Here is a 56,111-nt window from a genome sequence, read left to right on the forward strand (position 1 = left end):
CGGTCATCCGCTGGCCTATCTTGACAGTGCGGCCAGCGCACAACGCCCGCTGTCGGTGATCAACGCCGAAAGTCATTTCTACCAGCACGGCTACGCGGCCGTGCATCGCGGTATTCATACGCTCAGCCAGCAGGCGACCAGCGATATGGAGAACGTGCGCGACCAGGCGGCGCGTTTTCTGAATGCGGCCACGCAGGAAGAGATCGTGTTCGTCAAAGGCACCACTGAAGGCATCAATCTGGTGGCCAACAGCTGGGGCGGCGCGAATCTCCAGCCGGGCGACAACCTGATCATCACCGAGATGGAGCATCACGCTAACATCGTGCCGTGGCAGATGGTGGCGCAGCGTACCGGTGCTGAAATCCGGGTGCTGCCGCTGAACGACAATGGCGAGCTGGCGCTGGAGCAACTGGCAGGTCTGATCGACAGCCGCACCCGTTTGCTGGCGGTCACGCATGTCTCTAATGTCCTTGGCACAGTCAACCCGGTGAAGGCGATCGTCGCGCAGGCAAAAGCCGCGGGCGTCGTGACGCTGATTGATGGCGCGCAGGCGGTGATGCATGGCAAAGTCGACGTGCAGGATATCGGCTGCGACTTCTACGTTTTCTCCAGCCACAAGCTGTATGGCCCGAACGGCGTCGGTATTCTCTATGGCCGCAAAGCGCTGCTGGATGAGATGCCACCGTGGGAAGGCGGCGGATCGATGATCGACCGCGTGCTGCTGCCGACCGGGACCACCTGGAACAGTGCGCCCTGGCGTTTCGAAGCCGGGACGCCAAACACCGGCGGGATTATCGGCTTTGGTGCCGCGCTGGCCTACGTTCAGGCGCTGGGGCTGGAGACGATTCATCAACGCGAAACGGCGCTGATGAATTACGCGCTCGATAAGCTGGCCTCGGTACCGGATATTCAGATTTACGGCCCGCAGGCGCGTGCTGGGGTGATCGCCTTCAATCTGGGCAAGCATCACGCCTTTGACGTTGGCAGCTTCCTCGATCAGTACGGCATTGCGATCCGTACCGGCCACCACTGCGCAATGCCGCTGATGCACCACTACAACGTGCCAGCGATGTGTCGCGCCTCGTTCACCTTCTACAACAGTGAAGAGGAAGTGGATCGTCTGGCGGCCGGACTGACTCGTATTCATCGTCTGCTGGGCGGCTGAACAGTTTTAACGGAGTAACCGATGGCGAATTTGCCAGAAAAAGAGAAACTGGTGCGTAACTTTAATCGTTGCGCCAACTGGGAAGAGAAGTACCTCTACATCATTGAGCTGGGGTCAAAACTTCCGGAATCATCTGAAACCTTACACCAGCCGGAAAATGCCATTTCAGGCTGCCAGAGCCAGGTGTGGATCAGGATGACACCGCAGGAAGATGGCACCATCGCCTTTGAAGGTGACAGTGACGCCGCGATTGTTAAAGGTCTGATTGCTATCGTATTTAGCCTTTATCAGAATCTGCCGCCCGCTGAAATTGTCGCGCTGGATGTGCGCCACTGGTTTGGCGAACTGGCACTGATGCAGCACCTGACGCCGACCCGGTCGCAGGGGCTGGAAGCGATGATTCGGTCTATTCGCCATACCGCTCAGAACCTCAGCTAAGCTACACTCGACAGACGCCAACCGGCGTCTGTTTTTTTATCTGACGAGAAAATTGCATGAAACCTGCTTTACGTTTAGCCGGTGCACTGCTGCTGACCTGCTTTGGGCTCTCTGCACCCGCTTTTGCCACGGAATACCCGCTACCGCCGCCTGACAGTCGCCTGATTGGCGAAAACGTCCTGACTCAGGTTCCTGACGACAAACGTCCACTGGAAGAGATCGCCGCCCGCTACCAGGTTGGTCTGCTCGGCATGCTGGAGGCCAATCCCGGCACCGATCCCTGGCTGCCGAAAGCCGGCACGCAACTGACCGTACCGCTGCAGATGCTGCTGCCCGACACACCGCGTGAAGGCATTGTGGTGAATCTGGCCGAACTGCGTCTCTACTACTATCCCAAAGGCGAAGACAAGGTGATCGTCTATCCAATCGGGATTGGTCAGCTGGGCGCGGCGACGCCGGTGATGGTGACCCAAATCAGTCAGAAAATACCGAATCCCACCTGGACGCCGACTCAGAACATTCGTAAACGCTATGCCAAAGAGGGCGTGACGCTGCCTGCAGTGGTGCCTGCCGGGCCCGACAACCCGATGGGGCTGTTTGCCATGCGTCTGGCGCGCGGCAGCGGCCAGTATCTGATCCACGGCACCAATGCGAAGTTTGGTATTGGTATGCGTGTCAGCTCCGGTTGTATCCGCCTGCGTTCAGAGGATATCGAAGCGCTGTTTAATTCGGTACCGAAAGGGACGCGGGTTCAGATTATCAATCAGCCGGTGAAATATGCGGTGGAGCCTGACGGTAAACGCTACGTTGAGGTGCATCAGCCCCTGTCGCATAGCGATAAGGACGATCCGCAAACTATGCCGTTAGCGCTGACTACCGGACTGAAGAAGTTTATTAAAAGCGAAGAGAGCGATAGCGCATTGATTAAAGCGACCTTAGCGCGCCGCTCAGGGATGCCGGTACTGGTCAGCAGTGGTGAGCCGGTCCGGAGCGAGACAACGCCGCCAGCAGGGCGGGAGACGCCTTCATCAGCCTCTGCTGCGCCAGTCGATGAGGCTAAAGCCGAAACGGCCACGCCCTGAGAGGATTAACGCGGGAAACCGCGTAAATGCAAAGCAAAAAAAATGGCGCCTTAAAGGCGCCATTTTTAAACCAGAACTCTTACTTACGGTAAGAGTGAGCCTGGTTGTCCAGACGCTGGTTAGCGCGAGCTGCGTCATCTTTAGCAGCCTGAACGTCTGAACGCACTGCGTTCACGTCGTTGCTCAGCTGGTCAACTTTAGCGTTCAGAGTCTGAACGTCTGAAGACAGCTGGTCGATTTTAGCGTTGCTTGAGCAACCAGCCAGCAGAGTTGAAGCCAGAACTACCGCGCCCAGTACCAGTTTAGTACGATTCATTATTTATACCCTCTAGATTGAGTTAATCTCCATGTAGCGTTACAAGTATTACACAAAGCTTTTTAAGTTGAGAATAAATTTTTGATGAGAAGATGCTTAAATTTGATCGTTCGCTCAAAGAAGCAGCGGATCGCAGTAGATGATAAAAAAATTTAGCGAAAACAGAGAGATTTAATCGGATTAACCTTAATATAAAGTGTATTTGAATAGTTATTTTCGATTGGAATTTTCCGCTATTTGTATTAAGTACAAATAAAAAAAAGCGCCCATGAAAGGCGCCTTAAAATAAAGAGCAAAAAGTGTTTTACAGTACGTGTACTGAGGCGGTGTTGGTAGTTCCGCTTGGTACTAATGCACCAGAGACCAGCACCACCACATCACCTTTCTGACCGTAGCCGCTTTCCAGCGCCGCTTCTTTACCCAGACGATAGAAATCATCGGTAGAGGCAATCTCAGTGACCAGACGAGTCTCAATCCCTTTACTCAGGATCAGCTGACGCGCAGTGGTCGGATTGGTGGTCAGCGCCAGGATGGTGGCGTTCGGGAAGTATTTACGCACGGCCTTGGCAGATTTACCGCCTTCGGTGGCAACCACAATCAGTGGTGCTTCCAGCTTCTCAGCCGTTTCAACGGCACCGCGGCAGACCGCTTCGGTGATACGCAGCTTGCGGGTGTCGTTCTGGCTATCGATACGTGACTTCATCACGCGGTCGGTACGCTCACAGATGGTCGCCATGATGGTGACCGACTCAAGCGGGTATTTACCCTTGGCGCTTTCGCCAGAGAGCATTACCGCATCGGTGCCGTCGAGGATGGCGTTTGCCACGTCGCCCGCTTCAGCACGGGTAGGGCGTGGGTTCTTGATCATCGAGTCAAGCATCTGGGTAGCGGTAATCACCACTTTGCGCGCTTTATTACACTTCTTGATCATCATCTTCTGAGCGAAGATCACTTCTTCAACCGGGATCTCAACGCCCAGGTCGCCACGCGCTACCATGATGCCATCAGAGGCTTCGAGAATTTCGTCGAAGTTGTTCAGGCCTTCCTGGTTTTCGATTTTGGAGATGATCTGGATGTTCTCACCGCCGTGCTGCTTCAGGTGCTCGCGAATTTCCAGCACGTCTGAGCGTTTACGGATGAAAGAGGCCGCCACGAAATCAACGCCTTGCTCGCAACCGAAAATCAGGTCGCGCTTATCTTTTTCGGCCAGCGCTGGCAACTGGATTGAAACGCCAGGCAGGTTAACGCCTTTGTTTTCACCAAGATCGCCGTTGTTCAGCACTTTACACACCACGGTATTTTCAGTGACTTCGGTCACTTCCATTCCGATCAAGCCATCATCGACCAGCACGGTGTTGCCGATTTTCAGGTCAGCGGTAAAGCCAGGGTAGGTGACCGCAACGCGCTCGCTGTTACCGATCACGCTCTGGTCGGTGGTAAAGGTAAAGGTCTGACCCGCTTTCAACGGCGCATCATTTCCGCCTTCCAGTTTCATGGTGCGGATTTCAGGGCCTTTGGTATCCAGCAGGATAGCCGCCTGACGACCGGTTTTTTCCATCACGGCACGCATATTGGTGATGCGCTGACCGTGCTCGGCATAATCGCCGTGGGAGAAGTTAAGACGCATAACATTCATGCCGGCTTCCAGCAGCTGGGTCAGCATCTCTTCTGATTCGGTTTTCGGGCCGATAGTACAAACGATCTTAGTCTTTTTCATGACAGGTTATCTGTAAGTTGTGATGGATGATAAAGGGCGAAATCCGATGGCAATGCATCGAAGTGAGAATACTGTTTGAAATCGAAACGGGCTGTACAGAGTAAGAATAGGTGACGAAGGCCAGGCGTGCAGGGAAGTTGTGCGGTTACGCCGGGTAACCACCTCATTATTGTTGCGCAAATTATCTGAGTTATCGCAATAGGCACGTGATCGCTGAAACCTTTCAAGTGGACAACGCGGCACAGTATAGACGCTAAGTATGCGAAAACCAATCAAAAAGCAGAAGGGGGAAGCGATGCAGATCAATAAAAGTGGAGTTGCGCAAGCTGAAGGAATTCTGAAAGTGGTGCGCTCTAATGGACTCGAACCATCGACCCCCACCATGTCAAGGTGGTGCTCTAACCAACTGAGCTAAGAGCGCATACTGAATGCATATTGAATATTGGTGCGTCCGAGTGGACTCGAACCACCGACCCCCACCATGTCAAGGTGGTGCTCTAACCAACTGAGCTACGGACGCACTTGGTGCGCTCTAATGGACTCGAACCATCGACCCCCACCATGTCAAGGTGGTGCTCTAACCAACTGAGCTAAGAGCGCAACACGCTGTCTGGGCGACAGCGGGGACGAATATTAACGGCAGCCGGTGAGGCTGGCAAGGAGAAAAAGCGTTTTTTCACCGTGACTGAGCAGCAACTGTGCTATGCGTCGTTTTTTTAGGCGTCGCGGGCCTTTTACCGCCCGCTCAACCGGTTAGCGCGCCGCGCGCGTCAGGATCACCTCGGCAGGTGACTGCTGCAGACGCCTGATTCGCCAAAGCATCATTACCGCCGCGGATGTCAGCCCGATAATAAAGCCGCACCAGAATCCCGCTGGCCCCATGCGTGGCACCAGCCAGTCAGTGAGCGCCAGCAGATAACCGGCCGGCAGACCAAGCAGCCAGTAGGCGATAAAGGTGATAAAAAAGATCGAGCGGGTATCTTTGTAGCCACGCAGAATACCGCTGCCAATCACCTGGATCGAATCGGAGAACTGATAGATCGCTGCCAGCAGCATCAGCTGCGCCGCCAGCGTCACCACTTCCGGATTGTCGTTATAGAGCAGGGCGATCTGATGCCGGAAGGTGACGGTAAACAGCGCGGTCATCGCCGCCATGCTGATGCCGACGCCCTGCGCAGTCCAGGCGGCCACCTTCGCCTGTTCAGTCGATCCCTGACCCAGACGATAGCCGACCCGGATAGTGGTGGCGACGCCAAGCGACAGCGGCATAACAAACATCAGTGAGCTGAAGTTCAGTGCAATCTGATGTCCGGCAACGTCAACGATTCCCAGCGGAGAGACCAGCAGCGCCACCACGGCAAACAGCGTCACCTCAAAGAACAGCGCCAGCGCCACCGGCAAGCCCAGCGTCATCAGACGGGTCAGAATAGGCCGTGACGGCGCAGACCAGCGACTGACCAGATGGATATCCCGCATGGCGCCCATCCGGCGGATCCAGAAACGCATACAGATGAACATCACCCAGTAAACCGAGGCTGTTGCCACGCCGCAGCCGACACCGCCCAGCGCTGGCATACCGAAGTGACCATAGATAAAGATATAGTTAAGCGGGATATTCACCATCAGCCCGAGAAAACCCAGCACCATACCCGGTTTGGTTTTCGACAGGCCTTCGCACTGATTACGCAGCACCTGGAAGAACAGGTAGCCCGGTGCGCCAAACAGCAGCGCATGAAGGTAACCTTCTGCTTTCTGCGCCAGCAGCGGATCGATATCGTGCATCGCCCGGATTAAATAACCGGCGTTCCACAACACCACCATGATCAACAGCGAAACAAAAAATGCCAGCCAGTAGCCCTGACGAATTTGCTCGGCGATGCGTTCGCGGCGGCCAGAGCCGTTGAGTTGCGCAACCGTGGGCGTCAATGCAAGCAGAAGACCATGACCAAACAGAATGGCCGGAAGCCAGATAGAGGTGCCGACAGCAACGGCGGCCATATCCGTGGCGCTGACGGCGCCGGCCATAATGGTATCCACAAATCCCATTGCGGTTTGAGCCACCTGAGCAAGGATGACCGGGATCGCAAGGGCAAGCAATTGACGCGCTTCTGTTAAATACTTCTGCACGTTAACACCTGAATAGTTAATAAAATAATGACGGGGTCAGAAAAGCCCCAGGAATTGCGTCCGCTAGTGTAACTGTCAGGACCGGATTCGCCAATCTTTGTCACTGCATGCGATTTACTCTGCTGTCAGGCAACACCGCTGGCTGAAAGCGAACAGCGGACGTGAGCTGTGATAAACTAGCGCAAACTTCGCAGAGGCAAAGACTATGTTTACCGGTATTGTGCAGGGCACCGCAGAAATAGTGTCCATTGAAGAGAAAGAGCTGTTCCGCACCCACACCATCAGGATGCCGGCAGAATTATTGCCAGGCCTGGCACTGGGCGCCTCCGTGGCGCACAACGGCTGTTGCTTAACCGTAACGGCTATTGAGGGCGATCGGGTCAGTTTTGATTTAATTAAAGAGACCCTGCGTGTCACCAACCTCGGCGATTTACGTCAGGGCGATGTGGTCAATATCGAGCGTGCCGCAAAATTCAGCGATGAAATAGGCGGACACCTGATGTCCGGTCATATTATGACCACGGCTGAGATCTGCAAAATTATCCAGTCGGAACACAACCGCGAAGTGTGGTTTAAAATTCAGGACCCGACCCAGATGAAATATATCCTGCACAAAGGCTTTGTCGGCATCGACGGCATTAGCCTGACGGTAGGGGACGTGACCAAAACCAAATTCTGCGTCTATCTGATTCCGGAGACGCTGGAACGCACTACGTTAGGCGCCAAAACCTTTGGCGACCGGGTTAACATCGAGATTGATCCGCATACCCAGGCGATCGTCGATACCGTTGAGCGGGTGCTCGCACAACGGGATGCCGCCGGGACGGTAGCTATGCTGGCCGGAAAGCCTGCCGCGCAGGAATAAAAAAATAAGGCGCATCAGCGCCTTTTTTTCTGTTTTTAATCTTGCTCAGCCGCCGCATCAACGCGCCACGCGTAATCCGCCTTCCACACCCCGACTGAATACTACCTGCCATAACTGAATATCACGGGCGCGAAACGCACCGGCACAGGCGTTGAGATAGTAGGAGAACATGCGTTTAAAACGTTCGCCGTAGCTCTCCGCCAGTTGCGGCCAGGCCTGGATAAAGCGCTCATGCCACGCCATCAGGGTCGTGTCGTAATCGGCGCCAAAGTTATGCCAGTCTTCCAGAATAAAATGGGGCTCGCTGGCGTCAGCAATATGTCGAACGGAAGGCAGACAACCATTCGGGAAAATATATTTATCGATCCAGGGATCAACATTCATATCGGTTTTAATCGCACCGATAGTATGCAGCAGGAAAATACCGTCTGGCTTTAAATTACGATCCACGACATCGAAATAGGTGGCGTAATTTTTCGGTCCGACATGTTCAAACATGCCGACCGAGACAATACGGTCAAACTGCTCATTCAGGTCGCGATAATCCTGCAATAAAATAGTGACGTCTAAACCTTCACAACGCTGTTGTGCCAGCTTCTGCTGTTCGGCGGAAATGGTAACGCCGTGAACTTTCACGCCATAATGACGGGCGGCAAATTCGGCCAGTCCTCCCCAGCCGCAGCCAATATCCAGCAGCGACATGCCAGGCTCCAGCCCTAATTTACGGCAGATCATATCCAGCTTCGCTTCCTGCGCAGCGGCCAGCGTCGTGGCCTCTTTCCAGTAGCCGCAGGAGTACTGCATATAGGGATCAAGCATCAGAGAAAACAAATCGTTTCCTAAATCGTAATGCTCTTTACCGACAATCCAGGCGCGTTTTTTCGACTGGAGATTAGTTAAGCGCGCCGCGGCAATACGCAGCGTATCTTTAAAGTGATGAGGGAGTTGCTGATCCAGTTTATGTTTGAGTACGTGGTGGAAAAATATATCCAGCCGATCGCATTCCCACCAGCCATCCATATAACTCTCGCCCAGACCCAGCGATCCTTCCTGCAGGACACGTTTAAAGAAGTCAGGATTTTTCACCTGAATATCCCAGCTCCGTGAGCCATTAATTTCGATATCCGCTTTTTCCAGCAATTCGTGAACGATGCGATACCAATGGTTTTCTTCGAGGCTCACTTCTTCTACATACGATGAACTCATAGCTTCTCCACCACCTGTCCAATCTTAACCTGAAAAAGAATAGTCAATTTCTTCAGGAATTGAGAAAAGTCACGGATGACTCCGTAAACCAGAGATCTGGCGTGATACAGAGGATTGAAACGGTTCAAAAGCATCAGGCACGGTAACAGTAACGCGCGCGCAGACGCCATCCCGGCAACCCGGTTGCCAATCAGTTTGTTACGTTATTATGTTGTTGATTTGTAGCAGAATTATTGACCCGAATGAGTATATTATCACGCGGGTCAATATTCAATGACTTATTGTTAGGTTGCTAACTAAAAATCATTGCCTCAGTGATTATCCTGGCAGGCGGTCGTGGGGGTGGCAACATCAGATTGTGCGTTTGTCACCCGCTGCAGCGCGAAGCCGAGCAGGGCGAGCAGAATGGTCAGGGCCATTATCAGGGTTGTGGTCAGCAGTGGCTGGGTTAATCCGGCGGAGACGGCCAGGCTGGCGGCAAAGCATAATCCCAGCTGTAGCGTATTCTGCAGCGCAGCGGCTTTACCGGTCGCATCCGGGAAAGGCATCAGTGCGGCGGAGACCACAATCGGATAGATAGCACCGTTAGCCAGCGCCATGCCGCAGAACGGCAGCAGCAGGCTCAGCAGCGTACTGTGGCCGGAGAGTGCGACGGCAAACAGCGCCAGGATGCTCAGACTGTAGACCGCCAGCAGCCACGGCAGCAGCTGCGCCCCTTTAAAACGGTTGAGCAGGGCACGGCAGCCGAAGCCACCAATCAGGAAGGCAACCGTCTGGGGCAGATAACTCAGACCAATATCGGCGGGCGACAGGCCCAGATCGGCCAGAATAAAGGGTGAGCCGGTCAGCCAGGCGAAAAAGCTGGCGGAACAGGCGGAATAAATCAGCACGTTACCACTGTAAACCCGGGATTTAAGCAGGGTAAAAAAGCCCGGATTTGCGCCCTGGTTGCCCGTTGCTTTGCGGCCCGACGGCAGGCGCAGCGTCGTGAGGATCAAGGCCAGCGCAATCAGCGTCAGCACCAGGAAGATCGAACGCCAGTGGAAATGACCAATCAGCCACGCGCCTAACAGCGGTGCCAGGGCTGGCGAAAGCGCCACCAGCGGCATGATGGTGGCAAACACCTTATTAGCACGTGCGGCCGGATAGCGATCGACCACCAGCGCCTGCCAGCTGACAGCGGCCGCACAGACGCCAATCGCCTGAACAAAGCGCAGCGCCAGCATCAGATAAATATCCTCTACCCACAGCATACCGGCACAGCCGACGGCGAACAGCGCCAGTCCGGCCAGCAGCACCGGCTTACGCCCGATGCGATCGGAGAGCGGACCCCAGAACAGCTGACCGCAGGCAAAACCGGCCAGGAACAGGCTCATGCTGGCACTGATCAGGCCAGGCGAGGTATTGAAAGTTTGCTGCATCGCGCCAAACGCGGGCAGGTACATATCGGTGGCTAAAAAGCCCAGCATGCTCAGCAGAGCGAGATAAGGCATAAATCCTTTTGACGGTGACATCTGATTCTCATTTTGCAGGTTGAACGCGGCAGAGTGTAAAAGGTGCGTTTGCCGCTGTGAAACGCTAATATTTGCCTATTGCTGTTAAAAAATTTGAAGGCAGAATATGTGGTCAGAATATGCGTTAGAAGTGGTGGATGCCGTGGCGCGCGGTGGCAGCTTCAGCGCGGCGGCGCAGGAGCTGCATCGGGTGCCGTCGGCTATCAGCTACACGGTGCGCCAGCTGGAGACCTGGCTGGCGGTTCCGCTGTTTGAACGTCAGCATCGTGAGGTGGTATTAACCCCTGCGGGAGAGCATTTTGTCCGGGAAGGGCGCAGCGTCATCAAAAAAATGCTCGCCACCCGCCGCCAGTGTCAGCAGCTGGCCAACGGCTGGCGCGGGCAGTTAAGTATTGCGGTGGACTGTATCGTCAAGCCGCAGCGTACCCGACAATTAGTGAAGGATTTTTACCGGCACTTTCCTGACATGGAGTTGCACATCAGTTATGAAGTGTTCAACGGCGTCTGGGATGCGCTGGCGGATGGCCGGGTGGAGGTTGCTATCGGCGCGACTCAGGCGATCCCGGTCGGCGGCCGCTTTGCCTTTCGCGATATGGGGACGCTCAACTGGCGCTGCGTAGTCGCGAACCACCATCCGCTGACGGAAGTGAGCCAGATAGATGACGATACCCTGCGCAGCTGGCCGTCGCTGGTTCTGGAAGATACTTCGCGCGCGCTGCCACGCCGGATGACGTGGACGCTCGACAACCAGCGTCGGCTGGTGGTGCCGGAATGGCAGACCGGGCTGGATTGCGTACTGGCGGGATTGTGCGTGGCGATGGTGCCTGGTCATCTGGCCCGGCCGTTGCTGGACAGCGGCGCGCTGGTGGAGCTGACCCTGCCGGTGGCTTTTCCGGAGAGTCCCTGTTGTGTCAGCTGGGCGGAAGATCGCGCATCACCGGCGACCGGCTGGTTACTCAGCTATCTGGGTGATGCGCAAACGCTTAATCAGGAGTGGTTAAGCGAAGATTAACGGCGGTAGTCGCGGAACGGACCATCAGCTACGGAACGACGTTCAATCAGGGTTGGATGCACTTCGATGGTTTGAGAAATCTCACGTTTGCTGGTGATGCGATCCAGCAACATCTCCAGCGCTTTCTCACCCAGCTGCGCTTTCGGCTGATGAACGGTGGTCAGCGCCGGCGCGAAGTAGCGCGCGTTGCGCACATTGTCATAGCCGATCACCGAAATGTCCTGCGGCACGCGCAATCCCATCTCATCGGCGGCGCAAATCGCCCCCATCGCCATGATATCGCCACCACAGAACACCGCGGTCGGGCGCTGTTTCTGCGACAGGATCTGCTGCATTGCCTGATAGCCCGATTCAGGTTCAAAGTCACCCTGGACAATCCACTCGGCACGCGGCTGAATACCCGCTTCTTCCAGCGCCTTCAGGAAGCCGGCGTGACGTCCGCCACCGGTGTTGCGCTCCATCTGGCCGGGGATGGCGCCAATCTCGCGATGGCCACGCTCAATCAGATAACGCCCGGCGAGATAACCGCCCTGAAACGCATTGTCCAGCACCGTGTCGGTAAAGTCGGCGCGGGATTCGCCCCAGTCCATTACCACCATCGGGATGTTACGGTTCTCTTCCAGCATTTTCAGCAGATCGTCCGGATACTCAGAGCACATCACCAGCAGCCCATCGACGCGCTTTTGCGCCATCATGCTGAGATAGGCGCGCTGCTTCTGCAGATCATTGTGCGCATTACCCAGAATCAGAGTATAGCCTTTGTCGAAACAGTGGTTTTCCACTGCTTCAATAATTTCAGCAAAGTAGGGCGCTTCGCTGGAAGTCGCCAGCAGGCCCAGCGTTTTGGTGTGATTCACCTTCAGGCTGCGCGCCACGGCGCTGGGCGAATAGTGCAGTTCCTGAATCGCCTGCCAGACGGCGTTGCGCGTCTCTTCAGCGACAAAACGCGTTTTATTGATGACGTGCGAAACGGTGGTCGTTGAGACGCCGGCGCGTTTTGCCACATCTTTAATTGTTGCCATTAAAATCGGACTCCAGGGCTTATCTAACGCAATGATAAGCATAATGTTAAACGTTTGCGTCTGCTCAGGGTTTTCTGCGCAATTATGCAGGTTTTCTGACCGGTAAACAGGGCGACTGGCGGGTAATGAGCGCCTGAAAAGAGAGCAAACGGAACCGGGGCTGCGCGCGTTGCGCAACAAAGGCAGGATTCTAACAAGGCTGGGCGGATAAAACGAGATTTTTACCCGGTCCTGTGGGAAAATGGCTTAACCCCACAAAAATTGTGACTAAGGAGAGTTAAATGAGTACCGATTTGAAACTGGCGCTGATGACTACCGTCGGCTGCCTGCTGATGATTGTCGCTTTTAGCTTCACCGCGATTCTGCACTGATCGAAAAAGCCGGGCATGGCCCGGCTTTTTGCTGTCTGGCGATCGCCCAACGGCTGCGTTAGCGAATGGTCTTTGGCGTCATGACCCGACGCGCACCAATATAGTGGCGCTGCCAGTAGTCTTCACCCAGCGCACTGATCTGAATATCTTTGCCGGTACGCGGTGACTGAATGAATTTGCCGTTGCCGAGATAAACCCCAACGTGATCGGCGGTGCCGCGGCCATTGATGCGGAAAAAGACTAAATCGCCTTTCTCCAGTGACTCACGTTTAACCGGCGCGGCGTCGCGCAGATGGAACATCTCATTGGCGGTGCGCGGGATCTTGAACTTGACCAAATCTTTATAGGCGTACCAGACCAGGCCGCTGCAATCAAAACCGGTATGCGGTGAGGTGCCACCCCATTGATAAGGTTTGCCTAACTGACCCATCAACTTGGTCATCGCCGTTTCGCGCGCTTTCTGGTAACGCTGACGATGTGACTTGCTCATTTTAATGGTGCCGGTGTCACTGCTGCTGGCGTCAACGGTTTTAAGCGAACGCTGGTGGCCGTAGCGTTTTTTACTGGCCGTTTTAAGGGAGGTTTTACTTTTCTTAGCGGGAAGATGGCTGGCGGTGAGTTCGCTTTTTTTCTGTTTTTTGACTTTGAGCTTCTGAATCGGACTGACGCGTGTTTTCTTTGCCGCCGTTTTCAGCGGGCGACGCTTGCGGCGCTCATCTTCGCGCGCACTCTTTTTCTCTGCTTTATGCGAACTGACATTCACCGGCGCCTGCGGTGAGGCAGAAGCGATGTTAAAGAACAGTTGCGCAAAGGCAAGAATGAAAAGCGTAATGATTAAACGCATAGTCCGGTTTTAGTTAAGTTGTCAGGGCCACTACGCACCGCGACAAAGTTGGGAATAATCTGATCCAGGATCAGCGCCGATGCCATTCTAGTCCAGTTCGTTTGAAAACAGTAACGCCTTTTTTTATTAATCTTTCGGCCTCACGCAATTGCGTTGAAAATGAACATTTTCAGCGTCTTATATCGGCAAAACTATTGCAAATTATTAATATGTTACTGGCCGTTAATAACCGGGTGGCATCAGGGCTGATGAGCGGACTTAACAAACATGGCGATTTAATCCGGCAGCGGTAAAATCTCGTTTTCAGTCCTGGTGCGAAGTCGCTACAATAAACAAACACGAAGTGACGAATTAAGGAAGGCAATTATGAGTACTGTAGAAAAAATTCAGCGCCAGATCGCAGAAAACCCGATCCTGCTGTTCATGAAAGGTTCACCGAAACTGCCAAGCTGCGGTTTCTCTGCGCAGGCGGTTCAGGCGCTGTCAGCCTGCGGTGAGCGTTTTGCTTACGTGGATATTCTGCAGAACCCGGACATTCGTGCAGAGCTGCCGAAATATGCCAACTGGCCAACCTTTCCACAGCTGTGGATTGATGGCGAGCTGGTCGGCGGATGTGACATCATCGTCGAGATGTTCCAGCGCGGTGAACTGCAGTCGCTGATCAAAGAGACCGCAGAGAAGTTTAAAGAAGCGGAATAAAACAGAAAGGCCGACGCGATGTCGGCCTTTTTCATTGTCTTTCATTGCCGGTTCTTCAGTCAGCGGTCGCTGATGGCTCGCCTTCAGCAAACGGCAGCGGCCATCCACCCAGTCGCTTCCAGCGATTCACCAGTTCACAGAACAAAATAGCGGTCTGCTGGGTATCGTACAGCGCCGAGTGCGCCTGGGTACTGTCAAAATCCATTCCTGCCGCTTTACAGGCTTTCGCCAGCACCGTCTGACCCAGCACCAGTCCGCTCAGCGCCGCGGTATCAAAGGTGGCGAACGGGTGAAACGGATTGCGTTTCAGGCTGGCGCGTTCGGCGGCGGCATTCATGAAGTTGAGATCGAAAGTGGCGTTGTGCGCCACCATAATGGCGCGATTACAGCCGGTATCCTTAATGCCTTTACGCACCATCTTAAAGATGGCGTGCAGCGCTTCATATTCACTCACTGCGCCGCGCAGCGGGTTACTGGGATCGATGCCGGTAAATGCCAGCGCTTCAGGATGCAGCAGCGAGCCGACAAAAGGTTCAACGTGAAAATGCAGCGTCTGGTCGAGATGGATCCAACCCTCTTCATCCATTTTCAGCGTGGTGGCCGCGATCTCCAGCAGCGCGTCAGTCTGCGCGTTGAAACCGGCGGTTTCCACGTCGATGACCACCGGATAGAAGCCACGGAAACGTTGATTGAGTGCATGGGGGGAATTCGATTCAGACATCAGGATCTCATTGCAGAAAAAGGGCAGCGCGCATTATGGCAAAAAACGGGCCCGGGTGCAGCAGATGAAGAGGAGCAGAGAAGATCAGCCCACCCGGCAGGGCAGGCTGAAGAGCAGGCTTAGTTGCCCAGGCCGTGACCGGCGTGTTTGTTTTCGATCAGTTCGATTTTGTAACCATCGGGATCTTCAACAAAGGCAATGATGGTCGAGCCGCCTTTCACCGGACCCGCTTCACGCGTGACGTTGCCGCCATCGTTACGGATGCGTTCGCAGGCCGCAGCCACATCATCAACGCCCAGCGCAATGTGTCCGTAAGCATTGCCGAGGTCATATTTATCCACGCCCCAGTTGTAGGTCAGCTCGATGACTGCACCTTCGCTCTCTTCGGTATAGCCCACAAAGGCCAGCGTATATTTGTATTCGGTGTTTTCGCTCTGACGCAGCACGCGCATGCCCAGCACACGGGTGTAGAAATCGATCGAACGTTGCAGATCGCCAACGCGCAGCATGGTATGAAGTAAACGCATAACATCCTCTTTAATAATCAAAACGCCATCGCCGGATGACACCAGCGCTAAGTATAGCGATCAAAATCGCCAGTGAATAATGGCTGCCATCATCTTCCCGGATGGCAGCCTGTAAGAAGATTACAGCGTCGGGTAATCGATATAGCCTTCAGCACCGCCGCCGTAGAAACTTTCCGGACGTTGCGGGTTCAGCGGCGCATCCTGCTGCAGGCGCTCCACCAGATCCGGGTTCGCGATATAATCACGACCAAACGCCACCGCATCGATCAGGCCGCGGGCGATCAGATCGTCCGCTTTCTCAACGGTATAAGCACCTGCGCCAATGATCGCGCCAGGGAACAGGTTACGCACTTTCTCACGGAAGGCATCGCTGTACGGCTTGCCGCCAGCCCAGTCTGGCTCGGAGAGGTGCAGGTAAGCGATATTGCGTTTTGCCAGCTCACCGATGTACCACAGCGCTGCTTCTTCCTCATCCGGACCGTTATCCAGATTCTGGAAGCTGCCGATAGGCGATACGCGGATACCAATGCGGTCAGCTGACCAGTTAGCGATCACCGCATCAACCACTTCCAGCGCAAAACGGCCACGCTTCTCGATGCTGCCGCCATATTCGTCGGTACGCTGGTTAGAGCCAGGTGCCAGGAACTGATGGATCAGGTAACCATGTGCGGAGTGCAGTTCCAGCAGGTCGAAATCGGCTTCACGCGCATTGGCGGCGGCCTGACCGAAATCGGCGACGATCTGCTGAATCTCAGCCACCGTCAGCTCACGAGGTACCGAAGTCTCTTCGCGGTAGACGCTGCCGTCAGCGGCACGCAGTGAAGTGCGGGTACCGGCAGCAAGGGCCGATGGCGCAACCGGGGCTTTACCTTCTGGCTGGACGCTGTTATGTGAGATACGGCCGGTGTGCCACAGCTGTACCGCCGTGTGTCCGCCCGCCTGATGCACGCCTTCGTTAATCGCTTTCCACGCCGCAATCTGCGGTTGAGTATGCAGGCCTGGTGCGCCGGCATAGCCTTTCGCCTGGAAAGAGATCTGGGTGGCTTCAGTAATGATCAAACCGGCGCTGGCGCGCTGGCGATAATATTCGCCCATCATCGGAGTAGGAATATCGCCTGGCTCAATGCTGCGCAGACGGGTCAGTGGTGCCATAAAAACGCGGTTTGGCACGGTAATTGCGCCGACTTTCAGCGGACGAAACAGCTGGGTACTCGCCATGTTAGCTCCTGATTAGTAGACCAGTCGTCTACAAACACTTTTTTTAAAAATCAGTGGATTTTCAGCCACTGTTCGATGGTACGTAATGCCAGCCGCAGCGGCTGCGGCTCGCGGGAAATCTTGCTTTGTAAGCTCGCACCGAGCCACAACAGCGACAACAGTTCGGCCATTTGCGCCGGAGGATGCGGCAATGCCAGCGACTCCTGCTGAGCAGCGGCACTCAGCGTCTCTGCATAGAGCGCGGTAATTTTTGCTGCGCCCTGTTGCAGCGCGTCGCGCATCGGTTCAGAGAGATCGCAGACCTCTGCCGATACCTTGACGCCGAGACAGCCCACGATGTGTCCCTGCTGGGTAAACAGCTGCTCAGCAGCCCGAAAATGGTTCAGCAGACGCTCACGCGGCGTGCCATCGGGCTGATTCAGCTGAAGCTCAACATCCTGCAGGAAGCGTGCAAAGTAGCGCTCCAGCAGCGCCACGCCAAAGGTCTCTTTGGAACGGAAGTAATAGTAGAAAGAGCCTTTCGGCACTTCCGCCAGGGTCAGCAGTTCGCTCAGCCCCATTCCGGTGAAACCCCGTTGCAGACAAAGCTGCTCACCAATACGGAGCAGATGTTCGCGGGTTTCATTGCGTGGTTGCGTCTTGTTCATGACAGGGAGATTAGTAGACCAGTCGGTCTAATGCAATCGGGCGAGTCGCTTTTGGCACAGAGTGTTCACTCCGTGACGGTGATCAGCAAGAATCGGGTAACAGATATTGCTTCTTTGTTGCACAAACAGGCTAAGATCTCTTCAATAGTCCGTTTCATCTTTAACACCGGAGTCGTGGTGGCCGAGCAGCTTGAGTTTTTCCCGGTTCCCAGTCCCTGTCGTGGCATCTGCGAGAGCGATGCCCGCGGCTACTGTCTGGGATGTTTACGCAGCCGCGAAGAGCGGTTCAACTGGATGCGCTTCAGCGACACGCAGAAGCGTGAGGTGCTGCGTCTCTGTCACCAGCGCCGCCTGCGACTGCTGCGGCAACAGAAGAAAGAGGAGCCGCTTGATCCGCATCAACCGAGCTTGTTCTGACGACGTGGCGGTTTCCGTTATACTCTCTGACACCTTTATTCCAGCCATCGTGCCACAGGGAGATCGTTATGTTACAACCGCAAGCCATCGCGTCGCAGGGTCCGGATTTTTCACCGCTCATTATGGGTTACTGGCGGCTGATGGAATGGGGGATGTCGCCCCAGCAACGAGTGGCATTTATTGAGCATCACCTGAGCCTTGGCATCACCACCGTCGACCACGCGGATATCTATGGTGACTATCAGTGTGAAGCGGCATTTGGCGAGGCGCTGAAGCTGGCGCCAGGACTGCGCGAACGGCTGCAGATCGTCACCAAATGCGGGATTGCAACCCGCGCCCGGCCTGAGCATCGGATCGGCCATTACAATACGGATAAAGCGCATATCATTCAGAGTGCGGAAAATTCGCTGCGCCATTTCGGCACCGATCGCCTTGATCTGCTGCTGATTCACCGTCCCGATCCGCTGATGGAGGCCGACGAGGTCGCCGAGGCCTTTATGACGCTGCACCAGAGTGGCAAAGTGCTGCACGCAGGCGTCTCTAACTTCACGCCAGCGCAATTCGCGCTGCTGCAGTCCCGTCTGCCATTTTCCCTGGTCACTAACCAGCTGGAGATCTCGCCGGTGCAGCAAAATCTGCTGATGGACGGCACGCTCGATCAGTGTCAGCAGTTACGTTTCCGGCCGATGGCCTGGTCCTGTCTGGGCGGCGGACGGCTGTTTAACGATCCCCACTATCAGCCACTGCGTGACGAGCTGGAGGTGATACGCCAGGAGACCGGTGCCAGCAGCATGGAGCAGGTAGTGTATGCGTGGATTATGATGCTGCCGAGCAAGCCGCTGCCGATTATCGGATCAGGCAAAACGGCGCGCGTCACTGAAGCAGCCGCGGCGGTGAACCTGACCCTGAACCGTCAGCAATGGTTCCGCATCCGCAAGGCTGCGTTAGGCTTCGATGTGCCCTGAAGCGTAAAACTGCGTCAATCTTCGGCAGAATAGCGCAACCGGTACCAGGCTTATGCCATACCCTGGTACCAACAAGGAGTCACCATGAAGCTCAAAGCAGTTGCGCTATTTGCCCTTATGACTTGCGGAGCGGCTCAGGCCGCCAGTGAACAGGTCACCATCCATCAGGTCACCGCGGAGGGGATAGGAAAATCGCTCGGTAACGTGACGATTGAAGAGACCCGGTATGGCCTGCAGTTCACGCCCGATCTCAAAGGGCTGCAGCCTGGTATTCATGGTTTTCATGTGCATGCAAAGGGCAGCTGTGAACCGGGCGAGTCGCAGGGCAAGGTAGTAGCGGCCGGTGCGGCAGGCGGCCATCTTGATCCGGCTAACAGCGGGAAACATCTGGGGCCTTACGCGGAAGGGCACTCAGGCGATCTGCCAGCCGTCTATGTGGATGAGAAAGGCAACGCCAGCTATCCGGTGCTCGCGCCACGTCTCAAATCGCTGAGTGAAATTAAGGGTAAAGCGCTGATGGTGCATGTGGGCGGCGATAACCATGCCGATCATCCGCAACCGCTGGGCGGTGGCGGGGCACGCTTTGCCTGCGGCGTAATCTGATTTTCAGGGCGGCCATCGGTGCCGCCTGTTTTTCTTCCAGCCTGTTTATGAATTGTTGTACCATCCTGCACATTTCCCCCCTATGATATTGATTCAGGTAAGAAAGCGTGATGGGTGAAGGAGCAGGTATATGAAATTCAAGGGCGCATTACTGCTGTGCTTGCTGCTGGTGGGATGCGATAAACCCAACGATACGCAGTTGGTGACGGAAACCGGGCGGGAGCTGCAGCGCACCATTGATACCAACCCGATGCGCAGCACCTGCGAAAAGATTGCTAAAGGACGTGAATGGCTGAGCCGTAATACGGTGCGCAAGCTGGAAGCGCAGGGTTGCGATCAGGTCTATCGCAGCGCTACCGAAACCAATTTTACTGACACCACCATTTATCGACGCACCATGACCATGGTCTGCGGCGGCATTGTCGGCAAAAGTTTTACCGGCACCGAACTGAGCCGGCGGTTTATCTTCTCGCCGGATGAAAAGGCGCTGGTCATCGAGCCGATGACCGAGGTTGATAAAACCCGCTTTGAAGGCCATAAAACGCTGCAGCAATTGCAGGATGATTTCACCCGGCAGCAGCAGCAATATTGCCAGTAATCAGCCCGGCACCGCCTGTTTCAGCTGAGCCAGCGAACAGCGCAGCCGCCAGAGAATACCGGCCAGTTCACTCGCCTCATTACTGCCCAGCGCCAGCAATGAGGCGATCATTCTCTCCAGCTCCGCCAGAATCAGATCCAGCGAACTGTGCTGCACCCCGCGACTGCTGATAATCCGCTGAAGATTCTGCAAACTGCTGTCGCGCACGCTGATCAGCGTGGCGGAATCCGCCTGCCACTGCCGCAACTGCCAGACAATATGCGAGCAATTGAGCAATACCACGCCCCAGCGCAATAACCAGACGCGCGCCTGCTCATCCCGGCTGTGACTAAGCTGGCTGATGCGATGATAAATCTGCGATTCAAAACGGCTTTCACTCAGGCGCGGACGCCGTCTGAGCTGATCAAGAAACGCCAGCCGCAACGCACGGATATGACGACGACTTCGGCGCGCATCTGAGCTGGGCCGTAAAATCTGGAACGCCAGCCAGGCCAGCAGGACGCCGCACACTTTGGCGATGTTGTCGTTGAAGAAATCCTGATAATCCCAGGTCGGCGGGTTGGTGACGGCGATGAACGAGCCCATAAACACAATAAATTGTCCCCACATCCCGGCGCGCTGCTTTTGCTGTAACTTAAACAGCTGCAGCGTCACCAGCAGCGGGAACAGCAGCAGTAAAAACTGCCACAGCTGGCTGATTTGCACCATCAGACCGAACTTCATTACAAAACTAAAGGCAAACAGCCACAGCAGGGTTTTCAGCAGCAGCGTCACGCTGCCGCCCGGCGACGGTGAAGAGGCATAGAGCACGCAGGCGATGGCGGTTAAGGTCAGTGCCGCCGCACCGGAGGACCACTGAGTATTGATCCAGAACGCGCAACCCAGCACGATGATGCTGAAGGTACGCAGCGCGCTCCAGCCCGCTTCGGCGCTGTCGCTGTCGCGTGCTAAGGCCGGAACCGGCGGGGGCTGAAAGCGGGTATCGGCATCGGCGCGATCCAGCAGCCGGATCCAGCGCAGCACGTTGAGATACATCCAGCAAAAATAACGCAGCCGCTGACAAAAAGCGCGCTGCCGGTAGTCACCGTCGGCCGCTGGCGTGACGCTACGCAGAATGCGCGCCAGCCGGTACTTATCACACTCCGGTTTCCCCAGCTCAGCCAGCAGCTGTTGCAACGCAGCAAACAGCGCGTCGGGCGCGTCGGGCCAGTTCAGCAACATACGGCGCAGGCTGGAGAGCACGCTGGTCAGCCGCAGTTGCTGGTGCAGCACGTAGTTAAGCACGTTGTTCTGGCGGCGAAAGCGGTAGTGGCTCCAGAAGGCCTGAATCCGCAGCAGGTTCATGGTCAGAATCTGACTGATGACATTCTCATGCGCGGTACGAATGTTGTCACTGACCGACGGTTGCAGCAGTAACACCGCATGCTCCAGCAGCCTGGCGTGCATCTGCTTTAACGAGGTGATAAGCGTCTCGCCATCGGAGGTGCTCGGCAGCACCATCATCATAAGACCGGCACACAGGATGCCGGAGATCACTTCACAGACCCGCGCCTGAGCGATGGTCCATAAATCGGTAATATCGGTGATGTTAACGCTGCTAAAGGCGATAATGGCTGCGGTATAGCCGGCGAGAGAAAAGGCGTAGGCGACATTGTTCTGATAGTGATTGGCGATGCCGGTACAGAGCGCCAGCCAGCCGGCAATCGCAAAGGTAAACAGCCAGGGTTCATTCAGGGTATGTCCGGCGATCAGCAACGCGGCGCTGGCCCCGAGCAGGCTGCCGACGATCCGGCCAAGGCTTTTGCTGATGGCACCGCCCACGGTCGGAAAACTGATGACTGCCGCCGAGGTCATCGCCCAGTAAGGCTCATCCAGATCCAGCCCATAGGCGATACTGAGTGCCAGACACATGGCAATGGCGTTGCGCAACGCATAGCGCCACTGATTAGCGTTGGCCTTAATCCAGGGTAACTGATCCCACGCCAGCCACTGAAAATTCATGGCTGAATGGTGATCGTGCAGGTAGTTCCGGCCACCAGCGGCACCTCAGCCGGCAGCGGATCGAGACGAATGCGTACCGGCACCCGCTGCGCCAGCCGCACCCAGGGCACATTAGGCTTGACGTCCGGCACCAGACCGCTGTCCGTCTCAATGCTCTGGTCGTAGATGGCGCGGCCAATACTGTCGACCTGGCCCTGGAGTCGTGCGCCATTGCTATAGAGCACCACCTGAGCCGCTGCGCCCGGATGAATATGGCGCAGCTTGGTTTCTTCAAAATAGCCCACCACGTAATAAGAGTGGCTATCGACCAGCGCAAACAGCGGACTGCCCGCGCTGGCGTAGTTGCCGGGCCGCAGAGTGAGATTAGTAATCCAGCCGTCAGTGGGCGCGGTCAGCGTCGTCTGTTGCAGATTCCAGCGCGCCCGATCCCGCTCCGCCTCGGCCGCTTTGGCACTGGCGACGGCGGCGTTAGCGGCCAGCCGTGCGGCGTCGAGATCTTCCGCTGAAATCACATTGCGCGGCAGGCGACTACGCCGGTTAAATTCGTGCTGCGTTCGGGCCAGATCGGCCTGCGCCTTGCTGAGTTGCGCTTCGGCATTGTCGAGTGCAATTTGCCACGGCACCGGGTCCAGCGTCAGCAATCGCTGACCCTGATGGACAAACTGATTGTCTTTGACCTGCAGCTGAGTAATGCGGCCAGAGACCTGTGGCGTGATATCGACCAGTTCAGCTCGCACTTTGCCGTCGCGCGTCCAGGGCGACTGCATATAGTAATTCCACATCCATCCACCGGCCAGCAGCGCCAGCGCAAACACAATCAGGGTGGAGAAATATTTCACCGCGTTAAATTTCATACGATTATCCGTGACCGATGAGCCAGAGTGCGGCGGTAACGCACAGCACAAACAGAGAGAGATCAAACAGCGTGGGATGCCAGATATCACCAGAGTAGATCCAGCCGCGCACCAGCGGGTGAACCAGCAACCAGACCAGAAAACCCAGTATCACCGCTTTGAAGATGGGCGGGAAAAACAGCGAAGCGCCAACCACCAGATCGGTTAGCGGTTTGGCACTGGAGAAGAGGTGGGTGAGCACGTTTGATATCCTTAATTAACCCGAGCGGCAGCCCGAAAGCGATGCCCTGTCGCTGCGCGGCGGTCCGGGATTTGTAATTTATCCTGTAAACTCGCAGAATAGTGTAAAATCTGGCTTGATAGCTAGCAAGCTAATTATAAGGAGATGAAATGGATACGCCCCTCGGAACGGATTTATCTCGACTGGTGCGCATCTGGCGCGCGTTGATTGATCAGCGATTAAAACCGCTTGAGCTGACTCAGACTCACTGGGTAACGCTGCACAATATTCATCAACTGCCGCCAGAGCAGTCACAGATTCAGTTAGCCAAAGCCATCGGCATCGAACAACCTTCACTGGTGCGGACGCTCGACCAGCTGGAGGATAAGGGATTAATTACCCGTTCGACCTGCGCCAACGATCGCCGCGCCAAGCGCATTAAGCTGACGCAGCAGGCGGAACCGATCATCGAACAGGTTGAGAGCGTGATTGATGAAACGCGCGATGACATTCTCTCCGGCATCAGCCGCGAAGAGATCAACCAGATGGTGACGCTGATTGCCCGGCTGGAAAAAAATATTCTCGAACTGCAGAACCGCGAGAAATAAAAAAACCGACGCTCAGGCGTCGGTTTTTTTTCACATCATTCGCCTTAGCGAGGTGAAACGGTCACCTGGCTGCCGTTCGATGCCATCACCACACGCTGACCAACCGAGTAGCGCGTTGCGGCCTGCTTCTGTACCACCATGATAGTGTTACCATCATCCTTACGGATCTCCAGCTCAACACCATCAGTCTTGTTCACCGCGCCCTGTACGCCCTGACCGGCTACGCCGCCCAGTACCGCACCGCCGGCTGTTGCCAGGCTACGTCCGCTGCCACCACCAATGGTGTTACCGAGGAAACCACCCAGCACGGCACCACCGATGGCACCAATCACGTTACTCTCATCTCCGCCCTGAATTTTCACCGGACGAACCGAGACCAGAGTACCGTAAGAGACGCTCTGAACCTGTTTGGCTTCACTGGCACTGTAGGTATCACCCGACAGCGTACTTGTGTTGCTACAACCTGCCAGCATCACACCGGTCAAAGCGACCACCACTACACGCTTAATCATTTGAAACTCCTTTAGTCGAGAAGGCGCCACGTTTATCGCGATATCCTGCACACAGTATAAGACACAAACCTGGCAAATTAATCCTTGTCCGAATAAAACACGGCTGGACAGAAGCATAGACTCTGTAAGGTTAACAATAATTCAATCGACGGAGAAAAATAGTGCCGTTGCGTTACCGGCTCGCCAGCTCTGAGAAATAAATAATTTAATCATAGAATTAGCCTGCGTATTTTGTCAGGCTAATCGCAATGATTCGCACCTCCAGCGGGGAGAAAACAATGGCTATAAAATCAGGACGTTATATTGGTGTGATGTCGGGCACCAGCCTGGACGGGGTGGATGTGGTACTGGCGGCGATTGATGAGAATCTGGTGGCGCAGCAGGCCAGCTACTGCCATCCGATGCCGCCCGATCTGCGCCAGGCCGTTCTGGCGGTTTGCCAGGGACAAAGCCTGACGTTGTCACAGCTCGGACAGCTCGATACCCGGCTGGGCCAGCTGTTTGCCGATGCGGTGCTGACCTTAATGCAGCGCGAATCGCTGGAGGCGAGCGATGTGGTCGCGATAGGCTGTCACGGGCAGACCGTCTGGCATGAACCGCAAAGTGCCGCCCCGAATACGTTACAGATTGGCGATAACAACCGGATCGTTGCGGCAACCGGCGTGACCGTTGTCGGGGATTTTCGCCGCCGCGATATGGCGCTCGGCGGGCAGGGCGCGCCGCTGGTGCCCGCTTTCCATCAGGCGCTGTTAATGGACGCCACGGAACGCCGCATGGTGCTGAACATTGGCGGCATCGCTAATCTCTCGCTGCTGTTTCCCGGCCAGCCGGTGCGCGGTTTTGATACCGGACCCGGCAACATGTTGCTGGATGCCTGGATCTGGCGCAATCAGGGCAAAGCCTACGATCAGGATGCACAATGGGCGCGCAGTGGCACTCTGATCCCGGCACTGCTGGAGGCGATGCTGCGCGAGCCGTGGTTTGCCCTGCCGCCGCCGAAGAGCACCGGACGGGAACATTTTAACCTCGGCTGGCTGGAGCAGCATCTGCGCCACTTCCCTGGGCTGGCGCCGCAGGATGTGCAGACCACGCTGGTGGAGCTGACCGCCATCACTATCTCCCGGCAGGTGCAGCTCAATGATGGCTGCGATCGTCTGCTGGTGTGTGGTGGCGGCAGCCGCAATCCGCTGCTGATGGCCCGTCTGGCCACCCATTTGCCGGGCACCGAAGTGACCACCACCGATGCCGCAGGGATCAGCGGTGACGATATGGAAGCGCTGGCATTTGCCTGGCTCGCTTTCCGCACGCTCTCAGGCTTACCGGGCAATCTGCCTGCGGTCACCGGCGCGCGGGAAAAGAGCGTGATTGGCGCGATCTACCCGGCCAATGTGCTCTACCGGCGCTGAGATTCACTCTGACGATTCGGGGGCGAAGCGCCCCCGTTTGATGAAGGGATACGCCGTCTGTCAGGCTGCGCCCGAGAGATGGGTCAGATTGCGCACGCCGGTGATCACCGTGGCAACCATGGTTTCACGGCGGGTAATGACTTCAACCTGGTAATACCGGCTGCGATAGGCGATGGAATAGATGATGGGGTGGTATTTATTGCCTTCTCCATAGCGAGAATAGTGCGCTTCGAGCGCACGCGTTGCGGCCAGGATATGGGCGGGCTCTTTATCACCGCGGATGATGTGCTTCATTCAGTTCCTCAAATGCTGTCCCTGGGAGTCACGTTGCACGCTGTGCGCGCTGCGTCGGCCTAAACACTGAACATCTGACTGCTAAACATCGGGGGTAATAACGGGTTGATAATGGCTGACTTTGCAGCCGGGAGATGACAGAGAGATGAAGATCATCACCCGGTGCTGCTTATTTATTAGCAGCACCGGGCCGATCCGGCAAGGCGGGGCGGGACAGATTCGTCTAAATCGCAGACTGTGCGATGACGTCAGAGGATCTGGGTTGCGTTCAGTTCTGGCCAGGCGACCGCCGCGATGCCGTTAAGCTGCGGCCTGGCGAACAGATATCCCTGAAACTGCGAGACGCCCGCGGCTTCCAGCCACATCCACTCTTCAGGCTGTTCAATGCCTTCGGCGATAACGGAAATTTCCAGTGAGGAGCAGCATTTCAGGATCGCATGAATGATCGCCTGCTTAGGACCACTCTTGTGAACGCCGCTGATAATATTGCGGTCGATCTTGATCTTATCCGGCTGGATGCGCGTCAGCAGCGACAGTCCGGCAAAACCAGCTCCGAAATCATCCAGCGCCAGGCTGATACCGGCCGCCTTCAGCTGCTTAATCGCGGCTTCAAACTCATCAAGGCGGGAGATCACTTCATTTTCAGTGAACTCCACCATGATCTGCTCAGGCACCAGACCCTGAGCGGCAATTTCATCCAGCAGGAACGGCACTGCATCAGGCACTTCCACCAGCGTCATCGGCAACAGATTAATCGAGAGCGTCAGCCCCTCAATGCCCAGCTGTTTAGCCTGGGCAAAGGCTCTCTTCTTCGACTGCAGATCGGTCAGGTAGATCTGATCGCGCGGCAGCTGTGCAAAATAGTCGAGCGGCAGTTCACCCTGTGGACCGCGCAGCAGCGCCTCCAGCGAGACAATTTCACAGGCAAGAGGATCGACAATCGGCTGAAAGGCAAAACTCACTTCATCAGCCGCAATCAGCGCCGCTTCACCGTCGCGTCGGGGTGATTCATCACGGATAAAGGTCCAGCTGCTGGCAGCCGGGATCTCGTAATAGTTCTCTTTTTCCCGTGCTTCGACAAAAGTCCGCAGAAACTGCAGCGCGCGATCGGCATAGGTGAGCTGGAATTTTGTGGTGCATCTGGCCAGCACTGCGTCCAGCACTGACTCTTTATCATGTTGCCGCAGGTCAAACAGCTCCATGCCCACGTTGCCGAAGCGGCGTGATGGCGCATAATCGCGCATCAGTTCCACCAGGTTATGATGACGCGGGTCCTGACAAATCCGGCTATAGATCGCCTTTACCGCCTGTTCCGGACCTTCCAGTACCTGGAAAAAATGCGTGCCGTTGAACAGCAAAATGCCGGAAATACCAGAGGATTCATTGATTTTATTAGCTTTTACCGCCAAATCGTTTAGCGATTTCACCGGTACGTGCCCGGCGATATGGCTGCGGTAAATGATTGTCGACAACATAAAGGCTTCCGGATTTTTTGTTTTTGTCCGCACACATTACCAGAAGGTTTATCAGCGGTGAACGAGGCCTGGCCGCCTTTATTGCTCCGGAACGCATTTAATTGTCAGCGGGCAGCAGAGCATCCCCGGCACCCAGCGCTCGCTGCAGGAAAACGGTATCGAGCCAGCGGCCATGTTTAAAGCCGACCGACCTCAGCGTTCCCACCAATTCAAAGCCCGCCGCGCAATGCAGGGCAACCGATGCGCGGTTCTCGCTGTCTCCGACATTAGCAATCAACTGACGGTAACCCGCCTGTTCAGCCCAGGCGATAGCGTGACGCAGCAAACGCGAGCCGACGCCGCGCTGAAGAAACTGTGGATCGATATAGATTGAGTCTTCCAGCGTATAACGATAGGCGTGACGGGGACGGTAGGGCGCCAGATAACAGAAGCCCCGCACCTCGCCGTCACTCACAGCGATGAACCACGGCAGGCCCGCCTGCTGAATCTTATTCAGCCGCTGCGCCATCTCCGCTTCATCCGGCGCAACGGTTTCAAATGAGCCGGTGCCGTTAAGGACATGCCAGGCATAAATCTGCTGGATCGCCCTGATATGACGTGAATCCGCGTCAAAAATTTCCATTATCTCTCTCCTGGCCCTGCACGGTGATGCTGACTAAAAAACCACAATAAAGCGCGCGCTTTTGCCGCGCAATATGCACAGACCGCACCATAACGATTTCCTCTGACCGCGTCAGTCGGGGAAGAATGCTGCGGTTATTTGATCTGTTCAGCCTGACTGATTATTGGCTATTCAGTCTTTTCTGAAAACCGCGCCAGCATAATGATCCGCGCTGCGCTTATGGATATTATCCTCCGCCTGATCTCTGTGTAATAAACAAGCAGAGCGGATGAAATTTGCCAGGAGACGCAGCGTGATGCGATTTGTTGATTTTCTGAATAGCAAGCAGGGGCTTCGTGAAGCCAGAAAATACTGTTTTGAATTAAATGGCGTGGTGCTGGGCCATTTCACTGCGCTGTTTCTGCATGATAATCAGGTTATTTTTACCAAAGATGGTAAGCAGTGTGCCGTGCCTTATTATCTGGGGCCGGAACAGGATCTGTTAAACCAGACGATTAATCCGAGAATTAATAATATCCGCGTTATCTGATTTATCAGCGCAGCAATGAAAACAGGCGGCTGTGGGTTTATTTGTTTTATTGCTTACGCACAACCGATTAAACACCGATTCGCCGCAAAAGCGTGAACGTCGTTCTGGCCGTGCTGCCCAGTCATGTCAGCGTTTTCTCTGTAACGTTATTTCAGCCGCAGCGTGCGGGGTTTTTTTGCCTTCAGAATCTGCGGCTTCTGGCGGCGTAAAAAAGAGCAACAGCAGCGCGCTGGCAGCAAACAGAACCAGAGTAGTGACCGCACCCAGCGCAGCATACCCCTGACCAAACAGCAGCGATCCCGCTACCTGGCCGACAGCCAGCATGAAAAACAACAAGCCGACGCCGGTTGCAGGTTCCTCTTCGGTGGCCTGCGCGCCCCAGACCAGCAGCACCCCTGACAGCGTGACGTAACCGGCACCGCAACAGGCCACCGCTATCAGTAAGCCGGCGGAATTACCGTGGCTGAAGGCGATGACCAGCAGTGGCAGCGCCATCGCTGACAGCGACAGCCGGTAAACGGCGTTCAGACCGATCCGGGCTGCGACCGGCCCGGTAGCCACGCCGATAATGCCCGCGCCGCCTGCCACCAGCCACAGCAGGCGGGTGGTGGCGGGTTCCAGGCCGACATGCTGGCGCAGCAGGGCTGAGCCGAAGCTCCACCAGGCGGCGCTCGCCAGGCCGGACACGAAGGCAATGGCGATCAGGCGGATCATTGAACGGCGAAACAGTTGCTGATGCCAGGGCTGGCGGGTCGCGTCAGCGGCGGCCGCCTCACCGGGCAGTGCGCGCATGATCGGCCATATAGACACCAGCGCCAGCAGGGCGAACAGCAGACAGGACGCCCGCCAGCCGCCCGGTAAGGCCGCCAGCACAGGTACCGTCAGCATGATCCCGCCACTGGTGCCGGCATTGATCAGGGTATTGATGCGCGGCTGCCGGGCAGGGCTGATCCGCTGACTGACGGCGGCAGCCAGCGCCGGAGACGCCAGGCCAGAACTGAGTCCGGCGATAAACAGCCCGATCGCCAGCAGCAGCGCGGAAGAGGCACAGGCAAGCAGCAGCAGCCCTGTCGCTGCGCAGAGCGACGCCAGCAGTGCGGCGCGGCGCGAACCCCACCGTCGCGCCAGCGAGGCCGCCGCCAGAATGGTCAGGCAGTAAGCCACAAAGCTGCAGGCAGAGAGCAAACCTGCCCGCTGCGGACTCAACGGAATATCGGCCGAAATCGCAGGCAGCATCAGCCCCCACGAAAATCTCGCCATGCCATAGGTCACCGCAATCAGGCTAAATCCGGTCAGCGCCAGTGCGCTCGCGGACCTCATTCCGCCGCGCCCTGCGGTTGCAGCAGCTGGATGGCCAGGGTGCCGGCCTGATTGGCGGCAGCATGACCGATAATCAGCGCCGAAGTAATCGCTCCTTCAAACAGCATCCAGATGGCGTCGCTCAGCAGCCGATTCTCTTTTCCCTGTACTGCGGTGACGCAGTCGCGAATGTAGTCACGCAGCGTGGTGCGAAAGGCCAGCGCCTGACCGGCGAGGGTGGCATCCCGCTCGGCATATTCGCCCCAGGCTTTGAGAAAGAAGCAGCCTTTCGCGCCATTCGCCTGCGTCCACTCGCCCAGCACCTGAAACAGCCGGGCAATCGCTTCTGGCTGCTGTGGCGCACAGAGGTCCGCCATAAAGCGTTGTTCCCGGGCGTGCATCACCGCAGCGGTCAGTGCCTCCCTGGAGGCAAAGTGATGGTAAAGCGTGCGCGTGGAGACGCCCGCCTCGCGGCAAATCTGGTCGGTACTGGTGGCGTGAAAACCGCTGGCATAGAACACCCGCTCGGCCGCCTGAATAATATCGTCTCTCTTTTTCATAGTTTAAAAGTAAACCGATCGTTTTACTTTTTCAAGGCGCGTTCACTTTTGTTGCGTGTGCCTTAACTGATAAACCTCACAGTCAGGCTCTGTTCCGGCTGCGCTTTTTTGAGGCCAGCAGAAAATGACCGGACGATTATGCTTCAGTTTATGAGCGCTCATCGTTGACCTGACGGTGTCCACTTTTTGCCACAGCCAGGTTAATCAAACCCGTGTCATCTTCGGATGCGGTCGCAGGGGTTGTTGAGTTAAAGTTTTGATTTTAATCATTTATTTTAGAATGATTTACCAGTGATATTGATTAGCAGGCTGAATGGGACTGGCGGCGGGGAGGCAAAGCCGGGGTTATGTCGCACTGAGCGACTAAAGCGACTCAGGTCTCTGAAAACGGCTAAATCTCAAAGTCAGTTTAACCGGTACAATAAAGTGGTTTTAAGCATAACTCTCAGTTAGTTTAATAAAGCTTCAGATAAAAACATAAGCCCTTACGAATTTTGTCGGTTTTTTTAAGATACATACAGCAACGATTAGGATGAATACCATGCTCAAAGCCAGTTATTATTATCTGTGCCCACGTCCCATGGGTGGATGGATTTTACACAAAGAAGGTTGCGTTAATCTGTTAAAAAGCGATAAGCGCGTGTTTATTGGTTCGCTTTATACCCGTCAACAGGCATTAACCGTTGCGAAAATTCATCACGCTAATGCCACTATGTGCAGTGTTTGCCTGAATAATTTTATCTGCCCCACCAGTAGTACGGTAATTAAGCCTGCGCGCGCCGCAACGCCAACCCGTCACACGCCTAAACATTAATTCCGCTGTCGCTACAGCGTGACGGCCTGGATCGGCAGATAATCAATAAGCCGTGAGTCGCGGCAATTAATAAACAGAAAAAAGGCAGCGTGAATACGCTGCCTTTTTGATTATATAGCGGAGACGATTAAGCCTGTTTAGGCTGGCCGTTAGAAGCGGTAATACCGCCGTCCACCGGCAGGTTTACGCCGGTAATATAACTGGCCTCATCGCTGGCAATAAAGACAATCGCACGGGCGATATCGTCCGCTTCTCCGGCACGCCGCAGCGGGATTCGATCGTAAAAGCGCTCCAGTAACGGCTGATTATCTTTCATATCTTCGGTTAAATCGGTAAAGGTAAAGCCCGGACAGATAGCGTTGACCCGCACGCCGTCCGCGCCGTAATCCATTGCCAGGGCGCGGGTAAAGTTGGTGATAGCACCCTTCGCGGCGTTATAGATGCTCATGCCCCAGTCGCCGCCTAAACCGGAAACCGAGGAGATATTCACCACGTTGCCTTTACTGCGCAGCAGGGCGGGCATGAAATAGTGTACGCCGTGGAAGACGCCATCCAGGTCGGTTTTCATCAGCGTTTTCCATGCGTCAAGTTCGACCTCATGAATCCGGCCCTGAACGATCACCCCGGCATTATTGACCAGCACGTCAACCCGGCCATATTTATCCAGTACTTTTTCTGACAGTTGTCTGACCTGGTCAGCGTCGGAAACGTCACAGGCAGCAACCAGATGATCGCCCGCAGCCAGTCCGGCATGGGTTTTTTCCAGCTTTTCCTGCGTCCGTCCCACCAGCACGACCGATGCGCCTTCTTCAGCAAAGCGTTTAGCTGCCGCTTCGCCAATACCGGAGCCGGCACCTGTCACAACCACAACCTTCTGCGTAAATCTGGACATTATGCCTCCTTGTCAGCATCAATATTCATCGTAAACAACCGGTTAAGCCTGGCAGTCACAGCCAGAAACTCAAGCGAAGCGCGAAATGCGCTGCGCTTGATTGCCTTGCCTTAACCCTACGGACGTCTGAACAGGGCGAAGCTGCGGCCTTCCAGCTCGAAATCCTTCTCTTTGGTGATCACCAGACCGCGCTTCGCGGTATCGCTGGTGGTCAGCTCCAGCACCCAGCCGCCTTCGCCAAACTGCGGAATCTGGAACGGCACATTGCCTTCAAACGGATTGAACAGCATCAGGACGTCGTGCCAGATGCCTTCTTCAGTTTGCAGGTCCGGCCGCCCGATGTAGACGCCCAGCGTTGAGCCTTCATCCCACTGTTCCGCCTGCTGGAAGCCGCCACCGGCGTTGAACCATTTGATATCCATGCCATCGCGCCAGTTTTCACGGCGCAGCAGTGGCTGATCGGCGCGCAACTTCAGGATCTGACGGGTAAATTCACGCAGCGCCTCGGCGGACTCCGGCAGGTTATCCCAGTGAACCCAGGAGATTTCGCTATCCTGGCAGTAGCCGTTGTTGTTACCCAGTTGGCTGCGGCCAAACTCATCGCCCGCCAGCAGCATCGGGGTCCCGTGTGAGAAAATCAGAGTAGCGAGGAAGTTACGCTTCTGACGTTCGCGCACTGCGTTAATGTTCTCATCGTCGGTCGGACCTTCCGCGCCGTAGTTGTACGAACGGTTATCGTTGTGCCCGTCGTTGTTGTCCTCGCCATTCTCATCGTTGTGCTTGTCGTTATACGACACCAGATCGTTGAGGGTGAAGCCATCGTGAGCGGTGATGAAGTTGACGCTGGCCCACGGACGGCGACCGCGCTGGTCGTAGAGATCGCCCGATCCCAGCAGACGCGCCGCGAAGTCGGTCGAGACGTTGTTGCCTTTCCAGTAATCGCGCACCGTATCGCGGTACTGGTCGTTCCACTCTGCCCAGCCCGGCGGGAAGCCACCGACCTGATAGCCGCCCGGACCGATATCCCAGGGTTCACCAATCAGTTTTTTCTGTGACAGAATCGGGTCCTGCATCACGGCATCAAAGAAGCCGCCGCGTGGATCGAATCCTTCGGGTTCGCGGCCGAGAATGGTGCCGAGATCGAAGCGGAAACCGTCGATATGCATCGATTCAGACCAGTAACGCAGCGAATCCATCACCATCTGCAGCACCCGTGGATGCGAGGTATTCACGGTGTTGCCGGTGCCGGTATCGTTGATGTAGTAACGATGCTGGTCGGGCAGGGTGCGGTAGTAAGAGAAGTTATCGATGCCTTTAAACGACAGCGTCGGGCCCAGCTCATTCCCTTCAGCGGTGTGGTTATAGACCACGTCGAGAATCACCTCGATACCGGCATCGTGGAATGCGCGCACCATGTCACGGAAGCCCTGAATACCGCGCGGACCGAAGTAACGGGTGGCGGGCGCGAAGAAGCCGAGCGTGTTGTAGCCCCAGAAGTTTTTCAGCCCTTTGTCCAGCAGATGCTGATCGTCCGGGAACCAGTGTACCGGCAGCAGTTCGACAGAGGTGATGCCCAGACTTTTGATGTAATCGACGGTGGATTTGTGGCTCATGCCATCGAAGGTGCCGCGCATTTCCGGAGGCAGCGCGGTGTTGAGCTGGGTGAAGCCTTTAACGTGAGTTTCATAAATCACCGTCTTCGGCCAGGGCACGTTGGGACGATGCTTATCCTGCCAGTCAAACTCATTCGGATCGATCACCCGGCATTTAGGGGTAAACGGCGCGCTGTCGCGGCTGTCAAAGGTCAGATCTTTGTCTTCGTGATAGAGGTCATAGGCAAAGTGCGCCTCGTTCCACTCAATGTCGCCAGCCAGTTCACGGGCGTAGGGATCGAGCAGTAACTTATTCGGGTTAAAACGGTGGCCGTTTTCCGGATCGTAGGGACCGTAAACGCGATAACCATACAGCGCGCCCGGTTGCAGCCCAGGCACATAGCCGTGCCATACCTCATGGGTAAATTCCGGCAGTTCCAGCCGGGCGATTTCGGTTTTGCCGCCTGGATCGTAAAGACAAAGCTCGACCCGCTCGGCATGGGCGCTGAACAGAGCGAAGTTGACGCCCTGACCATCAAAGTTTGCCCCAAGCTGATGGCTGTAGCCCGCCGTGATTTCAAAACGCTTACTGTTTGACATTTATGCCTCGTTATTCAATGACCAGATTGACGCGTTAAAAAAAACTTCCTGAAAACGGACCCTTACAGCGCCAGCAGCACGGCACACCAGCCCGACACAAGGTTATCCAGTTGCAGCCGGTCACCGGGCACAATCTCGTTGCCACTCAGCAGATCGCGGTAGCGATGCTGGCTAAGTGAGGACGGCAGGGCGATTTCAGTCGCGGCCCAGTGGTCTGCCGGCGGCTGATCCAGCGTTTCCGGCAGGTGATTCAACACCAGCCGCGGGACAATCACGATCACCGCCTGATGCTGGTGCTGACGGGCAAATGCCACTACCCGATCCTGATGCTCGCCGTGGGCGGTCAGCGGCAGATAGTCACCGTGGCGGAACAGCGACGGCTGCTGCTGACGCACTGCCAGCAAGCGGGCAATGGCCTGCTGATTGACCTGACCGCGCAGCCAGTGACCGTCATCCTGATCCTGCTGCGGCTGGTCCAGCATCGCCGCCAGCGCGGCAAAATCGGGTTCGCGCCGGTTATCCGGATCGACCAGGCTGAAATCCAGCGCCTCGCTGCCCTGATAAATATCCGGGACGCCGGGCGCGGTGAGTTTCACCACCGTCTGCGTCAGGCTGTTAACCAGTCCGGCCCGCACAAACGGCTGCAGGGCGGAGCAGAAATCGCGCAGGAAAGCGATATTGTCCGGTGCCAGCAGATGACGGGCATAATCGAGGACCGCCTGTTCATAGGCATCATTGTTGTCTGCCCAGTCGGTGCGTAATTTCGCTTCACGCAGCGCTTTTTCGACGTAAACCACGAAGCGCGCTTCCAGCGCCGCCAGTCCGGCAGCATCGTCGGGCTGCAGCGTCGGTGGCCAGACGCCGGCCAGCGCTTCATACAGCATCCATTCCACCGCCGGTTCCGGTGCCGCGCCATCTTTCAGGCGGACGACCTTCGCCTGATTCATCTCCCGCCAGCGGGCGACGCACTCTGCCCAGCGCTCCGGCGCTTCGGTCAGGGTATAGAGCCGGGCGCGGGCATCTTCGCCGCGCTTGGTGTCATGGGTTGAGGTGCCGGAGAGCGCGTCGGGCTGATGTTCGCGCCGCGCCTGCATTTCGGCATGAAACTGATCCAGCGAAAAGTGACGCGCCAGCGGTTCGGCACCCACTTCGTTTAACGCCAGCGCCATGTGCTGACGGAAAAAGAGGGTGTCCTCCACCGACTTCGCCATCAGCGGACCGGTCAGTTGCTGGAAGCGGGTGCGGAACTGGGCGGCGTCTTCGGTGGCGGCTGCCGTGACCTCGCCGCGCAGAATGCGCACCAGCAGGTCAAGCGCATCCACATCCGGCGCGCTGGCACTGGATTTGACCTGGCTGACCACCTGTTGCAGCAGCGCGTTATCGGCAGGCGTCAGGCCCTGCGGCGTGCCGTAAGTGCGGTAAACCGGAAATGCCACCAGCAGTTCGCGCAGCGCGTTCTTCAGTTCAGCTTCCGGTTGCGGCGTGCCGTCGTGGCGGGCGATGCCGAGAGCCAGCTGCAGCAGACGGTTAAATTCGCCTGCGAAGTTGCGATTAGCCATCAGTAACTTGGCCGCACGCAGCTCAGCTTTCATGTCGACCGTTTTGCCGATCACGGTCTGATAAGCCTTGCGCAGCGCACTGAGGCGATTACCATCCACCAGCACATTCGCCAGCGCCGCCATAAACTCGTAACCGGTGGTGCCGGAAACCGGCCACTCATCCGGCAACTGCTCGTTCTCGCCCAGGATTTTTTCTACCGTGAGGTAGCAATCGGGGCCAGCGGCCTGGCGTAACTGCTCAAGATAGCCGCGCGGATCGGCCAGACCATCGACGTGATCGACGCGCAACCCCTGCACCGCGCCGCTGTGGACCAGTTCCAGGATCAGCTGATGCGCCGCATCAAACACCGCTTTATCTTCTACCCGAACCCCGACCAGGCCGGTCACTTCGAAGAAGCGGCGATAGGAGAGGTCGTTGGGTGCGTCACGCCACGACATCAGACGCCACGGCTGCTGGTCATGCAGCGCGGCAATCTGTGCCGGGTCGCGCAGGCCGAGCACCGCTTCTTCGCGGCCCTGCCAGGTGTGCGGGGCCAGCGGATAATAGTTGTCGTAGTAGGCCAGCGCCGGTTTGCCGCTCTGCGGGTCGCGCTGCACGCTGATCTCGCCGTTGGCCAGCACCGCCTCGAAGGTGTCGCCAAGGAACGGCAGCGTCAGGCGGCGTGACCAGTCAATGTCAAAGTAGTGGGCATACTGACTCTGTTCGCCGTGCTCGATCACGTCGCGCCACCACGGGTTCTCCAGCGAGGCGGCCATATGGTTGGGGACGATATCGAGGATCAGCCCAAGACCGGCCGCTTTCAGCGCCGCCGCCATCCGATCAAAGCCGGCACGGCCACCGATCGAGGGTTCGATCTGGTTAACGTCGGTGACGTCATAGCCGTGGGTGGATTCGGCGGTGGCGCTGAAGATCGGCGAGGCGTAAAGATGACTGATGCCAAGCTGCTTCAGATAGGGGACCAGCGCCGCGGCACGATCAAGCGTCATGCCGTTGCGGAACTGGATACGATAGGTGGCGGTTGGGATATTCATTGTGCGGCTCCTTGATCCAGACGAACCACAATCGACTCTGGTGCCAGTTCGGGGCTCTCCTGCGGCCAGGCAAAGATGGTCTCACCCGGCAGATCGGCAATCGGCTGCGGCCGGTCGCTGAGGTTGAGCGCCAGTGACAGCGTGCCCTCAGGGAAGTCCCAGCGCACTGCGAAGAAACCGGGCGCGGTGTTGACCACCTGACCGCTGTTGCCGCCCGCGGTCTGCAGCAGCGGCACAATGTGCTGCTGGCGCAGTTGCAGCAGCCTGCGCGTCAGCGCCAGCCACTGCTGGCCTTCCGGCGTATCGGGCTTCTCCCAGTCCAGCTTTGAATCGGCAAAGGTCTGCGGATCGTTAGGGTCCGGCACGCTTTCACCTTCGTGACCAGCATGACCTTCAAACTCTCGGGCACGGCCTTCACGCACCGCTTTGGCCAGATCGCCATGGAAATCGGTGAAGAACAGGAACGGCTGCGTTTCGCCATACTCTTCGCCCATAAACAGCAGCGGTATGTGCGGCGACAGCAGTAACGTGGCCAGCAGCAACTGGGTACGTTCCACGCCGGCCAGGCTCACCAGCCTTTCGCCCTGTGCGCGGTTACCCACCTGGTCATGGTTCTGAATGAAGTCGACAAAGGCGACCGGTGGCTGGCTGCGGCTGTCAACGCCGCGCGGCTCGCCTGACTGCAGCGACACTTCGCCCTGATAAACGAAACCTTCCGCCAGCGCGCGGGCAACCCGCTGCTCCGGTCGATCGGCGAAGTCCTGGTAATAGGCATGCTTTTCGCCGGTCGCCAGTACGTGGACCGCATTGTGGAAGTCATCATTCCATTCGCCGGTAAACAGCGGTGCCTGACCGTTTTCATCGCGCGGATGCAGGAAGGTGACGTTGCGGCAATCTTCGGTGGTCAGGTGAATCGGCCGATCGGTAATCTCAGCCCGGATGCGTTCAGCAATCTCAATCAGCACATGTTTATCGGCCGGATCTTCGATCTGATCGATGGCGTCGAAGCGCAGGCCATCGAGGTTAAATTCTTTCAGCCAGTAGAGCGGGGCTTCGGTGATATAACGGCGCACCGCGTCAACGTCATAAGCGATGCCGGCGCCCCACGGCGTCTGGCGCTCTTTATGGAAAAAGTCTGGCGACAGCAGCGGCAGATAGTTGCCTTCCGGGCCAAAGTGGTTCAGCACGATATCCAGCACCACCGACAGGCCGTGACCGTGCGCCGCATCGACAAAGGCTTTGAAATCATCCGGCGTGCCGTAGGCGGCATGGGGTGCATACAGCAGCACGCCGTCGTAGCCCCAGCCGCGATTGCCGCCGAACTGCGAAACCGGTAATACTTCAATCATGGTGATGCCGTTTTCCGCCAGCCACGGCAGTTTTTCAATCGCCGCCTGGAAGGTGCCCTGCGGCGTAAAGGTGCCGATGTGCAGTTCATACACCACCGACTCCTGCCACGGACGGCCTTGCCAGTCGGTGTTCTGCCAGGCGTAAGCCTCAGGATCGATCACCAGCGACGGGCCGTTGACGTCATCTTTCTGACCGCGCGACGCGGGATCGGGCACCGAGGTACCGTCGGCCAGCACAAAATCGTATTCGGCACCGGGCGCGACGCCGCCCAGCTGAGTTTCGAACCAGCCATCAGGCTGGCGTGTCATCTCAATATCTTTGCCGGATAGCCGCAGGGTCACGCGTTGCTGGCCCGTTGCCCAGAGACGGAAACGGACCTCATCGCCGGACACCCGCTCGGCGCCCCAGCTTTTAAAAAATGATTTGGATTCCATTCAGTTGCCTCGTTTAACCTGGAAATGCGCAATGATCGCCATCGCGCGGAAATGATGCCGATGATGCGAGCTTCAAAAACATAAACATGTCAGCGAGACCAGGATGCCAAATGGGTTGGCGCGTCTCTTCAGCCAGGATCCTGGACTGGTATTCAGCGTGATGCGGCGGGAAGTCAGGAATGAGACCGCTTCCACGCGGCATACGAAGAATAATCATAGACTAAGATGTCGCGATCGCAGGGCAGCGGGTCTTACAGAGGCGGGAATTTGCGTTAATGGCGTGGATTCGCATCCTCCGGGCGGTTCATCGTGCGCCAAAGCCGCGCAGAAAATCCTGCCGGAGCCGGTCGATTCCGTATAAGCTGGCTAACCTGCCTTCGTCAGGCGTGCCGGACGACAGCAGTGCGAATTTATATTTTAAAAGGACCTTACGTGAGCAAAAAAGCCCTGTTTGTGGCGCTACTGATGCTGTTATCTGCCTGCTCTAATCGCGTCGGGCACAATCTGGATACCGCGCGGTTGCAGCATATCCAGCCCGGCCAGACCAGCAAAGCGCAGCTGATTTCTCTGTTTGGTCTGCCTGACAGCGAGACGCCCTATCCGGATGGACAGCGTTTGCTGAAATGGACCTACAGCGAAGCGCGCACCCTGAACACCACCGAAGGGCAGACGCTGACGGTACAGATGAAGAACGATAAGGTGCTGAACTTTGCCCTGAGCAAAAGCTGACGCAGCGGTTCATCGCCGGAGCGGGGGAAGGCGGCGCACGGGACGCCGCCGTGGATCAGGTTACTGCGGGCCGCCAGGCCGGATATCGGCACTTCCGGCAGTACTTCCGGCGGCACTCTCTGCACGCGGCTGGGCCAGCCGGGCGAAATCCGAACCCGCCGGATGCTGATAAATCTGCAGATCAAAATAGCGGGCCATCGCGTAAATATATTCAAAAATCGCCGCCTGGGTATTCTCATAATCAGCCCAGAAAATAGATGAGGTGAAGCAGTAGATCTCCACCGGCAACCCATCCGGTGACGGCTTCAGCGGACGCACCACGATATACATCTCTTTTTTAATATCATCGCGCTGGGCCAGCCAGGCGGTCAGGAATTTACGGAACACCATCAGGTTAGTGATGCCGTTCTCCATAAACCAGCGGTCGCCGACCGCGTTGATATCACGTCCATCCAGCAGCTCAGTGATCGATTCGCTGGCGATGCGGATCTGGCTCATCGCCTGCAGCTTCTCCTGATTTACAAAGGTGATCGACTTCTGATCCAGATAAAAGCTGCGCATGATACGGCGCGCGCCTGAAGAGAACATCGCCTGCCAGTTGGTGTAGGTCTCGGTGAGGAAATTCTTGGTCGGGATGCGCGAGATGGTGTTATCCCAGTTGCGGATGGTGATGGTATGCAGCGCAATATCGATCACCTCGCCACTGATATTTCTGTCCGGCATCTCAATCCAGTCGCCCAGTTGCAGCACATCGTTGGAAGAGAGCTGAATATTCGCCACCAGCGATAGCAGCGTATGCTGGAAGATCAGCATCAGCACCGCGGCGACCGCACCCAGCGAGGAGATAATAATCGCCGGTGACTTGTTGGACATAATCGCCAGAATCATAATCGCGGCGATAATATGCACCAGGATTTTGCCAATCTGGATATAGCCCTTGATCGAGTGGTTCTTACGCTTCGATTTGCGCGAGTAGGAGTTGTTAACAATCTCCAGCACTTCATTGAAGAAGATCGACAGATAGACAAAAAACAGGATGCCGCAGATGGTCTGAATCGCCACTTTCAGATTCTCAGGCAGACCTGGCATAAATTGCAGGAAATTGTAGACCACAATCACCGGCACAAAATTCGACAGCTTCTGAGAGAGCCGGACATCTTTATCCAGCGGAACGCCCTGTTTGTGGCTGCTGAAAAAGACCTTTCTGATCACTTTGACGATGAAAAATTTGCAGATCAGGTGAGTGACCATCCCGGCCATAATCAACAGCAGCAGGCTGAAGCTGACCGACAGCACCCTGTTTCCCTCTATAAAACTCATCAGACTCTGAATGTAATGCATGATAACCACGTGCGAAAAATGTAAGGGGCGAATTCAACCACAGTGCGGCGCGGGTTGTTGAGCGCCGAATGCGTTTAGTGCGGCCGGCGGCCAGTTTTACCGATCCTGACGCTGAACAGCGGCAGACGCCGCGAAAAGTGTGCGCTTCCGCCCGATTATCCCGCTTAGCCGCGCCTCGTTGCATCGCAGCACTCAGATAAAGCGCTTGCTAGCCGATAACTGCTTTATCTCCTCTGACATGAGCCTGCTGAAATGCTTAAAAATCTCAAAATAACCCACAGTATTCTCGCGGTACTTTTAATCTTTACCGCATTGCTGAGCCTGACCGGCTTTCTGCTGTATAACGCCGTCTCAAAAGCCGACCAGAACTTCGTGGCGGCAGAACAGCTGACGCTGCAACAGCAACACCTGAGCGATGCGGTAAAAACCCTGATTAAAACCCGCGTAACCATTAACCGGGTGGCGATTCGTTTTCTCAAAAACCAGCAGGACCCGGCGTCACTGGCCGCGATGGCGTCACTGCTGGATAAAGCAGGGCAGTCCGCCGCCGCCGCCGATGTTGAATATCGTGCGTGGCAGGCGTTGCCACGCAAAGCGGGACAGGATGAGGCTCAGGCCGCTGAGGTGCAGGCCGCCTATCAGCAAATGCACGACACCATGCTGGCGTCGGTCAACTTCCTGAAGCAGGGCAACTATCAGGCTTACGGCAATCTGGAAGCGCAGGCCGCGCAGGATCGGCTCGACAGTGCCTATGAAGCCTGGCGTGCGGTCAACATTCAGCTGATGAAAAATACCTCTGAACAGAACCAGCGCAGCCTGACCGACGCGCTCTGGACCCTGCTGATCCTTGGTCTGGTGACCGGAGTGATCATTTTCGCCGTCTGGGTTGGATTACAAAAACGGCTTATCGGCCCGCTTAGCCGACTGACCGGCTATATTCGCGCGATATCGGCTGGCGATCTGACCTCAGATATTCAGCAGGAAGGCCGCAATGAGATGGGGCTGTTAATTACTGAACTGCAGCAGATGCGCGATGCGCTGGTGGTCACCATCACCTCAGTTGATGACGCCACGCGCTCTATCTTTACCGGCGCGGCGGAAATTTCAGCCGGCAGCACCGATCTCTCGTCCCGAACTGAACAGCAGGCGGCGGCGCTGGAGCAAACGGCAGCCAGCATGGAGCAGCTGACCTCGACGGTGAAGCTCAACGCTGACAATGCACAGCAGGCCACGGCGGTATCGAAACAGGCCTCGACCACTGCTACCCAGGGCGGCGAGACGGTGGCTCGGGTCATCGCTAATATGGAGCAGATCAGTGAAAGCTCCGGGCAGATCGCTGGCATCATTGCGATTATCGACAGCATCGCCTTCCAGACCAATATTCTGGCGCTCAACGCCGCAGTTGAAGCGGCGCGTGCCGGTGAGCAGGGCCGCGGATTTGCGGTGGTGGCGGGCGAGGTGCGTTCACTGGCAGGCCGCAGCGCCAGTGCCGCTCAGGAAATCCGTGGCCTGATCGATCGCTCAGCCGAGCGGATCAGAGCCGGGGCTGGCCATGCCTCTGAAGCCGGTAAGGCGATGGAAAGTATCGTGACCTCGGTTAGCCGGGTCACCCAGCTGATCGAAGAGATTGCATCCTCGTCGGTCGAGCAGACGCGTGGCATTGAGCAGGTCTGCATCGCGGTGTCAGAGATGGATGGCGTGACGCAGCAGAACGCCGCGCTGGTGGAAGAGTCGGCCAGCGCCGCCGCCTCGCTGGAAGAGCAGGCCAGCTATCTGCGTAAAACCGTGTCGGTGTTCAAAACCGGCAGCCTGCAGACGGCGTTTGCCGCCGAGCCGGTCCGGCCGGTGCTGAGTCCACTGCGTCCTGCTGCGGTCAGCCCGCAGGCGGATAACCAGAACTGGCAAGCCTTCTGAGTGGATGGCCGTCAGCCAGATGCTGACGGCCAGCGATAGCCAGGTTACCGGGCCAACACGGTATTACCTGTTATGAAGAGAAGCATCATTCTACAGTGACAATGATTTTGCCGACCTGACCATTAGCCTCCATATAACGCTGTGCGTCCGCAATCTGTTCGAGCGGGAACGTTTTATCGATGACCGGCTTCAGTTTACCGACTCGTAAACCTTCAGCGACGAAGGATTTTGCACGTGCCAGTTTTTCGGAGTCCGTCGTGATTTCAAACAGCTCATATCCCCGCAGAGTGAGATGCTTACCGAGAATATCAAATACTGGCACAAGCATGTCACGGCTATCGAGCGCGCCATACTGGAAGAATATGCCCTGCGGCGCCATCACCTGAGTCAGTTTTGCCACGTCCGGGCCGCCAACGGGATCAAAAACAATGTGGGCACCCGCACCGTCTGTTGCACGAGTGATTTCAGCAACCATATCCTGCTCCGCTGTCGCAATGACGGCGGCAGCACCGGCTTTCAGCAGCATTTCGCTTTTTTCAGTGGTGCGCGTCAGTGCGATCGGTTTTGCACCCAGCATATTAGCTATCTGTATGGCCGCCAGGCCCACGCTACTTGATGCTGCGCGGATCACAACATTCTGACCAGCCTGAAGGTTGCCATATTCAACCAGCGCACCATAAGCGGTGACATACATCATCCAGCTTGCGGCGGCTTCCTCGAAGGAAAGGTTTTCAGGATGCTTCACGACCGCGTGCACCGGTGCATTGACCCGTTCGCCGTACATACCGTATTCGCTAAACATAAATGAAGGGATCACGCTGACGGCATCCCCGAGGGAGAAACCTTCGACATTGTCACCGACGGCCTCAACCACGCCAGCAGCCTCATAACCCAGGCGCGCCGGGAACACGGGATCAATTACATATTCGCCATTACGGTACATAATTTCCGCACGGTTAAGGCCAATAGCCTTAACGCGAATCTGCACTTCTCCGACAGCAGGCGCAGGCACCTCTTGATCAACAATTTCCAGCACTTCCGGACCGCCGGTGCGGTTAAAGGTAACAACTTTAGACATTTTCAGACCTCGTTAGTAAGCGGCACACCTTACGTGTAGTGCGAAAGGTGTGCCCGATTCATCTGCGAACAATCTACGTGGTTGTCACTGCGGTAAAAATAGCCGTTCCGGAACTTCAGAATTAATTATGCAGTAACAATCCGCACCCTCAGTTCATCTGTTGGGCAAAAACGTCGCTGAACCAGTCAATAAACACCCGCACCTGCGGTGAAAGATAACGCCTGTCTGGATAGATCACTGAGACTGGTTTTGAAACGGAAGGGTACTGCGTCAGGATCTCTGGCACTTTACCGGGCGCAGCATCCGATTCCGGTTAGGTTGAAGCATACAGAATGCGACGTGCAAAGGAACTCATCATGCGTGATGCTCGTCAGTTAAGCGACCGGTGATAACGCAGTCTGGTGCCGCTGCGCGAACGGTTCGTCGGCACGGCGTCAAAGCCGAGGGTACCGCGCAGCGGCGCGAGGACGGCCCGGCCAGCAGCAGAGGTGCGCAGGTCCGCACTCCGGCACGCGCGCCCAGTAAAAATTCGACACCGCGTCGCTTGACGACCGGATTGTGAGCAAAAAAAAACCGCCCCGAAGGGCAGTTTTTACTGAGGAGCTGACACGCATTAGCGCGTCGTGATCGTCAGGCCGGAACCGACAGCGCTTTCTGGCTGCGTGACCAGACGCGGTGTGCCTTCATCGCCTGGATAAAGTCCGTCATCAGGGCACCTTCTGCTTTATCAGCCTGAACAATGCCTTCTTCTTGCTCCGCTTCCTCCAGACCGAACTGCGCCTTGAAGCGACGGGCGTCGCCTGACAGACCAATAACTTTCAGATGCTTGTAGGCTTCCAGCAGGAAGTAACGCGCATCACCGCTTAACAGCAGGGCGTCGATGTTGCCATCCGGCACGATCACCGCGTCGAAAGTCAGCGATGGCAGACCGGCGAAGGTGGCATCAATCGGCAGCACCGACCCATCATCGGCGCGTACCTGACCCATGTGCGAGGCCAGCAGTTTGGTATGCACGCCCACCGCTTTCAGTTCCTGCATAATCGACAGCACATCTGCCGCCTTCACGCCATCGCTGATCAGTAACGCAACCTGACGGCCCTTGATCTCACCATCCGGCGTGGCGTAGAGGCTCAGGCTGTCATCTTTGGTCAGGCCGTTAACCGCTTTTGGTGGCTGGATATTCAGCTGATCGGCGGTCAGGGCGAGTCCGAGATTATCCGCCACGCCTTTTGCCAGGCCGAGATCGATGCGTGCCAGATGATCAACCACCCGCTCACGGATATAGGCCCGCGCCACTTTGCTCAGCTCGAACGAGTAAGCGCCGATAATATGCTGCTGCTCGAACGGGGTCTGACTCAGCCAGAACAGGCGCGGCTGCGCATAGTACTCACCGAATGACGGACTGCGCTCGCGCACTTTGTGGCCCTCGATGCGCTCCTGATAGCTTTCAAAACCGCCACCTTCAGCGGCTGGCGGGGTTTCACGCGGCCAGTTATCGTTAATGGAGTTCGGCTCGTAGTTGGCCGGGTTGGTGTCGATATCCTGACGGTGCATCCCCTGACGCTGGAAGTTATGGTACGGACAGGTTGGACGGTTGATCGGGATCTCGTGGAAGTTCGGTCCACCCAGACGGCTGATCTGGGTATCGGTATAGGAGAACAGGCGGCCCTGCAGCAGCGGATCGTTGGAGAAATCGAGGCCCGGCACGATATGGCCTGGATGGAACGCCACCTGTTCGGTCTCGGCGAAGAAGTTATCCGGGTTACGGTTAAGCACCATCTTACCGACGATCTCTACCGGCACCAGCTCTTCCGGGATCAGTTTGGTGGCGTCCAGAATATCGAAATCGAATTTAAACTCATCCTCTTCCGGGATCAGCTGCAGGCCCAGCTCATATTCCGGGAAATCGCCCGCTTCAATCGCTTCCCACAGATCGCGACGATGGAAATCGGGATCGCGACCGGTCAGTTTCTGCGACTCATCCCACAGCAGCGAGGCTTTGCCCGCCACCGGCTTCCAGTGGAAGCGGACAAAGGTCGCTTTGCCTGCGGCATTAATCAGGCGGAAGGTGTGAATACCAAAGCCTTCCATGGTGCGATAGCTGCGCGGAATGCCGCGGTCAGACATCGCCCAGATGACGTTGTGCATGGTTTCCGGCTGCAGCGAGACGTAATCCCAGAAGGTGTCATGGGCGCTCTGGCCCTGTGGGATTTCGTTGTGCGGCTCGGGTTTGACCGCATGCACGAAGTCAGGGAATTTATGCGCATCCTGAATAAAGAACACCGGGGTGTTGTTGCCGACCAGGTCAAAGACGCCTTCTTCGGTATAAAACTTGGTGGCGAAGCCGCGAATATCACGCACAGTATCGGCGGAACCGGCACCGCCCTGTACCGTGGAGAAACGCACAAAAACCGGCGTCACCTGATTCGGATCGCTGAGGAACTGCGCCTTAGTCAGATCTTTTAACGAGCGGTAAGGCTGGAAATAGCCGTGCGCCGCTGAGCCGCGCGCATGCACGATGCGCTCCGGAATACGTTCATGGTCAAAGTGCGTGATCTTCTCACGCATAATAAAGTCTTCCAGCAGCGTCGGCCCACGCGAACCGGCCCGCAGCGAATTCTGGTCGTTGGCGATGCGGGTGCCCTGGTTGGTGGTCAGCGGGCTGTTGGTGCCGTTTTTACGGCTGGCGTTGAGCTGGTCGAGTTTGGCATTGTGAGTCTGAGGGGCTTTCAGGCTGCCTGGCGCGGTGGGTTGTTTGCCTGGCGGGGTGGGTTCGGCGGGTGGCTGATGCGAACCATCCTGAGGTGCCAGCGAACCCAGACCCGGTTCTGATGATTCCGGACCGGTGGTGGGGGCGCGGTGGCTCAGTTCTTTCTTCTCTGTTTCTTTCGACATTAATCCATGCTCCAGCGGTTATTTTACTTTCGACGACACTAAATATAGAACAACCTGACCCATGCTGGGGTTAAGGCGACACTTTAACTGCAATCGACGTGCTGATTTTTGACCGACTAAAATAGAATATTCATCTGTAAAGCACGCTGGCGTTTCGCTTATTACTGACCAACATTCACTATCTGGAGGCGGTTATGCTGAGTTATCTGTTCATTGGTGCGAATGACGTGGCGCTCTCTGGTCACTTTTATCGGGCAGTATTGCTGCCGCTGGGTTATCTCGCTGAGCCTGATGGCGAACAGCTGATCTTTTCGCTGCCGGAGGTGCCCGATCGGCAAAACGGGCCGGGTGCCGTCTATATTGCAAAGCCGTGGAATGGCGAAGCCGCACAGCCGGGTAATGGCCATATGGCGGGCTTTCGGGCGCCGACACGACAAATGATTGACGAGCTTTATGCGGCGGGCCTGCGGGCAGGCGGCACTGATGAAGGCGCGCCGGGCATTCGCGAGCGCTATAACCCGAATTTTTACGTGGCTTATCTGCGCGATCCGGCAGGCAACAAGCTGGCGCTGTTCTGTAACGATGATCCAGCCTACGCGTCGGTTTAATTGCCGTCGGGACGTATTCGCGATTGAAGTTGGTAATGTTATATCATAACATTACAATTTGTTACTTCTATCGAGGATCGCGACGTTGGTAAATCATACAGTTAAGTGGGCGATGGCGCTGGGCGCGCTGTTCATCAGTCATCAGGTGGTGGCGCACGGCGGGCATTCGCACGGCAAACCGTTATCCGCCCTGGAGCAGAAAGCGGCGGAAGGGGTGTTCGCGGATGCGGATGTCAAAGATCGCCCGTTGTCTGACTGGGATGGCCTGTGGCAGTCGGTCTATCCGTTGCTGGAGAGCGGCGAACTGGACCCGGTATGGCAGAAGAAGGCGCAGCAGGATAGCAGCAAAACCGCCTCGCAGGTCAAAGCCTATTATCGCAAAGGCTACGCCACGCAGGTTGACACGATCGGCATTGAAAATGGCGTGATGGAATTTCACATCGGTGAGCAGGTCAGTGCCTGCCACTACCGTTATGCCGGCCACCAGATCCTGACCTATGCATCCGGAAAGAAAGGGGTGCGTTACCTGTTTGAATGCCCGGAGGCTGACAGCAAAGCGCCGAAATATGTGCAGTTCAGCGACCATACAATTGCACCGCGCAAGTCAGCGCATTTCCACATCTTTATGGGTAACCGTTCGCAGCAGGCGTTACTGGAGGAGATGGATAACTGGCCGACCTACTATCCGTATCAGATGACCAACGCGCAGGTTGTGGATGAGATGCTGCATCACTGATAGCTCGCTCAGGCTGTGGCAGACCCGCCCGTAACGGCGGGTTTTTTATGCGGGACAGGTCGCCACTCCCTGGCGTACAAAATCCTAAAGCGCTTCACTCAGATCTACTTCGAGGTGCGCCGACTGACTTTACCGCCTTTCCGGCCAGCTTCCCTGGCTCTTTCAGGATCGTTCTTGAAATTGCCTCCGCTGGCTTTGCCACCGGCACTTCCAGCTTCACTGGCACGGTCCGGGTCATTGGCAAAGTTGCCTGCACCACCCCGGTATTTCTGTTGTGTCATAGATAGGCCTCGTATCAGGTTCCGTAGATAAGAAGGACTAGCTAGTCACAGGATTAAGTTTAGTTTGCCGGCTGGATTATGCCAGCTAAAGGGCAGGATGGCCGCCGATCGCGCGCTGCTAATCTGTTGATTCTATAGCTGAATAAGCGAAGCCTCAGCCAACCCAGGCCGGCCGACGTGAGACAGGGATTCCCTTTACCACCTGCTGATACGACTCTTCTGTCAGCTGCTGGATCAGGCCCGCTGATAGCCCGTCGCCAGGGTAGACGGTGATCCAGTGGCGCTTATTCATATGGTAACCGGCGGTAATTGTGGCGTAGATCGCCCGGTGCAGTTCCGCCTGCTGCGGCTGGCATTTCAGGGTAATGATCGGCACACCCCGCAGCGTAGTCAGCAGTAAAAATACCTTTCCGCACACTTTATAAACCTGATGTTCCGGCCCAAACGGGTAACTGCACTCGGCGGCAGGCAGCCGCTCGGCGGTCTCAATAGCGATGCGCTGGATATCAGCACCCTGCATAGCGAATCTCCTTTTATCCGGTCATTGTCTGAAAGCCCGGCCTGACTGGCTGAGTCACTGAGGCCTGTTACACTTCTGATAAGCATAAATCAGGAGCAGACATGAAATTAGGCTTTGCATGTAAGTATCTCAACAGCGATGGCAAACAGTTTTTCCCGTTCCGCGCCACCACGCGTAAACGGTTTCTGAGTTTACCGCACGAGCAACGTAATCAACTGATTTATGAGATCTCCGTAACCAATCTCAACCAGCTTTATTTGACGCTGGAGCAGCTGGCAACCTTGCCGGAGCCATTAAGGATGATGCGCATCGGCAGCGATCTGCTGCCGCTCTATACCGTACCGGAAGCGACGCCGCTGTTTGAGGCATTTTTACCCGAGCTCTATCCGCTGTTCGCCCGCTGTGGTGAGCTGGCGCGTGCGCATCAGATCCGGCTCTCGTTTCATCCGGGACAGTACACGGTGCTGGCGTCAGATAATCCCGATGTGGTCACCCGCGCGCTGCAGGATGTGGAGTATCACGCGCTCTGTGCCTGTCTGATGGGCTATGGCAAATCTTTTCAGGATTTTAAGATCAACATTCATATGAACGGTAAGGCAGGGTTCGACGGTTTTAAACGATCGTTCGGCCAGCTGAGTCCGGAAGCGCGGCTGATGCTGACGGTGGAAAACGACGAGATCTCCTGTTCGCTGGATGATGTCCTGCAGGCCGCGGCACTCTGTCCGGTGGTGCTGGATATTCATCATCACTGGGTGAAAGAGAACGCGTTTATCCAGCCTGACGATGCGCGGATCGCGCCGGTGATCGCCTCATGGCGCGGCGTACGACCGGTGCTGCACTACTCGATTTCACAGGAAGGGATTATTCCGCAACAGGGCTGGCCGGATCAGCAACAGCTGGGCGTATCGAAAAGCAAGCTGCGGGCGCACTCCGATTACTACTTCAATGCCACGCTCAATGACTGGGCGCTGTCGTTTCAGGCGTTCGACATCATGTGCGAAGTGAAAATGAAGAATCTGGCGCGGGAACAGCTCTATCAGTGGGCGCAACAGCAGCAGCGGATAGCCTGACCGCAGCCGTTAAGTTTCCCCTTACCGCACGGGCAGTAAGGGAAAGTGACATCAGATAATCGCGACACCGCCGGTGACGGCAATGGTGGCGCCCGAAATATAGCTGGCTTCGTCGCTGGCCAGCATCACATAGGCCGGGGCCAGTTCGGCAGGCTGACCGGCCCGCTGCAACGGCACTTCACTGCCGAAATTTTTCACCTGCTCAACCGGCATGGTCGACGGGATCAGCGGCGTCCAGATCGGTCCGGGTGCCACCGCGTTGGCGCGGATGCCTTTATCAGCCAGCATCGCGGCCAGGCTACCGGACAGGTTGACGATAGCCGCTTTGGTCGCCGAATAGGGCAGCAGTTTCGGTTTCGGCTGGTCGGCGTTGATCGAGGCGGTATTAATGATCGAGCCGCCTGGTGGCATATGCGGCACGGCGGCTTTGGTGATGCGGAACAGGGCGTAAAGATTGGTTTTCATCGTCCGATCAAACTCGTCATCGCTGATCTCGTCCAGCGATTCGCGCGTCATCTGAAAAGCCGCATTATTCACCAGGATATTGATCTCGCCGAACGCCTCTACCGCTTTATCAACCAGAGCGGAGCAGTGAGCCGCTTCGGTAATATCGCCAGCGACCAGAACCGCTTTCTGGCCAGCCTCTTCAACCAGCCGGGCGGTATCCTGTGCATCTTCATGCTCATCAAGATAGGAGATCAGAACATCGGCCCCTTCGCGGGCAAATGCGATGGCGACAGCGCGGCCAATGCCGGAATCACCGCCGGTAATAATGGCTTTTTTCCCTTTCAGGCGACCGGAGCCCTGATAACTCTGCTCGCCATGATCGGGCTGTGGCTGCATAGCCGCAGTCTTACCGGGCGGCGTCTGTTGCTGTTCGGCAAAAGGGGGTTGCGGGCGTTGAGTCGATGACATGAATATTCCTCCATAAAAATCCGTTAGCGTAAAACAACCGGTCAGGGTTACACCGCGCGGTGTGGCCCTGACCGGCACGCCTGCGTCAGTTAAGGCTTCGGTGATGCAATGCCGTCAATCTGCTCTTGCTGCGCGCCCGAGCCTGGACGGGCGTTACCCAGCAGCGGCTCATCGCCGAGGATCTCCGGCTGCTGTTTGGCGCTGAACTGGCCGTGACCGTCGTAGGCCGGGCCATTGCTCCAGCGGCCTTCCGGCAGCGGTTTATCCAGTGAGGTATTGAGACAGTAGTAAGAGTGCTCCTGCGCCTCATGCTCCTGCGGGAAGCTGTTCGGAATCGGCAGCGAGGCATTCAGGCCGCCCATCTCTTCGATCACCGCCAGCCATTGCTGCTGGTGCATGGTGTCGCGAGCAATCAGGAACGACAGGAAATCCTTCATCCCTTTGTCTTCCGTCATATTGTACAGGCGGGTCGCCAGCACACGGCCGGTCGCTTCTGCAGTCACGTTGGCCAGCATGTCAGCCGCCACGTTGCCGGAGGCGTAGATATGGCTCATATCGAAGGGAACACCATTGGCATTCACCGGCAGGGCCGCCAGACCGGAAGAGAGGATATGGCGCGGATTCATGCCGCCCAGAATCGCATTGACCACCGGATCTTTCGCCGAGGCTTCCTGGTAAGAGAGCGGTGCGCCCTCAAGGTTAAGTGCCACCGCATAACCCAGCATTTCGATATGGCTGAGTTCTTCAGTTGCGGTAGAGATCAGCAGATCCCGAATCCGGGCATCGCCACGCGCGCCCATCGCCTGGAAAAAGTATTGCATCGCCACACGAATTTCACCTTCTACGCCACCGATGGCTTGCTGTAACAGCATGGCAAATTCTGGATCTGGTTTCTCGACGCGAACCGGGAACTGGAGTTTTGATGAATGATGAAACATGATTATTTTCCTCGTCAGTGTTTACACTCGATGCAGGAAAAAGCCTGGACAGGGATAGCGAAAAAAGAAAGCGTAACGAGAGCAATTAACCGGGGAGTCAGGGGCGATAAGCGGCAAAAAAGCGGGAAAAGGCGATAAACTACTGGTCCATTAGTGACGGGAAATTAACCTGCCGGCAGGATGCTTATGGCCTGAAAAACGGGCGTAAAAAAGCCCCGCAAGCGGGGCAAATTCTGGGAAGGAAAAGCATCCGTGCTAATCAGTGATCCCTCACAACAGACACAGGATGTTTAGCTGTTACTGGTCGACGACGCGCTCTGCAGAACATGTTCCAGCGCCTGGCGATAAATATCCTGTTTAACCACGTCACGCTCACTTTCCAGGCGGTGAATCAGGCCCAGTACAACGTCTTTATCGGAAACGTGGGTTTTATATTGCGCGAGTTCAGCATGGACAGCTGCAATCACTTCTTTCTCGCTAGTGACCGGAGTGCCAGAGTTCATGAAGTATTCAGAAATCTGAGACTCTGTATTGATTGTCGTTTGCATATCAGGCCTCATCAAAAAGGGGGTCAGTGCGCCAGATCAGGTCCGGTTAACGGACGACGCAAAAAAAAGAGCATCTGAAGGTGGAAATCCACGACACCTTCAGATGCGGTGCAATGCACCTTTCGTTACAAGTGACTTAACATCACGGCGTAAAGCTATACAAGAATGACAAAGTTGTACAACGAAATTCGCAAAATTTTATCTGGTCGGTGCTGTATCTCAAATGCATGTTTACAGGATTTAAACAAAATTCCTGGTTAATGTTGTTTATTTACAGCCTGTTGGAATTATATCGTCTCGCTTTCTGCGTTTTTCTTATCAAATTTTTTGTTCAGACCTTTTTGCTAAAGTCTGTACTTCTGCCGTCTTTTTCATGAAAACCTGTACAGGTTTAGCCAGGGAAAAGCGGCTCTCCTGACGCTGGCAGCGTTCACGATCGTTGCAATCCTGGCCGCCCGATCCCTGAGTCAGCATAATTCACTTCACACCCGTTACTCAGAAGGCTAAGGTTGAGCGCTTACTTAATCAGAAGGAGATGATCATGGTTAATGACTACTTTGCACTTCCGCCTGCGGGCATCACACAAGAACAACATAAGCGCACGGTAGCAGTGGCGGCTGCGCTGGCAGTAGCAAAAGAGTCGGTCAGCGCATCAACCTCGGCGACTGGTTCAAAAACGGCGTGGGATCTGCAGGCGGTCGCCAATGAAATCGCTAATCTGGCCGATGCGATTCAGGATGCCCTGGAGAGCGATAGCGAGGTATAAGCCTGCCGTTAACGTGCTGTCACCTTATGCCCGGCGGCTGGGGCGTTGGAGAGCAGGGGATACCCGGCAACGTCATCGCTGCCGGGTATTGGCTTATTCTATGGATGGTGGCTCATATTTAATGTACTGACGCAGGGTGTCATGGATCGCCCGATTATCCCCTTCATCCAGCCCACGATCGGCATATTCTTTCGCCAGCGCCGCCAGCACATCATCAAATTTACCCTTGTAATTGAGATTATTGAGTGCGATCTGCTGACCCAGGATCGCTTTTAATACGGTGGTCTCAACTTTCAACTGACGGACTTCGTTTTCAAGATGCGTGATGCGATTGTCGTCTGACATAACACCTCCATGATTAAAACCGCAGAATAACCATGCCACGCCGGATATTCAAACAACGGTGGCAGCAGAGAAACGTTGTCAGATTTTCCTTAAATCAGCATGGTTCATTAATCCTGAGAGACATCACATCACATCACATCACATCACATCCCATCCCATTCTCTCACCGTGGCGCTGGCTATGCGATAGTGGGTGAGCGCTATCGGCTGCCACAACACAACAAATTCCATTCGTTCATACGGGCTTGAGTTACACGCGTAGTATGGCCGATCGGCAATCGGTTTACAGACCAGACACAGACACAGACACAGACACAGGCACAGACACAGACACAGACACAGGCACCGAACTGTGCGGCACTTTTACCCGTTAATTCGCACTGAAAGTTTCAGGAAGTCATGCTTGCCCGGATAGTTATAGTTTTTCAATCAGGCTCGTATATCGCGTTTTATTTCCTCTGAAGAAGCTGGTTATGTTTTATCTTTGCAAATTTAATGTTGCAAGTAAGTTTTAAGTCTAAACAGTTCGTAAACAACCGGTCTAAAATGATTGGTCCAATTATTCCTAAAAGCTTTTTAATTAGCGCGTTAATAATTAGGAGTGCCTTCATTTAATTTCGTACAAAGACAGCATGTTGTGAATCGTTATCATTTAAGTTTAATCGATAATATCGATCATGTGCAGGGTCTACGATAGACGCAGGCTATCTGGCACTCACTAATGAAGGAAAATATCAAGGTCTAAAAGTGCTGGGATGAAAGCTGAATAAGTGTTTAAATAAATTTCTCAAACGTAAGCCAGGTTTTTAACATTGTTATGGATGATCCAAAGGGAAGTGATGAATTCATAAAAAGCAATTTCGCGTTTAAAACTCCATCAATACACAACGCAGTCATTCTTTTAATACGATCTCAGCAGATTTTTATCAGCATTATCAGCAAACTCACGGTGTTTTAATGGAATATCAGCGTTTTGCAAGCCGTAAACAGACATGTTCGGATGCCTGAGGAGTTTAAAACAAAGAGTGAAAAAGCCTGCCGCGATATGAGGGGTAGCCGGGCAGTCATTGCGTCAAATTTTATAGGCTATAAATTTAAACCCTGCTCTCTGATGAATGATAAACCAAAGCAGCATGATCACTTTACCGATAGCGCCTTTAACTTATTTATGGGAAGAAGCATATCAACCCGTGCGCCTGGGTTCAGCGAAGGGCGGTAGCATGGTATGTTGCAGAGCAGGCTAAGCCATTGTTGAAAATATATAGTGCTCAATAGCATTCCTGGGTTTAACAGGGAACTGAACTGTAAATGCCTTTGCATCTTAATGAATGTCAGGTTCTGAAAGACCCGAACGTAGTGAAATATCTCTTCTGACGCTTTTGATAGGGCAAGTGAAAGTGACGTCAGTGTATGGTTTGAATCACTACTGAAAAAAGCCTTCTTTACGGGAAGTGGCAGGAGGCCAATATAGTGCTGTCTGTTTTGAAATTTACTTGAAAATAGTATCCTGGATGATGATAACGATGCGGATTTTAACAAATAATATATATTTTCGTATTGGCCTGGAAGCCATGCTTTATCGAATGCATCTGGTTGATTGGCGCATAATGGTTTTTGATGCGGGTGAAAATATTTATATCCTGAGGGGAATGGAAACATATGAATGTCGCTCACTTGAGGTCTATTCAGTATTGATGGCAGGAAAACATATCAGAAAGGAAGAGATTAAAAATATCGAAAACTTCTCGAAGCAACTCAGAGAGTGTCAGTCAAAAAATATTATCACTAAATTTGACATGCCGAGAAGAAAAATACCCATGATTGAAGAATATATTGTACATGCATTTTGTCATGGAGATACGCTTTACGATATTTCTAAAAAGCTCAATAAAAATATCAACACCATAAGATATCATAAAACTAATGCAATGCGCAGATTAGAGGTCAGGACCAACCCGGAAATGCATAAAGTCATTACCCAATGGGGGGATTTGCTAAAGCAGGTAAGCATAATTAAGTCAGTATAAGGTCCATACTGGCATGTGGCGTAAGATGGGCGTATTTACTTATCCTATCCACTACGGCAGTAGAGAATGATAGGGTTGTATTGAGAGAAAACTGATATACATAATGTTATAACATAGAAAATTTTTCTGTTGGCAGCTTCACTCTATATCGTATTAGTTGAGTCGTTTTTTTGTGTTAAAAATGGCAGTCAAAATATAGTAACCGCCAGATTTTTTTGAGCGCGAGGCTTTTTATTGATATCAATTTTCTATTTTATACGCCTCCCCAGATGTTCATGCCTGAGGATTAAATTGTGAGTGAGATAGAGATCTTCTTAAGCTCTGTTAAACATATCAAACGTCATCTTGAATGGGGTTTCTATATGATAATTTTCATCTCCTTGCTGCTTGAAATATTTGCCCTCCAGTTTATTTTCGTGCGGTCATCATGCAGTTAAAGATGAGATTGTAGATAATCGTTAAAATATGCTTTCCATTTTTTATTTCCTTTATTACCAGGATGATTGCCTTTTAGAAAAAACAGATGAAAGCTATGCCATAAAAATAAATTTCTCATCTGTTATAAGTTGAGCAGTCATTTTTTCGCCCATGATGATAGCCCTCGTCAGGTTAGTAGAGACAAAAAGGGTCAATTATACCGACCATGAGTAAGTGTTAAGAACGGGGTGCAAACA

Annotated in this window: 55 protein-coding genes, 3 tRNA genes and 1 pseudogene (1 of these 59 only partly in view); 22 read left to right on the plus strand and 37 right to left on the minus strand. The window is 55.3% G+C overall.

The annotated features are described in order from the left end of the window. The 3 genes in view from sufS to WFK59_RS04375 are tightly spaced (at most 56 nt apart) and all read left to right on the plus strand, a layout consistent with a single transcriptional unit that may run on beyond the window. A protein-coding gene (gene sufS, locus WFK59_RS04365; protein WP_233988186.1) for a cysteine desulfurase SufS crosses the window boundary here: on the plus strand, positions 1-1,165 show its 3' portion. 59 nt of this gene lie to the left of the window's left edge; only the last 1,165 of its 1,224 coding nucleotides appear in the window; its start codon lies off the left edge, out of view; its stop codon occupies positions 1,163-1,165. Positions 1,166-1,186: 21 nt separating this feature from the next. After that, a complete protein-coding gene (sufE, locus tag WFK59_RS04370) occupies positions 1,187-1,603 on the plus strand; it encodes a cysteine desulfuration protein SufE (protein WP_233984471.1) in 417 nt (138 codons plus the stop codon). A gap of 56 nt (positions 1,604-1,659) precedes the next feature. After that, entirely contained in the window at positions 1,660-2,685 is a 1,026-nt protein-coding gene (locus WFK59_RS04375) for a L,D-transpeptidase family protein (protein WP_336755099.1), read from the plus strand. A gap of 79 nt (positions 2,686-2,764) precedes the next feature. Here the strand turns inward: WFK59_RS04375 and WFK59_RS04380 are convergent, their stop codons facing one another. The 6 genes from WFK59_RS04380 to WFK59_RS04405 all read right to left on the minus strand — a co-directional run bounded on the left by WFK59_RS04380 (position 2,765) and on the right by WFK59_RS04405 (position 6,845). Beyond that, entirely contained in the window at positions 2,765-3,001 is a 237-nt protein-coding gene (locus WFK59_RS04380; RefSeq protein ID WP_009090492.1) for a major outer membrane lipoprotein, read from the minus strand. Positions 3,002-3,305: 304 nt separating this feature from the next. After that, positions 3,306-4,718, minus strand: a complete 1,413-nt coding sequence (gene pykF, locus WFK59_RS04385) for a pyruvate kinase PykF (protein WP_233984469.1) — start codon at positions 4,716-4,718, stop codon at positions 3,306-3,308. Between the two features lie 344 nt (positions 4,719-5,062). Then, a tRNA-Val gene (locus WFK59_RS04390) sits at positions 5,063-5,139 on the minus strand. 22 nt (positions 5,140-5,161) lie between these two features. After that, a tRNA-Val gene (locus WFK59_RS04395) sits at positions 5,162-5,238 on the minus strand. 3 nt (positions 5,239-5,241) lie between these two features. Beyond that, a tRNA-Val gene (locus WFK59_RS04400) sits at positions 5,242-5,318 on the minus strand. Between the two features lie 153 nt (positions 5,319-5,471). After that, the gene (locus WFK59_RS04405; protein ID WP_233984468.1) at positions 5,472-6,845 is read right to left on the minus strand and encodes an MATE family efflux transporter; all 1,374 of its coding nucleotides are present in this window, start codon (positions 6,843-6,845) and stop codon (positions 5,472-5,474) included. Between the two features lie 205 nt (positions 6,846-7,050). Between WFK59_RS04405 and WFK59_RS04410 the strand changes: the two genes are divergently transcribed. After that, positions 7,051-7,710 (plus strand): riboflavin synthase subunit alpha, encoded by a 660-nt coding sequence (locus WFK59_RS04410; protein ID WP_233984467.1) that lies wholly within the window; start codon positions 7,051-7,053, stop codon positions 7,708-7,710. Positions 7,711-7,767: 57 nt separating this feature from the next. Here WFK59_RS04410 and cfa read toward each other — a convergent pair whose 3' ends face one another. After that, the gene (gene cfa, locus WFK59_RS04415) at positions 7,768-8,916 is read right to left on the minus strand and encodes a cyclopropane fatty acyl phospholipid synthase (RefSeq protein ID WP_233984466.1); all 1,149 of its coding nucleotides are present in this window, start codon (positions 8,914-8,916) and stop codon (positions 7,768-7,770) included. Between the two features lie 311 nt (positions 8,917-9,227). Next, on the minus strand, positions 9,228-10,430 hold the full coding sequence (punC, locus tag WFK59_RS04420; protein ID WP_336755100.1) for a purine nucleoside transporter PunC: 1,203 nt from the start codon (positions 10,428-10,430) through the stop codon (positions 9,228-9,230). A 106-nt stretch (positions 10,431-10,536) separates the two neighbouring features. Here punC and punR point away from each other — a divergent pair, with 106 nt between their 5' ends. Further along, on the plus strand, positions 10,537-11,442 hold the full coding sequence (gene punR / locus WFK59_RS04425; protein WP_336755101.1) for a DNA-binding transcriptional activator PunR: 906 nt from the start codon (positions 10,537-10,539) through the stop codon (positions 11,440-11,442). Here punR and purR read toward each other — a convergent pair. Further along, on the minus strand, positions 11,439-12,464 hold the full coding sequence (gene purR / locus WFK59_RS04430) for an HTH-type transcriptional repressor PurR (protein WP_233984463.1): 1,026 nt from the start codon (positions 12,462-12,464) through the stop codon (positions 11,439-11,441). The two genes, punR and purR, sit on opposite strands and share 4 nt — an antisense overlap. Positions 12,465-12,745: 281 nt before the next feature. Here purR and cydH point away from each other — a divergent pair, with 281 nt between their 5' ends. Further along, positions 12,746-12,835, plus strand: a complete 90-nt coding sequence (cydH, locus tag WFK59_RS04435) for a cytochrome bd-I oxidase subunit CydH (protein WP_095707274.1) — start codon at positions 12,746-12,748, stop codon at positions 12,833-12,835. Positions 12,836-12,893: 58 nt separating this feature from the next. On the opposite strand, the gene WFK59_RS04440 is transcribed toward cydH, so the two are convergent. After that, positions 12,894-13,679 carry a C40 family peptidase gene (locus WFK59_RS04440; RefSeq protein ID WP_336755103.1) on the minus strand — a complete coding sequence of 262 codons (786 nt, stop codon included), beginning with the start codon at positions 13,677-13,679 and terminating at the stop codon, positions 12,894-12,896. Positions 13,680-14,042: 363 nt separating this feature from the next. On the opposite strand from WFK59_RS04440, the gene WFK59_RS04445 reads away from it, so the two are divergent. Next, positions 14,043-14,378, plus strand: coding sequence for a Grx4 family monothiol glutaredoxin (locus WFK59_RS04445; protein WP_208612774.1), 336 nt, complete (start codon positions 14,043-14,045; stop codon positions 14,376-14,378). A 55-nt stretch (positions 14,379-14,433) separates the two neighbouring features. Here WFK59_RS04445 and rnt read toward each other — a convergent pair whose 3' ends face one another. The 4 genes from rnt to WFK59_RS04465 all read right to left on the minus strand — a co-directional run bounded on the left by rnt (position 14,434) and on the right by WFK59_RS04465 (position 17,491). Continuing rightward, on the minus strand, positions 14,434-15,099 hold the full coding sequence (rnt, locus tag WFK59_RS04450) for a ribonuclease T (RefSeq protein WP_233984461.1): 666 nt from the start codon (positions 15,097-15,099) through the stop codon (positions 14,434-14,436). A 119-nt stretch (positions 15,100-15,218) separates the two neighbouring features. Beyond that, on the minus strand, positions 15,219-15,626 hold the full coding sequence (gloA, locus tag WFK59_RS04455; RefSeq protein ID WP_031375718.1) for a lactoylglutathione lyase: 408 nt from the start codon (positions 15,624-15,626) through the stop codon (positions 15,219-15,221). Positions 15,627-15,746: 120 nt separating this feature from the next. Continuing rightward, complete coding sequence (locus WFK59_RS04460; RefSeq protein WP_233984460.1) at positions 15,747-16,844, minus strand: alkene reductase; 1,098 nt, start codon at positions 16,842-16,844, stop codon at positions 15,747-15,749. 50 nt (positions 16,845-16,894) lie between these two features. Next, complete coding sequence (locus WFK59_RS04465; protein ID WP_233984459.1) at positions 16,895-17,491, minus strand: TetR/AcrR family transcriptional regulator; 597 nt, start codon at positions 17,489-17,491, stop codon at positions 16,895-16,897. 177 nt (positions 17,492-17,668) lie between these two features. On the opposite strand from WFK59_RS04465, the gene WFK59_RS04470 reads away from it, so the two are divergent. From WFK59_RS04470 to WFK59_RS04485, 4 genes are all read left to right on the plus strand, one after another. After that, positions 17,669-17,908, plus strand: a complete 240-nt coding sequence (locus WFK59_RS04470; RefSeq protein WP_233984458.1) for a DUF1289 domain-containing protein — start codon at positions 17,669-17,671, stop codon at positions 17,906-17,908. A 68-nt stretch (positions 17,909-17,976) separates the two neighbouring features. After that, complete coding sequence (locus WFK59_RS04475) at positions 17,977-18,873, plus strand: aldo/keto reductase (RefSeq protein ID WP_336755104.1); 897 nt, start codon at positions 17,977-17,979, stop codon at positions 18,871-18,873. An 84-nt stretch (positions 18,874-18,957) separates the two neighbouring features. After that, the gene (gene sodC / locus WFK59_RS04480; protein ID WP_233984456.1) at positions 18,958-19,476 is read left to right on the plus strand and encodes a superoxide dismutase [Cu-Zn] SodC; all 519 of its coding nucleotides are present in this window, start codon (positions 18,958-18,960) and stop codon (positions 19,474-19,476) included. A gap of 130 nt (positions 19,477-19,606) precedes the next feature. Then, positions 19,607-20,074: a hypothetical protein gene (locus WFK59_RS04485; RefSeq protein WP_233984455.1), complete on the plus strand. Its 468-nt coding sequence runs from the start codon at positions 19,607-19,609 to the stop codon at positions 20,072-20,074. On the opposite strand, the gene WFK59_RS04490 is transcribed toward WFK59_RS04485, so the two are convergent. The 3 genes from WFK59_RS04490 to WFK59_RS04500 are packed head-to-tail and all read right to left on the minus strand — an operon-like array spanning position 20,075 to position 23,170. Beyond that, positions 20,075-22,075: an FUSC family protein gene (locus WFK59_RS04490; RefSeq protein WP_336755105.1), complete on the minus strand. Its 2,001-nt coding sequence runs from the start codon at positions 22,073-22,075 to the stop codon at positions 20,075-20,077. It abuts the gene before it with no gap. Further along, complete coding sequence (locus WFK59_RS04495) at positions 22,072-22,929, minus strand: HlyD family secretion protein (RefSeq protein ID WP_336755106.1); 858 nt, start codon at positions 22,927-22,929, stop codon at positions 22,072-22,074. The genes WFK59_RS04490 and WFK59_RS04495 overlap by 4 nt, the downstream gene beginning before the upstream one ends. A gap of 4 nt (positions 22,930-22,933) precedes the next feature. Then, entirely contained in the window at positions 22,934-23,170 is a 237-nt protein-coding gene (locus tag WFK59_RS04500) for a DUF1656 domain-containing protein (protein WP_336755107.1), read from the minus strand. A 149-nt stretch (positions 23,171-23,319) separates the two neighbouring features. On the opposite strand from WFK59_RS04500, the gene slyA reads away from it, so the two are divergent. Further along, a complete protein-coding gene (slyA, locus tag WFK59_RS04505) occupies positions 23,320-23,757 on the plus strand; it encodes a transcriptional regulator SlyA (protein WP_233984451.1) in 438 nt (145 codons plus the stop codon). 44 nt (positions 23,758-23,801) lie between these two features. Here slyA and slyB read toward each other — a convergent pair whose 3' ends face one another. Further along, complete coding sequence (slyB, locus tag WFK59_RS04510) at positions 23,802-24,269, minus strand: outer membrane lipoprotein SlyB (protein ID WP_094121943.1); 468 nt, start codon at positions 24,267-24,269, stop codon at positions 23,802-23,804. A gap of 284 nt (positions 24,270-24,553) precedes the next feature. Here slyB and anmK point away from each other — a divergent pair, with 284 nt between their 5' ends. Beyond that, on the plus strand, positions 24,554-25,675 hold the full coding sequence (anmK, locus tag WFK59_RS04515; protein WP_233988185.1) for an anhydro-N-acetylmuramic acid kinase: 1,122 nt from the start codon (positions 24,554-24,556) through the stop codon (positions 25,673-25,675). A gap of 60 nt (positions 25,676-25,735) precedes the next feature. On the opposite strand, the gene WFK59_RS04520 is transcribed toward anmK, so the two are convergent. The 3 genes from WFK59_RS04520 to WFK59_RS04530 form a co-directional block, all read right to left on the minus strand. Beyond that, entirely contained in the window at positions 25,736-25,969 is a 234-nt protein-coding gene (locus WFK59_RS04520) for a DUF4060 family protein (RefSeq protein WP_233984450.1), read from the minus strand. 248 nt (positions 25,970-26,217) lie between these two features. Continuing rightward, a complete protein-coding gene (locus tag WFK59_RS04525; RefSeq protein ID WP_336755108.1) occupies positions 26,218-27,444 on the minus strand; it encodes a diguanylate phosphodiesterase in 1,227 nt (408 codons plus the stop codon). Between the two features lie 97 nt (positions 27,445-27,541). Beyond that, entirely contained in the window at positions 27,542-28,066 is a 525-nt protein-coding gene (locus WFK59_RS04530) for a GNAT family N-acetyltransferase (protein ID WP_336755109.1), read from the minus strand. A gap of 295 nt (positions 28,067-28,361) precedes the next feature. On the opposite strand from WFK59_RS04530, the gene WFK59_RS04535 reads away from it, so the two are divergent. Beyond that, on the plus strand, positions 28,362-28,595 hold the full coding sequence (locus tag WFK59_RS04535) for a hypothetical protein (RefSeq protein ID WP_233984447.1): 234 nt from the start codon (positions 28,362-28,364) through the stop codon (positions 28,593-28,595). Positions 28,596-28,721: 126 nt separating this feature from the next. Here the strand turns inward: WFK59_RS04535 and WFK59_RS04540 are convergent, their stop codons facing one another. Both WFK59_RS04540 and WFK59_RS04545 read right to left on the minus strand, forming a co-directional pair. Further along, entirely contained in the window at positions 28,722-29,915 is a 1,194-nt protein-coding gene (locus WFK59_RS04540; RefSeq protein ID WP_336755110.1) for an MFS transporter, read from the minus strand. Next, entirely contained in the window at positions 29,912-30,454 is a 543-nt protein-coding gene (locus WFK59_RS04545; RefSeq protein WP_233984445.1) for a TetR/AcrR family transcriptional regulator, read from the minus strand. Before WFK59_RS04545 ends, WFK59_RS04540 begins: the two co-directional genes overlap by 4 nt. A gap of 541 nt (positions 30,455-30,995) precedes the next feature. Here WFK59_RS04545 and WFK59_RS04550 point away from each other — a divergent pair. After that, positions 30,996-31,268, plus strand: a complete 273-nt coding sequence (locus WFK59_RS04550; RefSeq protein ID WP_094121385.1) for a hypothetical protein — start codon at positions 30,996-30,998, stop codon at positions 31,266-31,268. A gap of 127 nt (positions 31,269-31,395) precedes the next feature. Here the strand turns inward: WFK59_RS04550 and WFK59_RS04555 are convergent, their stop codons facing one another. The 4 genes from WFK59_RS04555 to treZ all read right to left on the minus strand — a co-directional run bounded on the left by WFK59_RS04555 (position 31,396) and on the right by treZ (position 38,727). Continuing rightward, on the minus strand, positions 31,396-32,160 hold the full coding sequence (locus WFK59_RS04555) for an SDR family NAD(P)-dependent oxidoreductase (RefSeq protein ID WP_233984444.1): 765 nt from the start codon (positions 32,158-32,160) through the stop codon (positions 31,396-31,398). A gap of 116 nt (positions 32,161-32,276) precedes the next feature. Then, a complete protein-coding gene (gene glgX / locus WFK59_RS04560) occupies positions 32,277-34,352 on the minus strand; it encodes a glycogen debranching protein GlgX (RefSeq protein WP_336755111.1) in 2,076 nt (691 codons plus the stop codon). 62 nt (positions 34,353-34,414) lie between these two features. Next, the gene (gene treY / locus WFK59_RS04565; RefSeq protein ID WP_336755112.1) at positions 34,415-36,943 is read right to left on the minus strand and encodes a malto-oligosyltrehalose synthase; all 2,529 of its coding nucleotides are present in this window, start codon (positions 36,941-36,943) and stop codon (positions 34,415-34,417) included. Beyond that, a complete protein-coding gene (treZ, locus tag WFK59_RS04570; protein WP_233984441.1) occupies positions 36,940-38,727 on the minus strand; it encodes a malto-oligosyltrehalose trehalohydrolase in 1,788 nt (595 codons plus the stop codon). The genes treY and treZ overlap by 4 nt, the downstream gene beginning before the upstream one ends. Positions 38,728-39,192: 465 nt before the next feature. On the opposite strand from treZ, the gene WFK59_RS04575 reads away from it, so the two are divergent. Next, positions 39,193-39,456, plus strand: coding sequence for a hypothetical protein (locus tag WFK59_RS04575; RefSeq protein WP_336755139.1), 264 nt, complete (start codon positions 39,193-39,195; stop codon positions 39,454-39,456). Positions 39,457-39,516: 60 nt separating this feature from the next. Here the strand turns inward: WFK59_RS04575 and WFK59_RS04580 are convergent, their stop codons facing one another. Next, the gene (locus WFK59_RS04580) at positions 39,517-40,797 is read right to left on the minus strand and encodes a mechanosensitive ion channel family protein (RefSeq protein WP_233984439.1); all 1,281 of its coding nucleotides are present in this window, start codon (positions 40,795-40,797) and stop codon (positions 39,517-39,519) included. Positions 40,798-41,049: 252 nt separating this feature from the next. Between WFK59_RS04580 and WFK59_RS04585 the strand changes: the two genes are divergently transcribed. After that, the gene (locus WFK59_RS04585) at positions 41,050-42,711 is read left to right on the plus strand and encodes a methyl-accepting chemotaxis protein (RefSeq protein WP_233984438.1); all 1,662 of its coding nucleotides are present in this window, start codon (positions 41,050-41,052) and stop codon (positions 42,709-42,711) included. A gap of 85 nt (positions 42,712-42,796) precedes the next feature. Here the strand turns inward: WFK59_RS04585 and WFK59_RS04590 are convergent, their stop codons facing one another. The 3 genes and pseudogenes from WFK59_RS04590 to katE all read right to left on the minus strand — a co-directional run bounded on the left by WFK59_RS04590 (position 42,797) and on the right by katE (position 46,684). Then, the gene (locus WFK59_RS04590) at positions 42,797-43,789 is read right to left on the minus strand and encodes a zinc-dependent alcohol dehydrogenase family protein (RefSeq protein WP_336755113.1); all 993 of its coding nucleotides are present in this window, start codon (positions 43,787-43,789) and stop codon (positions 42,797-42,799) included. Positions 43,790-43,937: 148 nt separating this feature from the next. Further along, positions 43,938-44,087, minus strand: a pseudogene (locus tag WFK59_RS04595) (LysR family transcriptional regulator); the annotation flags it as partial. Positions 44,088-44,419: 332 nt separating this feature from the next. Continuing rightward, a complete protein-coding gene (gene katE / locus WFK59_RS04600) occupies positions 44,420-46,684 on the minus strand; it encodes a catalase HPII (protein WP_233984434.1) in 2,265 nt (754 codons plus the stop codon). Between the two features lie 194 nt (positions 46,685-46,878). On the opposite strand from katE, the gene WFK59_RS04605 reads away from it, so the two are divergent. Continuing rightward, on the plus strand, positions 46,879-47,292 hold the full coding sequence (locus WFK59_RS04605; protein ID WP_233984433.1) for a VOC family protein: 414 nt from the start codon (positions 46,879-46,881) through the stop codon (positions 47,290-47,292). Positions 47,293-47,377: 85 nt separating this feature from the next. After that, complete coding sequence (gene zinT / locus WFK59_RS04610; protein WP_262287698.1) at positions 47,378-48,028, plus strand: metal-binding protein ZinT; 651 nt, start codon at positions 47,378-47,380, stop codon at positions 48,026-48,028. 104 nt (positions 48,029-48,132) lie between these two features. On the opposite strand, the gene WFK59_RS04615 is transcribed toward zinT, so the two are convergent. Beyond that, complete coding sequence (locus WFK59_RS04615; protein WP_031377378.1) at positions 48,133-48,309, minus strand: general stress protein; 177 nt, start codon at positions 48,307-48,309, stop codon at positions 48,133-48,135. A 154-nt stretch (positions 48,310-48,463) separates the two neighbouring features. Continuing rightward, positions 48,464-48,829, minus strand: coding sequence for an MmcQ/YjbR family DNA-binding protein (locus WFK59_RS04620; protein WP_233984432.1), 366 nt, complete (start codon positions 48,827-48,829; stop codon positions 48,464-48,466). A 101-nt stretch (positions 48,830-48,930) separates the two neighbouring features. Here WFK59_RS04620 and WFK59_RS04625 point away from each other — a divergent pair, with 101 nt between their 5' ends. Further along, positions 48,931-49,899, plus strand: a complete 969-nt coding sequence (locus WFK59_RS04625; RefSeq protein WP_336755115.1) for a UV damage endonuclease UvsE — start codon at positions 48,931-48,933, stop codon at positions 49,897-49,899. A 51-nt stretch (positions 49,900-49,950) separates the two neighbouring features. On the opposite strand, the gene WFK59_RS04630 is transcribed toward WFK59_RS04625, so the two are convergent. From WFK59_RS04630 to WFK59_RS04640, 3 genes are all read right to left on the minus strand, one after another. Beyond that, positions 49,951-50,814 carry a glucose 1-dehydrogenase gene (locus WFK59_RS04630; RefSeq protein ID WP_336755116.1) on the minus strand — a complete coding sequence of 288 codons (864 nt, stop codon included), beginning with the start codon at positions 50,812-50,814 and terminating at the stop codon, positions 49,951-49,953. A gap of 89 nt (positions 50,815-50,903) precedes the next feature. Continuing rightward, on the minus strand, positions 50,904-51,752 hold the full coding sequence (locus WFK59_RS04635) for a manganese catalase family protein (RefSeq protein ID WP_233984429.1): 849 nt from the start codon (positions 51,750-51,752) through the stop codon (positions 50,904-50,906). A gap of 290 nt (positions 51,753-52,042) precedes the next feature. Then, positions 52,043-52,300 carry a biofilm development regulator YmgB/AriR family protein gene (locus tag WFK59_RS04640; RefSeq protein ID WP_233984428.1) on the minus strand — a complete coding sequence of 86 codons (258 nt, stop codon included), beginning with the start codon at positions 52,298-52,300 and terminating at the stop codon, positions 52,043-52,045. A gap of 541 nt (positions 52,301-52,841) precedes the next feature. On the opposite strand from WFK59_RS04640, the gene WFK59_RS04645 reads away from it, so the two are divergent. Beyond that, entirely contained in the window at positions 52,842-53,066 is a 225-nt protein-coding gene (locus WFK59_RS04645; protein ID WP_094121380.1) for a hypothetical protein, read from the plus strand. Positions 53,067-53,159: 93 nt separating this feature from the next. On the opposite strand, the gene WFK59_RS04650 is transcribed toward WFK59_RS04645, so the two are convergent. After that, complete coding sequence (locus WFK59_RS04650; protein ID WP_094121381.1) at positions 53,160-53,411, minus strand: hypothetical protein; 252 nt, start codon at positions 53,409-53,411, stop codon at positions 53,160-53,162. 1,522 nt (positions 53,412-54,933) lie between these two features. Here WFK59_RS04650 and WFK59_RS04655 point away from each other — a divergent pair. After that, positions 54,934-55,437, plus strand: a complete 504-nt coding sequence (locus WFK59_RS04655) for a hypothetical protein (protein WP_336755118.1) — start codon at positions 54,934-54,936, stop codon at positions 55,435-55,437. Positions 55,438-56,111: the final 674 nt, after the last annotated feature.

Origin of the sequence: Pantoea sp. USHLN298, assembly GCF_037149395.1 — a bacterium.
GTDB lineage: Bacteria > Pseudomonadota > Gammaproteobacteria > Enterobacterales > Enterobacteriaceae > Pantoea > Pantoea astica.

Excerpts from the sequence above, each read along its gene's own strand:
- sufE (WP_233984471.1), top strand. The coding sequence starts at position 1,187 with ATGGCGAATTTGCCAGAAAAAGAGAAACTGGTGCGTAACTTTAATCGT.
- WFK59_RS04375 (WP_336755099.1), top strand. The coding sequence starts at position 1,660 with ATGAAACCTGCTTTACGTTTAGCCGGTGCACTGCTGCTGACCTGCTTT.
- WFK59_RS04380 (WP_009090492.1), bottom strand. The coding sequence starts at position 3,001 with ATGAATCGTACTAAACTGGTACTGGGCGCGGTAGTTCTGGCTTCAACT.
- pykF (WP_233984469.1), bottom strand. The coding sequence starts at position 4,718 with ATGAAAAAGACTAAGATCGTTTGTACTATCGGCCCGAAAACCGAATCA.
- WFK59_RS04410 (WP_233984467.1), top strand. The coding sequence starts at position 7,051 with ATGTTTACCGGTATTGTGCAGGGCACCGCAGAAATAGTGTCCATTGAA.
- cfa (WP_233984466.1), bottom strand. The coding sequence starts at position 8,916 with ATGAGTTCATCGTATGTAGAAGAAGTGAGCCTCGAAGAAAACCATTGG.
- punC (WP_336755100.1), bottom strand. The coding sequence starts at position 10,430 with ATGTCACCGTCAAAAGGATTTATGCCTTATCTCGCTCTGCTGAGCATG.
- punR (WP_336755101.1), top strand. The coding sequence starts at position 10,537 with ATGTGGTCAGAATATGCGTTAGAAGTGGTGGATGCCGTGGCGCGCGGT.
- purR (WP_233984463.1), bottom strand. The coding sequence starts at position 12,464 with ATGGCAACAATTAAAGATGTGGCAAAACGCGCCGGCGTCTCAACGACC.
- cydH (WP_095707274.1), top strand. The coding sequence starts at position 12,746 with ATGAGTACCGATTTGAAACTGGCGCTGATGACTACCGTCGGCTGCCTG.
- WFK59_RS04440 (WP_336755103.1), bottom strand. The coding sequence starts at position 13,679 with ATGCGTTTAATCATTACGCTTTTCATTCTTGCCTTTGCGCAACTGTTC.
- rnt (WP_233984461.1), bottom strand. The coding sequence starts at position 15,099 with ATGTCTGAATCGAATTCCCCCCATGCACTCAATCAACGTTTCCGTGGC.
- gloA (WP_031375718.1), bottom strand. The coding sequence starts at position 15,626 with ATGCGTTTACTTCATACCATGCTGCGCGTTGGCGATCTGCAACGTTCG.
- WFK59_RS04460 (WP_233984460.1), bottom strand. The coding sequence starts at position 16,844 with ATGGCGAGTACCCAGCTGTTTCGTCCGCTGAAAGTCGGCGCAATTACC.
- WFK59_RS04465 (WP_233984459.1), bottom strand. The coding sequence starts at position 17,491 with ATGAACAAGACGCAACCACGCAATGAAACCCGCGAACATCTGCTCCGT.
- WFK59_RS04475 (WP_336755104.1), top strand. The coding sequence starts at position 17,977 with ATGTTACAACCGCAAGCCATCGCGTCGCAGGGTCCGGATTTTTCACCG.
- sodC (WP_233984456.1), top strand. The coding sequence starts at position 18,958 with ATGAAGCTCAAAGCAGTTGCGCTATTTGCCCTTATGACTTGCGGAGCG.
- WFK59_RS04485 (WP_233984455.1), top strand. The coding sequence starts at position 19,607 with ATGAAATTCAAGGGCGCATTACTGCTGTGCTTGCTGCTGGTGGGATGC.
- WFK59_RS04490 (WP_336755105.1), bottom strand. The coding sequence starts at position 22,075 with ATGAATTTTCAGTGGCTGGCGTGGGATCAGTTACCCTGGATTAAGGCC.
- WFK59_RS04495 (WP_336755106.1), bottom strand. The coding sequence starts at position 22,929 with ATGAAATTTAACGCGGTGAAATATTTCTCCACCCTGATTGTGTTTGCG.
- slyA (WP_233984451.1), top strand. The coding sequence starts at position 23,320 with ATGGATACGCCCCTCGGAACGGATTTATCTCGACTGGTGCGCATCTGG.
- slyB (WP_094121943.1), bottom strand. The coding sequence starts at position 24,269 with ATGATTAAGCGTGTAGTGGTGGTCGCTTTGACCGGTGTGATGCTGGCA.
- WFK59_RS04520 (WP_233984450.1), bottom strand. The coding sequence starts at position 25,969 with ATGAAGCACATCATCCGCGGTGATAAAGAGCCCGCCCATATCCTGGCC.
- WFK59_RS04525 (WP_336755108.1), bottom strand. The coding sequence starts at position 27,444 with ATGTTGTCGACAATCATTTACCGCAGCCATATCGCCGGGCACGTACCG.
- WFK59_RS04530 (WP_336755109.1), bottom strand. The coding sequence starts at position 28,066 with ATGGAAATTTTTGACGCGGATTCACGTCATATCAGGGCGATCCAGCAG.
- WFK59_RS04535 (WP_233984447.1), top strand. The coding sequence starts at position 28,362 with ATGCGATTTGTTGATTTTCTGAATAGCAAGCAGGGGCTTCGTGAAGCC.
- WFK59_RS04540 (WP_336755110.1), bottom strand. The coding sequence starts at position 29,915 with ATGAGGTCCGCGAGCGCACTGGCGCTGACCGGATTTAGCCTGATTGCG.
- WFK59_RS04545 (WP_233984445.1), bottom strand. The coding sequence starts at position 30,454 with ATGAAAAAGAGAGACGATATTATTCAGGCGGCCGAGCGGGTGTTCTAT.
- WFK59_RS04550 (WP_094121385.1), top strand. The coding sequence starts at position 30,996 with ATGCTCAAAGCCAGTTATTATTATCTGTGCCCACGTCCCATGGGTGGA.
- WFK59_RS04555 (WP_233984444.1), bottom strand. The coding sequence starts at position 32,160 with ATGTCCAGATTTACGCAGAAGGTTGTGGTTGTGACAGGTGCCGGCTCC.
- glgX (WP_336755111.1), bottom strand. The coding sequence starts at position 34,352 with ATGTCAAACAGTAAGCGTTTTGAAATCACGGCGGGCTACAGCCATCAG.
- treY (WP_336755112.1), bottom strand. The coding sequence starts at position 36,943 with ATGAATATCCCAACCGCCACCTATCGTATCCAGTTCCGCAACGGCATG.
- treZ (WP_233984441.1), bottom strand. The coding sequence starts at position 38,727 with ATGGAATCCAAATCATTTTTTAAAAGCTGGGGCGCCGAGCGGGTGTCC.
- WFK59_RS04575 (WP_336755139.1), top strand. The coding sequence starts at position 39,193 with ATGCTGTTATCTGCCTGCTCTAATCGCGTCGGGCACAATCTGGATACC.
- WFK59_RS04580 (WP_233984439.1), bottom strand. The coding sequence starts at position 40,797 with ATGCATTACATTCAGAGTCTGATGAGTTTTATAGAGGGAAACAGGGTG.
- WFK59_RS04585 (WP_233984438.1), top strand. The coding sequence starts at position 41,050 with ATGCTTAAAAATCTCAAAATAACCCACAGTATTCTCGCGGTACTTTTA.
- WFK59_RS04590 (WP_336755113.1), bottom strand. The coding sequence starts at position 43,789 with ATGTCTAAAGTTGTTACCTTTAACCGCACCGGCGGTCCGGAAGTGCTG.
- katE (WP_233984434.1), bottom strand. The coding sequence starts at position 46,684 with ATGTCGAAAGAAACAGAGAAGAAAGAACTGAGCCACCGCGCCCCCACC.
- WFK59_RS04605 (WP_233984433.1), top strand. The coding sequence starts at position 46,879 with ATGCTGAGTTATCTGTTCATTGGTGCGAATGACGTGGCGCTCTCTGGT.
- WFK59_RS04615 (WP_031377378.1), bottom strand. The coding sequence starts at position 48,309 with ATGACACAACAGAAATACCGGGGTGGTGCAGGCAACTTTGCCAATGAC.
- WFK59_RS04620 (WP_233984432.1), bottom strand. The coding sequence starts at position 48,829 with ATGCAGGGTGCTGATATCCAGCGCATCGCTATTGAGACCGCCGAGCGG.
- WFK59_RS04625 (WP_336755115.1), top strand. The coding sequence starts at position 48,931 with ATGAAATTAGGCTTTGCATGTAAGTATCTCAACAGCGATGGCAAACAG.
- WFK59_RS04630 (WP_336755116.1), bottom strand. The coding sequence starts at position 50,814 with ATGTCATCGACTCAACGCCCGCAACCCCCTTTTGCCGAACAGCAACAG.
- WFK59_RS04635 (WP_233984429.1), bottom strand. The coding sequence starts at position 51,752 with ATGTTTCATCATTCATCAAAACTCCAGTTCCCGGTTCGCGTCGAGAAA.
- WFK59_RS04640 (WP_233984428.1), bottom strand. The coding sequence starts at position 52,300 with ATGCAAACGACAATCAATACAGAGTCTCAGATTTCTGAATACTTCATG.
- WFK59_RS04645 (WP_094121380.1), top strand. The coding sequence starts at position 52,842 with ATGGTTAATGACTACTTTGCACTTCCGCCTGCGGGCATCACACAAGAA.
- WFK59_RS04650 (WP_094121381.1), bottom strand. The coding sequence starts at position 53,411 with ATGTCAGACGACAATCGCATCACGCATCTTGAAAACGAAGTCCGTCAG.
- WFK59_RS04655 (WP_336755118.1), top strand. The coding sequence starts at position 54,934 with ATGCGGATTTTAACAAATAATATATATTTTCGTATTGGCCTGGAAGCC.